Here is a 57,671-nt window from a genome sequence, read left to right on the forward strand (position 1 = left end):
TGAGAATTTGGTTGTCAAGAACATGGTCAAGAACCACCACCTGGCGAAAAGTATTTCCGATGCGGGTTGGGGCGAGTTCCTTGCCATGCTCTGCTGCAAAGCGGAAGAGGCTGGCAGCAGGGTTGTCAAGGTAAACCCTTCCGGTACTTCGCAGGAATGCAGCCAATGCGGGAAAACTGTATCTAAAGACTTATCTGTTAGGATGCACCGGTGCCCTCACTGCGGTCTGGTGCTTGACCGGGACGTAAATGCAGCCCGGAATATACTAAAAAGAGCTTTGGAAGCAGCATAATAGCTTCCCTACCGTGGGAACCACGGAACGTTATGCCTGTGGAGCTAACCCGTCAGGGTTACGATGAAGCAGGAAACCTACGAATTCGTTTCGTCCAGGAAGCCCCTTCCTGAGCGGAGCGAAGGGAGGGGTAGTTCACTACGCTGAGAAGGGGTAAATTAATGTTTCCGGTGAGTGCAAGTAAAAAAGTACAGCAGGCATGGAAGTTGGCTTTAGGTTTAATAGTGGGCGCGCTGTGCGGTTTGGCGGTGTACGGCTTTATATGGTTGTTGGATTTTTTCACCAGCGTGTTTTTTGATTACGGCAAAAACATTTTCGGTTTTACAGCCGATTATTATGTGGTGATACTGCCTGCCCTGGGTGGGTTAATAGTGGGCCCGCTGGTATACTTTCTGGCCAAGGAGGCCAGGGGGCACGGTGTACCGGAAGTAATGGAAGACGTGGCCTTAAACGGTGGTACTATCCCTGTCAGGGTGGTGGCGGTAAAATCCTTGGCGGCGGCGGTTTGTATTGGTTCCGGCGGTTCCGCCGGCCGGGTGGGACCGATAATTCATATCGGCTCCGGTATCGGCTCGGCAGTGGGACAGTTATTGAAAACATCCCCCCATGTAATGAGGGATTTGGTGGCCTGTGGTGCTGCCGGGGGGGTGGCGGCAACTTTTAACGCCCCCATCGGCGGGGTGATGTTTGCCCTGGAAGTAATACTGGGTGAGTTTGCGGCCACCCACCTGATGATGGTGATTATCTCCTCGGTGACCGCCTCGGTGGTCAGCAGGGCCCTGCTCGGTGATTCGCCCTTTATAACTATGCCCCAATTCACAATGCATACCCCGGTGGAACTGCTGCTGTACGGGTTTTTAGGTGTTGCCGCCGGTGTGTTTTCTTTCCTGTACATCAAAACCTTTTACCGCATAGAAGATCTCTTTAAATCCCTGGATAAAATTCCGGTATATTTTAAACCCGTGATAGGCGGACTGCTGGTGGGGAGCATTGGCCTGTTTTTCCCCCAGGTCTTTGGCGTTGGCTACAATCATATTGAGGATGCCCTGGCGGGGAATATGACGCTGGGTTTAATGGTTTCTTTACTGCTTTTAAAATTGTTGGCCACATCCATAACCCTGGGTTCCGGGGGGTCCGGCGGGGTATTCGCCCCCTCACTGTACCTGGGTGCCATGCTGGGCGGTATCTTTGGCATCATGTTCAACCACTTCTTTCCCAATGTGGCGGTATATCCCATGGCTTACGCGCTGGCGGGAATGGCCGGGGTGCTGGCGGGCAGTTCCTTTGCCCCCATTACCGGCATTATACTGCTGTTTGAGATGAGCAACGATTACCGGTTAATACTGCCTTTAATGATTACCTGTGTAATTAGTTATGTAATCAGCAATACCTTTTCCGGTTACAGCATATATACCACCAAACTGCTGCGCAAGGGCTTGGATTTGGAAGAACTGCGCCGGCCGGATGTATTAAAAGACGTGCTGGTATGTGATGTAATGAACACCAACCCGGAGTCTTTACTGGCCATACATACAGCCATGAGGGCTCTTAAAGAAGTCAATTACAGCCAGCACCAGGGTTTTCCGGTTTTGGATTTAGATGGTACCGTAATGGGTGTGATAACCAGGAAAGAATTGCGCTGGGCCGCACTGGAAGGCCAGGAAAAAACACCCATTCACCGGCTGTTGAAAAGGGAACTGGTTTGCGTGCGGGAGTGTGAACCGCTGAGCAGGGCTGTGTCGCTGATGAGCCGTCACGGGGTGGGAAGACTGCCGGTGGTGGATGAAAATAAACGTTTGCTGGGCATCATCAGCCGCAGCGATGTTATTAAAGCATACGGGAAAATGAACCGGCCGGAAACTTACGATGATGAACAGTTTAACAAATTAGATCAATTGGGTATGTAACCAGGGTTAAAACACCCTGGTTTTTTGCATTATAAGCATAAACCCGTTGAGGAGATGTTGTTAATGACCGGCGCAAAACTGCCTTTATTAAAACCGATGCTGGCCGTAACCGCCGCACCCTTTGATCATTGGGAATATATTTTTGAAATCAAATGGGACGGCTACCGGTGCCTGGCATACCTGGATGGCAATACCGAACTGCGCTCCCGCAATTTAATCAATTTGAGCCCCGGTTTTCCCGAACTGTTGAACCTGCACCGGCAGGCTGCTTCGCTACCTGCCGTATTGGACGGGGAAATAGTAATTTTAAACAACGGGCTGCCCTCCTTCAGTGCCCTGCAGGAAAGGGGAAGATTAGCAGACCCGGGCAGAATAAAACGGGCAGCGGCAAAAATGCCGGCGGTTTATGTGGTTTTTGATGTTTTATATGCCGGCGGAAAACCGGTGCTGAAGGAACCGCTGGCCCGGAGAAAAGAAATTTTATCCGCTGTAGTGCCCGGCGGAAAAAACATTATCATTTCCGACTACGTCAGGGAAGAAGGGCGAGCGTTTTTTCAAGCCTGTGCCGGGCGGGGGCTGGAAGGAGTGGTGGCCAAGCGATTGAACAGCCCCTATCTGCCGGGTAAACGCTCTGCCCACTGGAAAAAGATACGCCGCACCAGGTCGGCGGAACTGGTGATATGCGGCTATGAACCGGGCCGGGGCGGTGCATTGGGTTCGCTGATACTGGGGGGATACAAAGACGGGGAGCTGGTATACCAGGGGAAGGTGGGCACCGGCTTCACCCGGCGGGAACAGCAGGAATTAATAAGCATGTTAAACAAACTGGTGGTAAAAAAACCGCCTCTAAAGGTGCCTAAATCCGAGCAAAGGCATCCTGTATGGGTAAAGCCGCAGCTGGTATGTGAGGTGCATTATACCGAAATCACACCGGAGGGCCGCCTGCGTCACCCCAGTTACAAGGGGCTGCGCCGGGACAAAGAAGCTGCCCAATGCAGTGCCGCTGACGGGGGTGATTTTAATGCCCGCTAAAAGCAAAGAAATTATAGTTAATATTGAAGATAAAAAGCTAAAACTTACCAGCTTAGATAAAATCATGTTTCCAAATCACATCACCAAGGGGGAGGTAATTAAATATTACTACGATATGGCAGAGGTATTACTTCCCCATATCCGGCAGAGGCCGCTGGTGATGAAGCGTTACCCGGAGGGTATCTATGGGGATTACTTCTATCAAAAAGAATGCCCCGCGCATGCCCCGGAATGGGTGCGGACCTTTGCCATCTCCCACGGGGGTAAAAAGGTAAACTACGTTGTTTGCGACAACCTGCCCACATTAATTTGGCTGGTCAACCTGGGCTGCCTGGAAATACACGCCTGGACATCCCGGGTAAGCAGTATAGAATGTCCGGATACAGCGGTGATGGACCTGGACCCAGCCCCGGGAACCGAATTTGCCGATGTATTAAAAGCGGCCATTTTGGTAAAACAAGCCTTAAAAGAGTTCGGTTTAAAGAGCTATCCCAAAACCTCCGGTTCCCGGGGCATACATTTGTTTGTACCTATAGCACCTAAACATTCCTTTGCAGATGTTACCAAAGCTATGAAATATATAGCGGAAATTATAGAAAAAATTTACCCCGCTAAATGCACCACCGAAAGGGCGGTGGAAAAGCGGGGTTCCAAAATATACCTGGATTACCTGCAGAACGCCAGGGGCAGAACAATGGCCTGGCAGTACAGCTTGCGCCCCAAACCGGGTGCCCCGGTGTCTGCCCCGTTGATATGGGAAGAAGTTGAAAGGGGAAACATAGACCCGGGAAATTTTAATATCCGAACCATTTTCCAGCGGCTGCAGTTATATGGGGACCTGTATGCCCAAATATTCAATACCGGGCAAAATTTAGATAATATTTTAAAATTGGTATAGACAACCAAAGAATATAACATGTAGAATGAAGAATGCAAATGCTGCCGGGTTCAGCAGGATAACATTTTTCAGGATAGATGGACGACAAGTTTCGCTAAAAATAACTTTGGCTGCCGGCAGGAAAAACCTGTTGTTTCCAGAAATGCCTAATGCAATTGCCTTTTTTAGTTCTGTATCTGTGGGGTGATGGCTTTTGGACCGCAGGTTTTACTGGCTGGGATGGCAGCTGCTGCTGCCCGGTGTTGGTAAGCGGGTTTGGCAGATTATTAATTACTTTGGCGGCCCCCAAAATGCCTGGCAGGCCGGCGAGGCTGAACTGCTGGAAGTTCCCGGTATTACCCCGGTGATGGCCGGGGGCCTGGTGTGGAGACGTTCCAAAATAAACTTTGAACAAGAATTGGAACAGCTTCACAAACAGCGGATAAATTTTATAACCTATGAGGATGAGAATTACCCCCAGCTTTTAAAAGAAATTTTTGACCCGCCGCCGGTTTTATTTGTGCGGGGCAGCCTGGATAAATTAGATTATAGTGTGGCTTTGGTGGGTACCCGGAGGGCCACCGCCTATGGACGGACCGCGGCCCAGCGGTTGGCGGCGGAACTGGCGGAATACAATGTTGCCGTGGTCAGCGGCATGGCCAGGGGCATAGACAGTGCGGCCCACCGGGGCGCCCTAAGTGCCGGGGGGGTTACCGTGGCTGTTTTGGGATGCGGCCTGGATGTGGTGTACCCGCCGGAAAACGGCAGGCTGATGGATGAAATCATACAAAATGGTGCAGTGATTAGCGAATTTCCCCTGGGTTCTCCCCCGGAAGCATGGCATTTTCCATCCCGCAACCGGATTATCAGCGGCCTGTCAAAGGTGGTTGTGGTGGTAGAGGCAGCTGAAAAAAGCGGCGCGCTGATTACCGCAGACCTGGCACTGGAACAGGGGCGGGAGGTTATGGCGGTACCCGGCAGTATATACAGCAAAATGAGTAAAGGACCGCTGGGACTGTTAAAGCAGGGGGCGAGGCCGGTTACCGGGGCGGCGGACATTTTGAATGAACTGGGTTTAGAAGAGCTGTTTAACGATGTCCAAGACCGGGGCCGGCATAAATTTAAATTGAGCCCTGCGGAGCAAAAAGTGTATGAAATGTTAAGGGGAGACCCGCTGCATTTGGAAGAACTGATTCAAAGGTTGAACTTCCCTTCCCAGGAAATAATGGCCGCGTTGATGTTTTTGGAAGTAAAGGGCTTAATTAAAAAAATGCCCGGTAGAATGTATGCGGCGGTTGATTCCGGGCAACAGTTCTAAATATATAAACATTACGGTAGATTTAAAAATAAGATTTAAAATAACGGTGAGAGCCGACGGCTCTGGAATGCACCGAACTTGTCTTGTATAGGGGTGTATTATCAATTGGCAAAAACCATAGTTATCGTTGAATCTCCTGCTAAAGCTAAAAGTATTGGTAAATTTTTAGGCAGGAATTACAAGGTTAAGGCTTCAATGGGGCACGTGCGTGATTTGCCCAAAAGCCAGTTTGGCGTGGATGTGGAAAATAATTTTACTCCCAAATATATCACCATCCGCGGCAAAGGTGACGTGATTAAAGAATTAAAAGCGGCGGTTAAAAAAGCGGACCGTGTGCTGCTGGCTGCCGACCCCGACCGGGAGGGTGAGGCCATTGCCTGGCATCTGCAAAAGGTGCTGGGAATCAGCGAAGATATGCCCTGCCGGATTGAATTTAATGAGATTACCAAAAGCGCCATTCAAAATGCGGTAAAAAAGCCGCGAATCATTAATAAAAATTTAATCAACGCCCAGCAGGCCAGACGGATTTTAGACCGCCTGGTGGGTTACAACCTCAGTCCCCTGCTGTGGCGGAAGGTTAAAAAGGGTTTATCTGCCGGCAGAGTACAATCGGTGGCGGTGCGTATGATTGTAGACCGGGAAGAAGAAATAAATGCCTTTGTGCCGGAAGAGTACTGGTCGCTGACGGCGAAGTTCTCCAAACCGGGGCAGGGCAGTTTTGAAGCCAAATTAAACAAATATAAAAACCAAAAGATTGAAATTAAAAGCAGAGAACAAATGGAGCAGGTGCTGGAGGATTTAAAGGGCAAAGAACCGGTAGTGGAAAAGATTACCCGGAAGGAAAAACAGCGTCGACCCGCTCCGCCCTTTACCACCAGTTCACTGCAGCAGGAAGCGTACCGCAAGCTCAACTTTACCGCCCGCAAAACCATGGTGGTGGCCCAGCAGCTTTACGAGGGGCTGGAAATTGGTGAAGAAGGGCTTACCGGTCTGATAACTTATATTCGTACCGATTCCAAGCGGGTGTCTGAAACGGCCAAGGAAGATGCTAAACGGTTAATACTGGAGCGTTTTGGCCCCGCCTACGTTCCAAAGAAAGTAAAGCAGGTCAAAGAAAAAAAGGAAGGCAGGGTACAGGATGCTCACGAAGCTATCAGGCCTTCATATGTGCATTTAGATCCGCTGTCTATAAAAGAATATCTGACCAGAGATCAGTACAGGTTGTATAAACTGATTTGGTCCCGTTTTGTGGCCAGTCAAATGGCGCCGGCGGTAATGGATACCACCGCTTTGGATATTAAAGCCGGTGCGTACAGCTTCCGGGCCAGCGGCTCGGTGATTAAATTTCCCGGTTTTATGCAGGTATACACCGAAGATGGTGATGAAAAGAAGAATGAGGGGGAAGGCCTGCTGCCGGAATTAAGTGAAGGTGACAGGTTAGAGATCAAAAAGCTTGATCCTAAGCAGCACTTTACCCAGCCGCCGCCGCGCTATACTGATGCATCACTGGTTAAAGCGCTGGAAGAGCAGGGAATCGGCCGTCCCAGCACTTATGCTCCCATTGTGGAAACAATTCAAAAGCGCGGGTATGTGGTGCGTGAAAACAAACAATTTTATCCCACAGAATTAGGTACAATAGTGGTTGAATTGTTAAAGGAGTACTTTCCCGATATTATTAACGTGGAATTTACCGCTGAAATGGAAGAAAATCTGGATAAAATTGAAGAAGGAGATTTAGACTGGGTTAAAGTATTAAGGGAATTTTACAATCCTTTTGTCAAAACGCTGGAAAAGGCGGAAGCGGCCATAGGTAAGGTAGAAATAGAAGATGAAGTAACCAGCGAGGTTTGCGAGCAGTGCGGACGCAATATGGTTATAAAATTCGGCCGGTACGGGAAATTTTTAGCCTGTCCCGGTTTTCCGGAATGCCGTTTTACCAAGCCGCTGTTGGAACCCACCGGGGTAAAATGTCCCCGGTGTGATGGCGACATAGTGCTGCGCCGCAGTAAAAAGGGACGCAAGTTTTACGGGTGCAGCAACTATCCCCAGTGTGAGTTTATGAGCTGGGATCAACCGGTGAAAGAGAAATGCCCCCGGTGCGGGGGGCTGATGGTAAAAAAGAATACCCGGGGCAAAGAGCCTTACCTTAAATGTATTAATGACCAGTGTGCCTATAAAATTAAAGCCCGGGTGGAAGATGCCGGCACCGGTAACCGGCATGATAAATCAGAACTAAAACCGGCTGGGATAAATGCATCAACAGAATTTTCGGCACAGGAGTTGTAATAGCAGATGGAAAATAAACCAGTTACAGTTATAGGTGCCGGGCTGGCCGGGTCAGAGGCTGCATGGCAGCTGGCCCGGCGCGGCATTCCGGTGCGTTTGTATGAAATGCGCCCGGGAAAAAAATCCCCGGCCCATCATACTGCCAATTTTGCCGAACTGGTTTGCAGCAACTCGCTGCGGGCCAGTGCCTTAACCAATGCGGTGGGCTTGTTAAAAGAAGAAATGCGCCGCTTGGATTCATTAATAATGAGCAGTGCAGACAGCAGCCGGGTGCCGGCAGGCGGGGCGCTGGCGGTGGATAGAGAGGGCTTTTCCCGCCGTGTTACATCGGCTTTGGAAGAGCATCCCCTGGTGGAGGTGATTCGGCAGGAGGTATCACAGATACCCCGGGAAGGCATTACCATTATAGCCACAGGGCCGCTGACCTCTGACAGCCTGGCCGAAGATATCAAGGGCTTAACCGGCAGTGACTACCTGTATTTTTATGATGCAGCAGCTCCCATTGTAACGTTGGAATCATTAAATACCAGTGTGATTTTTCGCTCCTCACGGTACGGAAAGGGTGAAGCGGCATATTTAAACTGCCCCATGTCCGAAGAGGAGTATAACGTTTTTTATGAGGCTTTAATCAATGCCGAAAGAGCTCCGTTAAAGGAATTTGAAAAAGAAGTGCATTTTGAAGGCTGCATGCCGGTGGAAGCTCTGGCTGCCAGGGGTAGGGAAACCCTGCTCTACGGCCCGCTTAAGCCGGTGGGGTTGACTGACCCGCGCACCGGCAAACGTCCTTTTGCGGTGGTACAGCTGCGGCAGGACAATGCGGAGGGCACATTATATAATATGGTAGGATTCCAGACCAACCTTAAGTGGGGAGAGCAGAAAAGGGTATTCAGGTTGATACCGGGAATGGAAGAAGCAGAAATTGTACGTTACGGTGTAATGCATAGAAATACCTACATTAATTCTCCGGTACTGCTTAATCCCACCCTGCAGTTTAAGAAAAGGCCGCACCTGTTTTTTGCCGGTCAAATAACCGGGGTAGAGGGGTATGTGGAATCCGCTGCCGCCGGCCTGGTGGCAGGTATTAATGCCGCCCGGTTGGTGTTAAACAAACAGCTGCTGGTGTTTCCTAAAGATACCGCCCACGGCGCGCTGCTGCACTACATTACCACTGCTGACCCGAAAAAATTTCAACCGATGAACATTACCTTTGGATTGCTGCCGCCGCTGGAAAAGAAAATAAAAAATAAGAAACTGCGCAATGAAACCCTTGCCCGGCGGGCCTTGGACAGTTTATCCAATTATATTAAGGATGCTGAAGTGTAGTGTACCATTATATTGATGAATTTTTACTTTATTTAAAACTGGAAAAAAACTGCTCCCCCCGGACGCTGGAAGAATATCAAAAGGATATTTTTCAAGGGGTGGATTTTTTTGCTCAGCTGTTGGGTAAGAAAGACGCGGCGTTAAAACCATGGGATATCGATCACCGCGTGATGCGCAGTTACCTGGCTCATTTGCAGTCCGCCGGCATGGCGCGCACCAGTGTGGCCAGGAAACTGGCGGCCTGGCGTTCCTTTTATAATTTCTTAAGCCGGGAAGAGGTGATAACCCAAAACCCTCTAACCCGGGTGGCAACACCGAAGATGCAGAAAAAACTGCCGCGGTTTTTTTATCCCGAAGAAATAATAAAACTTTTAGAGGCGCCGGGGAATACGCCGCTGGGCCTGCGGGACAAAGCGATGTTGGAAACCATTTATGCCAGCGGTTTAAGGGTCAGTGAGTTAACGGCGTTAAATGTAAATGATGTTGATTTGTTTGGCGGGTACGTCAGAGTTTTAGGTAAAGGGTCGCGGGAGCGGGTGGTGCCGCTGGGATCATATGCCGTTGATGCCTTAAATAAATATATTAATACCGGCCGTTCCCGGCTGGCAAGTAGAAATAAGCTGACGGGCGATTTAAGCGGGGCATTGTTTTTAAATTACCGGGGTGAAAGGTTAAGTGCCCGGGGGGTACGAAAAATACTGGATAAATACCTGCGGCAGGTAAGTATAAAACGTGGTGCCAGTCCCCATACAATCAGGCATACCTTTGCCACCCACCTGCTGGAAAGGGGGGCGGATTTACGTACAGTGCAGGAACTGCTGGGGCACGTACGATTGGCCACCACCCAGATATATACCCATGTGACCAAAGAAAAAATTAAAGAGGTTTATAACAAAACCCATCCCAGATCATGAATTTTGTCGATAATTATTGTCAATAAGTGTTTAAAATAATATAATAAGTAATTGTTAAAAGAAAGGGAAGATAAACATGTTTCATGCTACTACAATTGTAGCGGTAAAAAGCGGTTCGAAAGTGGCCATAGCCGGGGATGGCCAGGTTACCTTCGGAGACCGGACTATTTTTAAACAAAAAGCCAAGAAGGTTCGCCGGTTATACAAGGGGAAGGTAGTGGCGGGTTTTGCCGGGTCGGTGGCTGATGCCTTCACGCTGTTTGAAAAATTTGAGGCTAAGTTGGAAGAATTTCACGGCAATATACTGCGGGCGGCGGTGGAACTGGCCAAGGAATGGCGTTTAGACCGTATGCTGCGCAGGTTGGAAGCACTGCTGATTGTGGCCAATGATGAACATCTGTTAATTATCTCCGGCAATGGAGAGGTAATAGAGCCGGACGACGGTGTTGCGGCCATTGGCAGCGGCGGCAGTTATGCGCTGGCTGCTGCCCGGGTACTGGTGAAGCACAGCGGGCTGAGTCCGAAGGAAGTTGTTGTGGAAGCTTTGAATACTGCTGCCGATATCTGTGTGTACACCAACCACAATATTGTGGTGGAAGAATTATAAGGGGGGCCGGTATATTGTGGAATCCTTAACACCGCGTCAAATAGTAGCTGAGCTGGATAAATATATTGTTGGCCAAACAGAAGCTAAAAAGGCAGTGGCCATAGCTCTGCGCAATCGCTATAGAAGAAGCAGGCTGCCGGAAGAAATGATGGATGAGGTTGTCCCAAAAAATATTTTAATGATTGGTCCCACCGGTGTGGGAAAGACAGAAATTGCCCGCCGGCTGGCAAGGTTGGTAAAAGCCCCGTTTGTAAAGGTGGAGGTAACCAAGTTTACTGAGGTTGGATACGTGGGACGGGATGTGGAATCCATCGTCAGGGATTTGGTGGAAACCAGCATCCGTATGGTGCGCCAGGAAAAAATGGCAGAAGTGGAAGACAAAGCCAAGAAAATGGCGGAAGAGCGCATTGTAGAACTGCTGGCACCAATGCCCCAGAAAAGCACCGCTGTTAAAAATCCTTTTGAAATGCTGTTTGGTGCAGCCAATCAAAATTCCAATCAAGAGAATGACCTGCATAAACAAATGGAGAGCAGGATAAAGTTTGAACGGGAAACGCTGCGGGAGAAGCTGCAGCGGGGGGAACTGGAAGACGAGTACCTGGAAATAGAGGTTGAAGAAAACAAGCCCCCCATGCTGGAGGTATTTACCGGATCCGGCACCGAAGAATTGGGAATAAATATAAAAGACATGTTTGATGGAATTCTTCCCACTAAAAAACGCAGGCGTAAGGTTACAGTAAAAGAGGCGCGTAAAATTTTAACCCAACAGGAAGCACAGAAACTTATTGACATGGATGAAGTGGCAGCCCAAGCTGTAAAACGGGCGGAGGAACAGGGCATTATATTTTTAGATGAGATTGATAAAATTGCCGTTAAGGAATACAGCCAGGGCCCTGATGTTTCCAGGGGCGGTGTGCAGAGGGATATTCTGCCCATTGTGGAAGGCTCAACTGTAATGACTAAATACGGCCCGGTAAAAACCGATCACGTGCTGTTTATAGCTGCCGGTGCATTTCACGTGGCTAAACCGTCAGATTTAATACCTGAGCTGCAGGGGCGTTTTCCCATCCGGGTTGAACTGCAAAGTTTGTCTAAAGAAAACTTTGTGCAGATTCTCACGGAACCTCAAAATGCCTTGATTAAACAGTACAAAGCACTATTGGCCACCGAAGGTATTAGTATTGAATTTTCAAAAAATTCTCTTGAAGAAATTGCTCAAATAGCGTATACTGTAAATGAGCAAACGGAGAACATAGGTGCCCGCAGATTGCAAACCATAATGGAAAAACTGCTGGAGGATATTTTATTTGAGGCACCTGAAATGGGTGAGAAAACCATAGCCATCGACCGGGATTACGTGCAAAGTAAGCTCGTCGAAGTGGTAGCAGATGAAGATTTAACGCGATACATTCTATAGCAAACAGGGAGGGTTATATTAGATGAAAAACCTGCTTGAAAGAACCCGGGCGATTAACAGCCTGTTACAAAAATCGGCCGGCTATCCGGTGGATTATACAGAAATAGCCACTGTTCTTTCGGAAAATATTGAGTCTAACGTTTATATTATTGACAGGCGCGGGCGGGCGCTGGGTTACTGCTTTATGGAGAAATTTGACTGCGATATTATGAAGGATATTGTTGAAGGCAGCAACCGGTTTCCCGAGGATTACAACAACCACCTGTTAAAAATTGATGAAACCCATGCTAATTTCTGCCAAAGGAATAACGCCTGCGTGTTTTTTGAAGATGAGAGCTGCCGTCACAGCAACAAGGTAACCACCGTTGTACCTATTTTGGGTGCCGGCTCACGCCTTGGCACGCTGGTTTTAGCCAAGTACAATGAAAGCTTTACCGATGAGGATCTTATTTTGGCGGAGTACGGTGCCACCGTTGTGGCCATGGAAATACTGCGGGCCCGTGCCGACCGTATGGAAGAAGAGGCCCGTAAGAAGGCCGCTGTGCAGATTGCCCTGGGCACCCTATCCTACAGTGAATTAGATGCGGTGCAGCACATCTTTAAACAGCTGGATGGCGATGAGGGTGTGCTGGTGGCCAGTAAGATTGCCGACCGGGTTGGCATCACCCGCTCGGTGATTGTGAATGCACTGCGCAAGTTTGAAAGTGCCGGGGTGATTGAATCCAAGTCCCTGGGGATGAAGGGTACTTACATTAGGGTTCTTAACGACCGGTTATTGGAAGAACTGGATAAAATGAAGTAAAACCACAGTTTACGTAAACTGTGGTTTTCTTTTCCAACCAGTAAAGAATTTTGCCCGGATTATTCGGCAGCACTTGCTTTAAATAACGTATTATGCTATTATTCTTCTTGGTGTTAAGTACACACGCTGCCGGATGTTTTGCAGGGGTGCCGCGGTGTAATGCTGCGGTCCTGCAAAAGGATGACGGCATCGGAGGTTTAAAACCAGCGGGAGAGGAGGTGTAGCAGCTGTGGCGGTAATTTCCATGAAGCAGTTGTTGGAAGCAGGTGTGCACTTTGGTCATCAGACCAGACGTTGGAACCCCAAGATGGCTCCGTATATTTTTACTGACCGCAATGGGATTTACATTATTGACCTGCAGAAAACTGTACAAAAAGTAGAAGAAGCATACAACTTTGTTAAAGATACAGTGGCCAACGGCGGAACAATTATGTTTGTTGGTACCAAAAAGCAGGCCCAGGAATCAATTCGCGAGGAAGCGGAGCGCTGCGATATGTTCTATGTTAACCAGCGTTGGTTGGGTGGTATGCTGACAAACTTCCAAACCATTCGCCGTCGTGTGGACAGGTTGCATGAATTAGAGCGGATGGAAGAAGAAGGTGTGCTGGAGCAGCTGCCCAAGAAGGAAGTGGCCGAGCTTTTACATGAAAAAGAGCGGTTGAACAAATTTTTGGGCGGTATTAAAAACATGAAGCGTCTTCCCGATGCTTTATTTGTGGTTGATCCGCGTAAAGAGCGTATTGCAGTGGCTGAGGCACGCAAACTGAATATTCCCATCGTTGCCATCGTAGATACCAACTGTGATCCAGACGAAATAGACTACGTGATACCCGGTAACGACGACGCTATTCGTGCAGTAAGATTGCTTTGCAGCAAAATGGCTGACGCCGTTTTAGAGGGTAAACAAGGCGAGCAGGTGAACGAATAGTAATACATTAAGGGTGGGGGGCGTCTGCTTACGGGTTCTCCCTACCCTTTTTGTATGTTTGCAGGCGGAATTTAATGGTTATAATGCAAAATAAAACAAAGTGGGGGGATTTTTATGGCCGACATTTCTGCAAAAATGGTAAAAGAACTGCGTGAGCGTACCGGAGCAGGTATGATGGACTGCAAAAAAGCCCTGCAGGAAACAAATGGGGATATGGATAAAGCGGTGGATTATCTGCGGGAAAAAGGGTTATCAAAGGCAGCTAAAAAAGCTGGCCGGGTAACTGCTGAAGGATTAGTTGAATCATACATACATGGTAACGGACGTATTGGAGTGCTGGTAGAGGTTAACTGTGAAACCGACTTTGTGGCCAAAAACGAAGAGTTTAAAGCGCTGGTGAAAGACATAGCAATGCAGATTGCTGCAGCCAAGCCGGAGTATGTAAGACGGGAAGAAGTACCGGAAGAAGTAGTTGCTAAAGAAAAAGAAGTTCTGAAGGCTCAGGCATTAAATGAAGGGAAGCCGGAGCATATTGTGGAAAAAATGGTACAGGGCAGGCTGGATAAATTCTTTAAAGAAATTTGCCTGTTAGAGCAGCCCTTTATTAAAGATCCCGATATCACCGTACAGCAGCTGGTTACCGAAAAAATTGCCAAAATCGGTGAAAACATTTCCATTCGCCGCTTTACCCGCTATGAGCTGGGTGAAGGGATAGAAAAGAAAAAGGAAAACTTTGCAGAAGAAGTAATGGCACAAATCAATAAGTAATATCTGTAAATTTAAAAAAGGACTTTGAAAATTTTTGTAGAATATACTGACTGGAGGTTACGCCGTCGCATGACTCCTAAATATAGGCGAGTGGTATTAAAACTTTCCGGCGAATCTTTGGCCGGGGACAAGGGTTATGGTATTGACCCGCAAGTGGCATACTCTATAGCAGAGCAGATTAAAGAAGTTATAGAGATGAGAGTGCAGTTGGCCATTGTGGTTGGGGGCGGCAATATCTGGCGTGGCGTGGCCGGAAGTGCCAAAGGTATGGACAGGGCTGCTGCCGACTATATGGGTATGCTGGCCACAGTTATTAATGCCCTGGCATTACAGGATGCTTTAGAAAAAATCGGGGTAGATACCAGGGTACAAACGGCAATTGAAATGAAAGCGGTGGCCGAGGCATACATTAGGCGTAGGGCTATGCGGCACCTGGAAAAGGGTCGGGTAGTTATATTTGGGGCAGGTACGGGTAACCCGTATTTCTCCACAGATACCACTGCCGCGTTAAGGGCAGCGGAAATTGAAGCGGAAGCCATATTGATGGCCAAGCGAGTGGATGGGGTTTATACCGATGACCCGCTGAAAAATGCCGATGCTAAAAAGTATGACCGCTTGACTTACATTGAAGTGCTGAATAAAGGGCTTCAGGTAATGGATGCAACGGCCACTTCTTTGTGTATGGACAACAACATTCCATTATATGTCTTCAACATAACTAGGAAGGGAAATATAAAAAGAGTCATACTGGGTGAAAAAATAGGTACTTATGTAGGGGGGGGAGCGAATGATTAACGATATCATGAAAGATGCCGAAGAGCGGATGAAAAAAAGTGTGGAAGTTACAAAGAGTGAATTTGCCAGTTTGAGGGCTGGCAGAGCCACCCCTGCTTTACTGGATAAGATCCAGGTGGATTACTATGGTACACCTACACCGATAAACCAGTTGGCGAATATTTCTGTACCGGAACCCCGGCTTTTGGTAATACAGCCTTGGGATAAATCGGTAATACCGGAAATTGAAAAAAGCATCCAAAAATCAGACTTGGGCATTAATCCTACCAACGATGGTACGGTGGTAAGGTTGACCGTTCCCCAGCTTACCGAAGAGCGCCGTGCCGAGCTGGTTAAAGTGGTTAAGAAAAAGGCTGAGGAAGGCCGGGTGGCTGTTCGTAACGTACGTCGGGAAGCTATTGATGAGTTGAAAACAGCACAAAAGGAAGGCCTGATTTCTGAAGATGAATTAAAACGCGGTCAGGATTCCGTACAAAAACTTACCGATAAATATGTAAAAGAGATTGATGAGCTGCTGGCCGCTAAAGAAAAGGATATCATGCAGGTATAAAGGCCATGGCATTACCGGATGTGCTGGGTATGGGTCTTGATGCGGCTGTGAAGCAGCTGCAGTCTGACGGATGGCGTGTGAATATAAAATATACTAACTCCCCATTTCCTGCTGTAAGAGGGGTAGCAAGGGTTGTACGATTGGACACGGTAAAAGACGACACCGTTTTTTTAACTGCAGTATATGAACTAGGCAGGGAAGGGGGTGTGGATGATAGCATACGTAATTACCGATGAATGTCTCGCCTGCGGAACATGTATGGAGTCCTGCCCCGTCAATGCAATAGTGGAAGGCAGTATATACAGCATTGACACCGAACGCTGTGAAAATTGCGGTACTTGCATTGACGCCTGCCCCATTGGAGCGATTATTGAAGAATAATGAAATACCCCCTCGTTTACGAGGGGGTTGTTTCTTAGCTAAGGCTCCCGCCGCGTCAGGACTTGGCGTGAGCCAAGTTTTCTAATGGGAGATGAGCATAGTGATTAAGAAACTGTTTAGTTTTTGGCAAAAAGAGGACGGAGTAAAAGATGCAGACCGTTTAATGCAGGCTATTGATAGGGAACGGCTGCCCAAACACATTGCCATTATTATGGACGGCAACGGTCGCTGGGCACAGAGACGGGGCATGCCCAGGCCGTACGGCCACAAAGCCGGTGTGGAGTCACTGCGTGACATTGTTAAAGTATGCAATCAGTTAAAAATACCTGTACTTACTGTTTATGCTTTTTCCACCGAAAACTGGAAGCGCCCCAGGGAAGAAGTGAATGCTTTAATGGACCTGCTGGTGCAGTATGTGTATCAGGAAATAGATGATTTAGATCAAAATAAAGTACAGGTCCGGGCCATCGGCAGAATACATAAATTACCTGAAAAATGCCGCCGGGCGGTGGCTTTTGCCCGGGAAAGAACTGCTGATAACGACGGCTTGATTTTTAACCTGGCCTTAAACTACGGGGGCCGCTCAGAACTGGTTGATGCCACCAGGGCCATTGCCAAAAAGGTACTGGCGCAGCAAATATCTGTAGAAAATATAGACGAGCAGTTAATTTCATCTCATCTTTATACTGCCGGTTTGCCCGATCCGGACCTTTTAATCAGGCCTTCAGGCGACTTTCGAATTTCTAATTTTTTAATCTGGCAGTTAGCTTACACGGAATTTTGGCTTACCGATGTTATGTGGCCGGATTTTCGCCGGGAAGATCTGCTGCGGGCCATATGCGATTATCAAAATCGCGAGCGAAGATTTGGCGGCCTAAAAAGGGGAAACAATAAACGATAAGAAGTTAAATTACGGGCTGGTGAAAAATTAGTGCTACATTTACGGGTTCTCAGTGCACTGGTAGGAATACCGGTGATTGTTTATGCGGCGTGGCATGGTGGTTTACTGCTGCTATCCGTGGTTGGTATCATTATGGTGCTGGGAGTAATGGAAATGCTGAACCTGTTACGGGGCTTAAATATACATCCCAGCAGAACACTGGCACTGTTTGGCGTGTTAATGCTGCTGGCAGTTGTCTACCTGCAGGATTGGCGGTATATAGGCATTGTTTTAACTATACTGACAGCACTGCACTTGATCCTGTTAGTAAGGGGGTTTCCGGAATATACACCCGCTGACGGTGCCGGCGGCCTCTTTACCACTTTGTACTTGAGTTTATTAATTTATATTTATCTCATCAGCACTCTGCCCCAGGGAAAACACTGGATTTTTATAATGCTGGTGGGAACTTGGGCCAGCGACACCTTTGCCTATTTTACGGGGCGTGCCTTTGGCAGGCATAAGCTTACTCCCAATCTAAGCCCCAAAAAAACCTGGGAGGGAGCCATCGGGGGTATTCTGGGCTCTATGGCGGCTGTATATATTTATAGTATATTGTTTAATCCTGCCCCTCCGGCGGTGCTGATACTGCTGGGGGCATTGATCAGTATTTCATCCCAGGTGGGGGATTTGGTTGAATCTGCTTTAAAGCGGCAGGCAAAAATCAAAGACTCCGGCACCATAATACCCGGGCATGGCGGTGTGTTAGACCGCTTTGACAGTATGCTGCTGTCTGCTCCCCTGGTATACTATTTTGTGTCGGTGTCTATAATTTAAATGAGGTGAATTAAGTGGTTCCCGGATGGTATCGGCCTGCGCTGAATACAATTGTACTAATCGGCGCCGGATTGTTAATACTGGTTGCCGCGGCTGCGGTAATATGGCTATCCGTGCGCATATTTCCGGCTGTGCTGCCTTTTATAATAGCAGTATTTATAAGTTTTATGATTGAACCGCTGGTTAATATACTGCAGCGCCGGTTTAAGTTAAGCCGGCCTTTGGCAACCGCTTTTTCAATGCTGGTTGTCTTTGGCGGTTTGGGTTCCCTTTTAATACTGCTGATTATTCAACTGGTGGCGGAGCTGATTTCATTATCCGCTTCTCTGCCGGAAATTACCCGGGAAGTTAGGCTGTATATTGAACAAATGCTTCCCATAGCCATCGGTTTTTACGGCGATCTGCCCCTGGATGTGGTGGCATATTTGCAGGATGCCGTGCGCGACCTGGGCAGAATGCTGCAGTCGGTGGTAGAAGTTGCCGTTACGTCGCTGCTGGCTTTTCTTTCCTTGGTTCCCGGCACGGTGGTGCTGGTGATGGTTACCCTTTTGGCCACTTACTTTATAACCAAAGATCGGTCTGCCATTGTGTCTTTTTGGAAGAAAATACTGCCTTCGCCCTACGGGGAAAAAAGTATTAATGTAATACAGGAAGTGCTGCAGGCCTTTTGGTCATACTTAAAGGCCCAAATTATTTTGGTCAGCATTACCATGGCCATAAGCATTATCGGCTTGTATATAGCCGGTGCGGAATATGCGCTGACTTTAGGTTTGATGGTGGGGCTGTTTGATGTAATTCCGGTGTTAGGGCCGGCCACCCTTTTCATTCCCCTGGTGGCATGGTTCTTTATTGCGGGAAATGTTGCCCTGGCCGTTAAATTAGCCTTTCTGTACCTGGTGATACTGGTGGTTCGCCAGCTGCTTGAAGCCAGGGTAGTGGCGGCCAACCTGGGCCTGCACCCTCTGGCCACTTTAATTGCCATGTACGTGGGCCTGAAGTTTTTAGGGGTTATAGGTTTGGTTTTAGGTCCCATTTTATTGATTGCCATTCAATCATCCTTTAAAGCAGGAAATATTCTACAAAGAGTGAAATAAATAGTCGGGGTGTTAGTGTGAAAAATGTATCCATTATAGGAAGTACCGGTTCTATCGGGCGGCAGGCCCTGGATGTGGCTGCCTGTAATACTGATAAAATTAATATTGTGGCCCTGGCTGCGGGCAGTAATATAGAGCTTTTGCTGGAGCAGATACATAAATTTAAACCGCGGTTGGTTTCTGTGGCCAGCCGGACCAACGCCGAAAAGTTAAAACAGCTGCTGGGGGATAATAAAGTACCGGAAATAATGTATGGCACTGAGGGCTTAATTGCGGTGGCGGCATATAGTGATGCGGACATTGTATTAACGGCCGTAACCGGTACGGTGGGACTGCTGCCCACGTTAAAGGCCATAGAGGCGGGGAAGGATATAGCGCTGGCAAACAAAGAAACGCTGGTTGCCGCCGGCAGGCTGGTAATGGAAAAGGCGGCGGCCAAGGGGGTCAATCTTTATCCCGTGGACAGCGAGCACTCGGCCATATGGCAGTGTTTAAACAGTGAGCCCCGCAGGTCCGTATCTAAATTAATTCTCACCGCTTCCGGCGGCCCTTTTAGGAATTTTCCCCGGGAAAAAATGCCTTTCATTACTCCTGAAATGGCTTTAAAACATCCCAACTGGGAAATGGGTCATAAAATTACCATCGATTCCGCCACGCTGATGAACAAGGGGCTGGAGGTCATCGAAGCCAAGTGGCTTTTTGGCGTTCGGTTTGAAGAAGTACAGGTGGTGGTACATGCCCAGAGCATCATCCATTCCATGGTGGAGTTTGTGGATGGGTCGGTTATTGCTCACCTGGGTATACCGGACATGCGTATACCAATACAGTATGCCTTATCTTACCCGCACCGGTGGCCCAACCACTTACCCAGGCTGGACCTGTTAAGCGTGCAGCAGCTGACCTTTGAACCACCGGATTTAGACAGGTTTCCCTGTTTAAAACTGGCTTATCAGGCCGGATCCACAGGAGGTACCATGCCTGCCGTTCTCAACGCTGCCAACGAAGTGGCGGTAACGAGGTTTTTAAAAGGCGAAATAGGCTTTATGGACATACCTGCTACAGTGCATAATGTAATGGAAAAACACCGGGTTATTTCTAACCCGGAACTGGATGATATTCTGGCGGCAGACCGCTGGGCCAGGGAAGAGGCCGGCAGATAAAAAAGCAGGAAGCCTTTTGTACCAGTGAGCCTTTACGGGTGAACGGAAAAATGTTGCTTATCAAGAACAAATTAATTTTTTGAGGTGGGGTAATGCAGACATTTATTGCTTCGGTATTTGTATTCGGCATATTAATATTCTTTCACGAGCTTGGTCACTTTATGGTGGCTAAAGCGGTGGGGATACACGTGCATGAATTCAGCATGGGGTTTGGTCCCAGGCTTTGGGGCTTTAAGCGCGGTGACACGGTGTATAACCTGAGAGCTTTTCCGCTGGGCGGCTTTGTACGTATGGCCGGTATGGATCCCAATGAAGACGAAGAAGAGCCGGATTACGATGAAGAGCGGGGATTTAACAGCAAAACGGTGGGCCAGCGGGCCGGTGTAATTGCAGCCGGTCCGATAATGAACTTTGTACTGGCAGCGGTGATACTGGCCCTGATCTTTATGACTCACGGCCTGCCGGTTCCCACAACCGATGTGGGAATGGTGCTTAAGGATTCTCCCGCCTATCACGCCGGTATAAAAGAAGGCGATCGTATTACTTCCATCAACGGGGTGCCGGTTGAAAAATGGACTGAATTAAACAAACTGGTAAACAGTAACGCCGGCAAACCGATACAGATTACCGTTGAACGCGGCGGCGTAGAGAAAAAAATAGAAGTAACGCCGCGGTTGAGTAAGGAAGGCCGGTATATAATCGGTATCCAAAATAATCCGGAAAAATATGTGATGGAAAAAATGAATCCGCTGACCGCCCTGTGGAAGGGGGCGGAAGCCACCGTACAGGTAACGGTGCTGATTATTACCTTTGTAGGGAAGATGATTGTTCAGCAGGCACCAATGGACATAGGCGGCCCGGTGCGGGTGGTGGCTGAAATTGGCCAGGCTGCCGAAAAGGGTGTTTACCAGGTGCTGCAGTTGGCCGCATTTTTGTCCATAAACCTGGGTTTATTTAATCTGTTTCCCATTCCTGCTTTAGACGGCAGCAGGCTGGTTTTTCTGGCCTGGGAAAAAATTGTCGGTAAACCTATTGACCCGGCTAAAGAAGGATTTATTCATATGATTGGTTTTGGCCTGTTATTGTTAATGATTGTTTTTATTACCTATAACGATATTATTAGTTTGATAGCCCCAGGTAAATAGGAGGCGGTAATGATTTTTAATAGGAGAAAAACCCGGTTGATTCATGTGGGCACTGTACCGGTGGGGGGAGATGCGCCGGTAGCGGTGCAGTCCATGACTAATACAGACACCAGAAATGTGACAGATACTGTGGAGCAAATAAATGAACTGGCTGCTGCCGGCTGTGAAATAGTGCGGGTGGCAGTACCGGATGAAACGGCAGCGGAAGCATTACCCAAAATTAAAGAACAAATATCAATTCCGTTGATAGCGGATATTCACTTCAGCCACCGGCTGGCACTGCGGGCGATAGCGGCGGGAGTGGATGGGCTGCGCATTAACCCCGGGAATATCGGGGGCAAAAGTAAAGTGCGGGAAGTTGTGGCCGCTGCCAAAGATAGCGGTATACCCATTCGCATAGGAGTTAATGCCGGTTCACTGGAACGGCAAATTTTAGAAAAATATGGCGGGGTTACCGCACCCGCCATGGTGGAAAGTGCGCTGAAACACATCAGCATTTTGGAAGAACTGGGCTTTTATGATATTAAAATATCTCTTAAGGCATCCGACATACCTTTAATGCTGCAGGCTTACCGGCAGCTGGCAGGAAAAGTGGATTATCCCTTTCATGTGGGAGTAACCGAGGCGGGAACGGTTAGTTCCGGTACCGTTAAATCCGCTGTGGGTATCGGAATACTTTTAGCTGAGGGGATCGGTGACACCATCAGGGTGTCGTTAACCGGTCACCCGCGGCATGAGGTGAAGGTTGCATATCAAATTTTGCAGGCCTTAAGCCTGCGTCAAAGGGGTGTGGAAATAATATCCTGCCCCACCTGCGGGCGCACGGAAATAGACCTTATAAGCCTGGCCCAACAGGTAGAAGACAAACTGCAGGGGTTAGACAAACCTATAAAAGTTGCCGTTATGGGCTGCGTGGTTAACGGTCCCGGTGAAGCCAGGGAAGCGGATGTGGGCATCGCCGGCGGCAGAGGGGTGGGCCTTATTTTCCGCAGGGGAGAAGTGGTGCGCAGGGTTCCGGAGCGTGAGCTTCTTAATGAGTTGATGAAGGAAATAGAAAAACTTTAAAGTAAGATAATATTTTTCAGGGTAGATAAACTGATAAATGGAGGCTAGTGTTATTATGCGTGTATCTGAACTGCTTATACCTACATTAAGAGAAACACCTGCCGAAGCAGAAATAGCCAGTCACAAGCTGCTTTTGCGAGCCGGGTTCATTCGGAAAACGGCGGCCGGCATTTATACATACCTGCCCCTTGGCATGAGAGTGCTGAGGAAGATTATGAATATCATCCGGGAAGAGATGGATCGCCAGGGCGGCCAGGAAATGTTAATGCCCGTTATGCAGCCTGCCGAATTGTGGCTGGAGTCCGGGCGCTGGCATGTATATGGGCCGGAATTAATGCGTTTTAAAGACCGGCACAACCGTGATTTCTGCCTTGGACCAACCCATGAAGAGGTTATTACTGCATTAATGCGCGGTGAAATAAAATCTTACAAGCAGCTGCCCCAGCTGTTATACCATATCGGCAATAAATATCGTGATGAACGGCGCCCCCGGTTCGGTTTAATGCGCGGTCGCGAGTTTATTATGAAGGACTTATATTCCTTTGACCGTGATGAGGAAGGTTTGGATAAAAGCTATCAAAAGATGTATGAAGCGTATACCAATGTTTTTAAACGCTGTGGTTTGACCTTCCGACCGGTGGAAGCTGATTCTGGAGCCATTGGCGGCAGCACTACCCACGAGTTTATGGTTTTAGCTGAATCCGGGGAAGCCACCATACTTTACTGTGATAGCTGTGACTATGCTGCCAATGTGGAAAAGGTATCGGTGCCGGCGGCGGGCGCGGATCCAAATGCTGAAAAGTTGGAAATCAAAGAAGTGTCCACCCCGGGGGCGCATACTGTAGAACAGGTGGCAGAATTTTTAGACGTAGAACCCCATCAAATTATAAAAACACTGATATACAAAACCGATCAAGAAACGGTGGCGGCACTGGTACGGGGCGACCGGGAGATAAACGAAGTTAAGCTGTATAATGCTTTAAACTGCCTCAGCCTGGAGCTGGCCGACGCCAAAACGGTGGAACAGGTTTCCGGTGCCCCGGTGGGTTATGCCGGCCCGGTTAATTTAAAGGGCATTCGCATTATTGCTGACCCTGAGGTGGCTCAAATGACTAATGCTGTAACCGGGGCCAATAAGGGTGACGCTCACTTTATTAATGTTAACCCCGGGCGGGATTTTAAAATTGATATGGTGGAAGATATTCGCCTGGTTGCAGCGGGTGAAAAATGCCCTAAATGTGACGGGCGTTTACTGGAAGCTAAAGGAATAGAGGTAGGCCAAATCTTTAAGTTGGGGGACAAGTACAGTAAAGTATTAAAAGCTCACTTTTTGGATGAAGACGGCAGGGAAAAGCCGATCATCATGGGGTGTTATGGTATTGGTGTTGGTCGTACCATGGCCGCTGCGGTGGAGCAGAACCATGATGAAAACGGAATTATTTGGCCGGTAAATATCGCTCCCTATCATGTGGTGGTTATACCTATTAATGTAAAGGATGAAGAGCAGTTCAAAGCGGCCGAGAATATCTACAATAAGATGGTAGAAAACGGAATAGAAGCGGTTATTGATGATCGCAAGGAACGTCCCGGTGTGAAGTTTAAGGATGCGGATTTAATTGGCTACCCGCTGCGGGTGGTTGTTGGAAAAAAGGCGACAGAAGAAAATGTGGTTGAAGTTTACAACCGCAGGACAGGAGAAACGGTAAATATCAATACAGAGGATGTTTTGAATACTGTGCAAAAATTATTGTTTGCCAGGGCATAAGTGGGTGATATTCAATGTCATCCGGCAATGCTTTGAAAAGTAACCCGGCTGTACACCGTGAGTTGAATAAGGTATTAATGCTCACGGTGTCAGCCGGAGACGGTCATACCAGGGCTGCCGAGGCTGTAAAAAAGCAGTTTTTAACGCTTTTTCCTGCTGCCCGTGTCAGCATAGTGGATACATTCCGTTACGCCAGTCCCCTGGTGGAAAAAATGGTGCTGGGGGCATACCTGGAAATAATTAAATTGTCCCCTATGGTTTACCGCTATCTTTATTACAAGGCGGAAAAAACTCAACCGTTATCCGGCTTTGCCAAAATGGAATTTAACCGCATTATTAACAAACTGGCAGCCCCTAAGCTGGTTTCGCTGATAAATTCTTTTCAACCGCAGGTGATATTGTGCACCCATCCCTTTCCCCTGGGTATAATTTCTTCTCTGAAGCTGGATGGGAAGCTCGATGTTCCTGTGCTGGCCACCATAACGGATTTTGCAGTACATCCCTTTTGGATTTATCCCGGCGTGGATTGTTATTGTGTGGCCTCGCAGGAATTAAAATTATCCTTTGCCCGTTACGGTGTGGATGACAGTAAGGTAGTGGTTACCGGCATTCCCATCGACCCGGTATTTAATAATGTTGAAAAAAAAGAGCTGCTGAAAAAACGTCTTCAATTATCCGCTGATTTGCCGGCCGTACTGGTGAGCGGCGGGGGACTGGGTATGGGACCGCTGGAGGAAGTGGTTAAAGCTCTGGGCAGCAGGCAGTGCCAGTTGCTGGTGGTGTGTGGGCGTAATGAATCCCTAAAGGGGAAAATAGAAAATTTGGCCGGGCGGTTAAAGGGACAAGTTCAGGTATACGGTTTTGTAGATAACATCCATGAATTAATGGGGGCAGCGGATTTAATGGTAAGCAAGGCCGGCGGGTTAACCTGTTCGGAAGCAATGGCCGTGGGGCTGCCCCTGTTTATTACTGCCCCCATACCGGGACAGGAGGAGCGCAATACTGAATATTTGGTGAAGCAGGGTGCTGCCATTGCCATTAAAGATTCTAGACATTTACTTGATGAATTTGACAGGTGTTTTACAGAGCCGCAGTTGATTGCCGGCATGGCCAGAAAGGCCAAAAAGATCGGTTGTCCTAACTCTTCTTACCAGGTGGTTAGTTTGATACAGCAGATTTATGAAAAGAAATATCCGGCAGCTGGGGGTGCTGTGGTTGAGTAAGGGATTGGAACGGCTGAGAGAACTGCTTCCGGAGACTACAGTTACAAAGGTACAGGTGGATACCAAGGCCAGCGGGTGGCAGATTTACCTGTACAGTGAAAACCCCTTGTCCAAAGAAATGCTGGCCCGGGCTGAAGAATATTTTTATAACGCTGTACCGGAACTAAAGAAAGTGGAATTAATACCGGTAAAAAAATTAACGGAAGAAGAAATGGTACAAAAATTACCTCAACTTTGGCCGCGCATAGTTGCGGACATCACAGCCCAGGTACCGGCGGTTAACGGCTGGTTAGAGAGTGCAGAGTACAAATATATGTCCGGTACCCTGACGGTAACCATAAAGAATAGTTTAGGTTTAAAGCTGCTGCAGGACCGCAGCTGCAGCCGGCTGTTAGCTGAAAAACTGTGTGCTTATACCGGCTGTCGACCTCAAATAGAACTGGAATGCGGTGGAAATGGGCGGGAAGTTTCGCCGCCGGTATGGCAGGCCGAAGCGGAGCAGCAGTTTATTAAAAAATTAAAAGAAAGCAGCTGCCAGAGGGGGAAAGTGAGTAAAGGCGATAACGAGGATAAATGGGCACCCGGTGATACGGGTGTTTTTATTGGGCGGAAAATTAACGATTCCCCGGTGCCGCTTAGTTCCCTACAGGATGAAGAAAAACAAGTGGTGGCCTGCGGCCGGGTATTTGGCAGCGAAATGAGAGAGCTGCGCAGCGGCAGGTATCTTTTAACCTTTAATATCACCGACAAATCTGATTCTATAGCGGTAAAAATTTTTTTGGAAAAAGAAAAAATAGAAGCTGTGTCCGGTATTAAAGACGGTTGTTGGGTTAAAGTACGGGGACCGGTACAGCATGACAAGTATTCACAGGAACTGACAATAATGGCTTACGATATAAACTCTGCGCCGGCTCCTGAACGCCGGGATAATGCCCGGGAGAAACGGGTGGAACTGCACCTGCACACACAAATGAGTGCCATGGATTCGGTGCTCAGCGTGTCCACCGCCATTAAACAGGCGGCAAAATGGGGACATCCTGCGGTGGCCATTACCGATCACGGTGTGGTGCAGGCCTATCCCGAGGCGTACAGCGCGGCGGAAAAAAATGGTATTAAAGTTATTTACGGTATGGAAGGGTATTTGATAGATGACGGGGTGCCGGTGGTGGAAAACCCCCCGGAAGTGGATATAACCGCTGCGGAGTTTGTGGTATTTGACTTGGAAACTACCGGTTTGCACCCCCGCACCGACGAGATAATTGAAATTGGTGCGGTGAAAATGCGGGGACTGGAAGTGGTGGATAATTTTTCCACCATGGTGCGGCCCAGTAAGCCTATCCCTTCGGAAATAATTAAACTTACCGGGATAACAGATGATATGGTGCGGGATGCCCCCGGGGCCAGGGAAGCACTGGCTGAGTTTAGAAAATTTATTGGCAAAGCGGTGCTGGTGGCGCACAATGCCTCCTTTGATGTGGGGTTCATTAGAATTCATTTAGCTAACCAACTAAATGTGGTGCTGGACAATCCTGTTCTGGACACCATGACACTGGCCCGCACCCTGCATCCCAAATTAAAAAATCACAAGCTGAATACCCTGTGTAAAGAGTTCAATGTCAGCTTGGAAAATCACCACCGGGCGGTGGATGATGCCGCTGCCACAGCAGCACTGCTGAATATATTTTTGCAGCAGTGCGCGGATCGCGGTATGAAAAAAGTTTCGGAACTAAATAATTTAACCGGCAGCGGGAATTTGGAAAAATTAAGATCCAATCACGTGACCATTTTGGCCCAAAACCAGGTAGGCTTAAAAAACTTGTATAAATTGATCACCTACTCCCACTTGAAATATTATTACCGGCATCCTAGAATACCCAAGAGCCTGCTGGTATCTTACCGGGAAGGGCTTTTGATTGGTTCGGCCTGTGAGGCGGGGGAACTGTTTCGAGCCATAATGTCCGGGGCGCCGGAAGAAAAGATTGAAAAGATAGCCTCTTTTTACGATTATTTAGAAATTCAGCCCCTGGGCAACAGCCGTTTTTTAGTGGACAGCGGGCAGCTGAAAGATATTGAGCAGTTAAAACAAATATATAAAAGCATCTACCGCCTGGGTAAAAAATTGGGCAAACCGGTGGTGGCTACCGGTGACGTGCATTTTTTAGATCCCGAGGATGAAGTTTACCGGCGCATCCTGATGGCGGGCAAAGGTTTTGAAGACGCGGACAATCAACCCCCGCTGTATTTTAAAACCACCGATGAAATGCTGTCTGATTTCTCTTACCTGGGGGAAGAAGCGGCCTACGAGGTTGTGGTTGCTAATACCCGCCGGATTGCTGACCAAATAGATAAATTACTGCCCATTCCAAAGGAAACCTATCCCCCGGAAATTGAAGGGGCAGAGCAGCAAATTACCGATATGTCTGAGGAAAGGGCAAAGGAACTGTACGGTGATCCCCTGCCTAAAGTGGTGAGAAAACGTTTGGATAAGGAATTAAAATCCATCATCGGCAATGGCTTTGCAGTGTTATATCTTATCGCCCATAAACTGGTGAAAAAGTCCAATGAAGACGGCTACCTGGTTGGCTCCAGGGGTTCGGTGGGTTCATCCCTGGTGGCCACCTTAACCGGGATTACAGAAGTAAACCCGCTGCCGGCCCATTACCGCTGTACCAAATGTAAATACAGTGAATTTATTGAAGATGGAAGTTACGCCTGCGGTGCTGACATGCCGGACAAGGATTGTCCCCGGTGCGGCAGCAAATTGGTAAAGGACGGCCAGGACATACCTTTTGAAGTATTTTTAGGTTTTGAAGGGGACAAGGTACCGGATATTGATTTGAACTTTTCCGGCGAATATCAATCCAGGGCCCAAAAATATACCGAGGTACTGTTTGGTAAGGACAATGTATTTAAGGCGGGAACAATCGGTACCATTGCTGAAAAAACCGCTTACGGGTTTGTAAAAAAATACTTGGATGAAAGAAACATTGTCAAACGAGAAGCGGAAATTAACCGCCTGGTGACCGGCTGTACCGGTGTGAAACGCACCACCGGCCAGCATCCCGGGGGAATTATGGTGGTGCCCAAAAACGTTGATGTGCATGATGTTACCCCGCTGCAGCACCCGGCCGACGATAAAAGCAGCGGCATCATTACCACCCACTTTGACTATCATGCCATTCACGATTGCCTGGTTAAACTGGATATTCTGGGCCACGATGATCCCACCGTCATTAAAATGCTGGAGGACCTTACCGGGGTGGATGCCAAAACAATCCCCCTGGATGACAAGGACACGTTGAGCTTATTCTCCGGTACGGAGGCGCTGGGGGTTACCCCGGAACAAATACGTTCCCCGGTGGCCACCTATGCCATTCCCGAATTCGGCACCAAGTTTGTGCGGCAGATGCTGGTGGATACCAAGCCCACCACATTTAGTGAACTGGTGCGCATATCCGGTTTTTCCCACGGTACCGATGTGTGGCTGAACAACGCCCAGGACTTGATTAAGTCCGGTACCTGCCAATTGTCTGAGGCCATATCAGCCCGGGACGACATCATGATTTATCTGATTCACAAAGGTTTGCCGCCCAAGAAAGCATTTAAAATTATGGAGAAAGTGCGTAAGGGTAAAGGGGTAACGGAGGAAGAAGCGGATTTAATGAGAGAGCATGATGTACCGGAATGGTATATCGAGTCATGTCGAAAAATCAAGTATATGTTTCCCAAGGCTCACGCGGTGGCCTATGTGATGATGGCCTTCCGTATTGCCTGGTTTAAAGTAAATTACCCAGAGGCCTTTTATGCCACCTACTTTACGGTGAGAGCCGATGACTTCGATGCCGATTTAATCGTCCGGGGACACCAGGCGGTTCTGCGGGCTATAGAAGAAATAGAAGAAAAGGGAGTGGCAGCATCCCCCAAAGAAAAGAACCTGCTCACCATCTTGGAAGTGGCACTGGAGATGTATGCCAGGGGATATAGTTTTAAAAAGGTGAGCTTAAGTGAATCTGATGCCACTAAGTTTTTAATTGTGGGCAAACAGCTGCTGCCTCCTTTGGGTTCGCTGCAGGGGGTGGGCGAATCCGCCGCCCGCAGTATTGTAAAGGCCCGGGAGGAAGCACCCTTTACCTCTATTGAAGATTTAAGGATTAGAGCTAAGGTGTCAAAAACGGTGATAGAAACACTGCAGCAGCACGGCTGCCTGGAAGGTATGGAGGAGACTAACCAGTTGAGTTTGTTTTAAGCCGGAGCCGGCAGACCAAGCGCCGAGTTTGGCCGGCGAAGGAATCTTAAGCGAACGTTACAAAAGCCACCGGCTTAGAACTGCAGCATTTTTCAGTACAGACCAAAGGATATTTCACACAGGTATAATGTGCATCAACTTGGTTATAATGGATAGTACAAGCTGTAAATACTTTTTTGCTTGTCAACAAATGGTTGGTTGTGATATACTAACTGTGGTTTTAGGGAATTTATGCTTGTTTTTCAAAGGAGTGGGTGGTGCCCACTCTTTGCTATTATTTTGAAATGTTTTTGAGGGAGGCCCCGTTCTAATGAGCAGATCAAAAATTGCCGTACAAGTTGAAGAATTTGCCACGCCCATAGTTGAGGCGATGGATATGGAACTGGTGGAAGTAGAATATGTAAAGGAAGGGGTACAGTGGTACCTGCGGGTTTACATTGATAAGCCTGGTGGGGTAGATTTAGACGACTGCCAGGCAGTTTCAGAAAAACTGGACAAAATTTTAGATGAAAAAGATCCCATACCCAACTCTTACATACTGGAAGTATCTTCACCAGGCATTGAGCGGCCGTTGAAAAAAGATGCGGATTTTGAACGGTTTAGCGGCAGACTTATCTCGGTGAATACTTACGCACCGGTAAACGGTAAGAAAAACTTTACCGGCAAACTGCTTGGGTTAAGCCAGTCTGGGGTTAAAGTGGAAGTTGACGGTGAACAAGTGGATATTCCCAAGGATAAAATTGCTTCAGCCAAACTGGCGGTAGAATTTTGAGTTGTTTTAGGAGGCTTAACAAATGAATACCGAGTTTTTAGAAGCATTATATGACCTGGAAAAAGAAAAGGGTATTTCCGTTGATGTACTGCTGGAAGCCATAGAGGCTGCGCTGCTGTCTGCTTATAAGCGCAACTTTGGTTCAGCACAGAATGCGAAAGTGGTTATTGACAGGGAAACGGGAGATTTTAAAGTGTTCTCCCGGAAAACGGTAACGGATGAAGTAACGGATGAAAGATTAGAAATTTCTCTTCAGGACGCCCAGGCCATTGATCCCAATTACAGCCTGGGCGATATTGTGGAAACAGAAGTAACGCCGAGAAATTTTGGCCGTATAGCGGCTCAAACCGCAAAGCAAGTGGTGGTACAGCGCATCAGGGAAGCGGAAAGAAATCTTATTTACGAAGATTACGTTAATCGAGAAGGAGATATTATAACCGGGGTTATTCAACGAATTGAACAGCGCACCGCTTATATTGAGTTAGGTAAAACCGAAGCAGTGCTGGCTCCCTCTGAACAAATGCCCGGGGAAGAGTTATATCCCGGCAAGAGAATTAAAACCTACATTGTAGAAGTGCGGAAAACCACCAAAGGACCGCAAATTTTGGTTTCCCGTACCCACCCCGGGCTGCTGAAGAGATTATTTGAGCTGGAAGTACCGGAATTACAGGAGGGGATTGTAGAGTTAAAGTCTGTGGCCAGGGAAGCGGGGACTCGCTCCAAAATAGCCGTTTATTCCAAAGACGAAAACGTTGACCCGGTGGGGGCCTGTGTAGGTCCTAAAGGCATGAGAGTACAAAATATTGTTAACGAACTCAATGGAGAGAAAATTGATATCGTAAAATATGACCCGGATTCATCTAAATTTGTGGCCAATTCACTTTCACCATCCAGTGTGGTGGCGGTGGAAGTTTGGGAAGACGAAAAAGTGGCCCGGGTTATCGTGCCGGACTATCAACTTTCACTGGCCATAGGTAAAGAAGGGCAAAATGCCAGGTTGGCAGCAAAATTAACCGGCTGGAAGATTGATATCAAGAGTGAATCACAAATGAAAGAACTCTATCCCGAGTATAATGAAGGGGACTATTACGACGATGATAATATTGAAGATTATATAGATGAATACATCGATGAAGGTAAACAGGATGCCGTGGAATATGAAGATGAAAACATGGATGAGGATATTCTTGTGGAACCGGAGGACGATATTCGAGAGTAAGGGGGGGAGTATGCTTGCCCAAGGGAAAGAAAAAACCAATGCGCATGTGTGTTGGATGCCAGGAAATGAAGTTAAAGAAAGATTTGATTCGTATAGTGCGCACCCCTGATGAAACTGTTGAAATTGATCATACCGGTAAAAAGTCCGGTCGTGGCGCTTACATTTGTCCTCAACAAGAGTGCCTGGAAAAAGCCATTAAAGGTAAGAGAGTGGAAAAAGCCCTGAAGCAAAGTATTAGCAGTGATGTTTATGAAAAATTAAAGCAGGAGTTGAATAGTGTTGAATAAACAAACTGCTAACTTGTTAGGGCTGTGTCAGCGGGCCGGGAAACTGCTGTCCGGCGATGCACAGGTTAAGAATTCCATTAAAGAAAGAAAGGCTGTTTTGGTGCTGCTGGCGGCAGATGCTTCAGAGCGGACAAAGAAAGAATATTACCATTTAGCAAAAGCCAACAGCATTCCCATAATTGAGACCGGTACTAAATTAGAGTTGGGATGGTCAGCGGGCAAATCACCCAGGGCGGCGCTGGCCGTCAGTGATGAAAATTTTGCCCGTGGGATTACAGAAATAATTGAAAGGGGAGAGGCGTAGGTTCTGCTGCGCCAATCTTACGGAGGTGGATATATGACCAAAAAGAGAGTGCATGAACTTGCCAAAGAGCTGAATATAGAGAGCAAAGAGGTAATTAAGGGGCTTAACGAACTGGGGATTAATGTTAAATCTGCCCTCAGTATGGTAGAAGACCAGGATGCTAAAAAACTGAAAAATCTTCTTTTAAAAGAAGACAGCGCAGCAAACAAAGCTAAAAAGAGTAGCGGTAAAGGTAAAAAAAGCTACGATAAAGGACCCGGTATAGTGGATAGGGTGCCTTCCCGCCCGCCGGATCGCCGGTATGACGAGCGAAGAACTAACAACAGTTCCCAGGGAAGGCCCCAGACAAAGAATGTGAGAAAGGGTTCCGGACGGCCGGAGGAGCCGGCGGCTAAAAATACAAAACAGTATGAACGCAAGCAGGGGGCTAAGGGACAAGGTAACCGTCCCCAGGGAAATAAACCCCACGGCAAGCCTCAAGGGAAACCCCAGGGCAGCAGGGTCCAGGGCAATAAAATACGGGGTAACAGGCCTAAAGGCGGCAGACCTCCGAAAGAAAGAAATATCTCCATACCCAAAATGGATCCGGTGGTTAGTGCCCAGGCCAAGGCTAAAGCCCAGGAAAGGCCAAGAAATGAACAGAGAATTAAAAGTGATAATTTTACCAGCAGGGATCGCTGGCTGGAAGAACAGGATAGGCGGGAAGATAATAAAAAACTCAAAAAACAGCGTCATAACAAGAAAAAACAGCAAAGTAAAACCAAAAACGAAAGACAGCTGCCCGGTCAACCGCTGGAGAAAAAGCCCATTACCATTGGCGAAAGTATTACCGTACAGGGACTGGCGGAAAAACTGCGCCTTACCGCTGCAGATGTAATTAAAACACTGATGGGATTGGGCGTAATGGCCACCATTAACCAGGAAATCGACAGCGATACCGCAACCCTGGTGGCTGCTGAATTTGGCTATGAAGTAAACGTTAAAATAGAAGAAGATATTGAAGAAATCATAATGGCTGAACCGGAAGATGATGAGGAAAGCCTGCAGCCGCGTCCTCCCGTGGTTACTGTGATGGGACACGTTGACCACGGTAAAACATCTCTGCTGGATGCCATTCGTGAAACAAAAGTAACTGCTTCGGAAGCCGGCGGTATTACCCAGCACATTGGAGCTTACCAGGTGGAAAAAGATGGCAAAAAAATTACCTTCCTGGACACACCGGGACATGCTGCTTTTACGGCCATGCGGGCCCGCGGGGCCAGGGTGACCGACATTGCCATTCTGGTGGTGGCGGCGGACGATGGCGTAATGCCGCAAACAGTGGAGGCTATTAACCATGCTAAAGCGGCAGGAGTACCTATAATTGTGGCTATTAATAAAATAGATAAACCGGAAGCCAATCCCGACCGGGTACGCCAGGAATTGGCCCAGCACGGGCTGGTGGTTGAGCAGTGGGGCGGCGACGTAATCAGTGTAGAAGTATCGGCAATTAAGCGTACCGGTTTGGACGAACTGCTGGAAATGATCCTGCTGGTGGCTGAAATATCGGAACTAAAAGCCAACCCGAATAGAAAAGCCCGGGGAACGGTGATAGAGGCCGAATTAGATAAAGGCCGCGGCCCGGTGGCCACTGTACTGGTACAGAGCGGAACACTAAAAGTTGGAGAACCCATAGTGGTGGGCACTGCCTACGGTCGTGTCCGGGCAATGATGGATTACATGGGCAGACGGGTGAAAAGTGCCGGGCCTTCTACTCCCGTAAAAGTGCTTGGATTAAACAGTGTGCCCGAAGCCGGGGACATATTTGTGGCCGTTGAAGAAGAAAAAATAGCCCGGACTGTGGCTGAGCAAAGAATTAACAAGAAAAAGGAAAAAGAACAAAAACAGGCGGCCAAATTATCATTGGATGACTTATTTAAGAATATTCAAGAGGGTACGGTTAAGGAACTGCCCATTATCATTAAAGCAGACGTGCAGGGTTCAGTGGAAGCATTAAAGCAGGCTATAAACAACCTATCCAATGATGAAGTAAAGGTCAGTGTGGTGCACGGTGGAGTGGGCGCCATCACAGAGACCGATATCATGCTGGCTTCAGCATCCAACGCCATTGTAATTGGTTTTAACGTCAGACCTGATGTCAACGCCCGTAAGGTGGCGGAAACTGAAAAAGTTGATATGCGCATGTACCGGGTAATATATGATGCCATTGAAGACATAAAAGCGGCCATGAGCGGCTTGTTAGAGCCGGAGTACCGGGAAGTGGTGCTGGGCAGGGCAGAAGTACGCAAGATATTTAAGGTTTCCAAAATTGGAACCATTGCCGGTTCTTATGTTACCGAAGGAAAAATCACCCGGGATGCAGGGGTTAGAATTATTAGAGACGGCATAGTGGTACATGAAGGCAAACTGGATACATTGAAACGTTTTAAAGATGACGTTAAAGAAGTTGTTCAAGGGTATGAATGCGGTATAACCATTGAAAAGTTCAATGATATTCAAGAGGGAGACATTATTGAGGCATTTACTGAAGAGGAAATTAAGCGAGAGTTAGAATAATAATAAATGTACCGGAGGTGTGTACGTTGTCACACCGTATAGGAAGATTGGCCGAAGAAATTAAAAGAGAAATTTCTTCCATCATTCGGCAGGAACTTAAAGACCCCCGGATTGGATTTGTCAGCATTACTGCCGTAGAGGTGTCCGGAGATTTACGCCATGCTAAAATATATGTCAGTGTTTTAGGGGACGAAAAACAAGCCCAGGATACGCTGGCAGTGCTTAAAAAGGCGCAGGGATTTGTTCGCACCATGCTGGGAAGAAAAATAAAACTGCGCTATACACCGGAGCTGCACTTTGAACTGGATAATTCCATCAGCCATGGCGTTAATATAATGAAAAAGTTAAAGGAAATACAAAGTGATGAAAAACCACCGACAGAATAATAATTTAGCTGGCGTGGCCGGCGTTTTAACCAGTGCCAACAGTGTTATCCTGTCCGGGCATGTAATGCCTGACGGAGACAGCATTGGTTCAACCATTGCTTTGGGCCTGGCGTTAGAAAAAATGGGCAAAAAAGTAACTTTATCCAGTCCCCATGCCGTGCCGGAAATGTACCGTTTTCTGCCCGGTGCCCATCGCGTGCACCAGGGGCTGCCGGAAGGGGAATACGATGTATTTGTAGTTCTTGATTGTTCAGTGCCGGACAGGTTGGGAGATCGGCTGCAGAAACTGCTGGATAAAGATATAACGGTGGTAAATATCGATCACCACCAAACTAAAGAAACCTTTGCCCACGTTAACTATATTGACCCTAAAGCTGCTGCCACCGGCGAAATTATTTACGATTTGCTGGTAGAAATGGGTGTGGATTTGGATTTGGACATTGCCACAAATCTGTATACAGCCATTGTTACAGACACCGGTGCATTTAAATACGAGGGAACCACAGCCAATACCCATCGTAAAGCAGCGGCTTTGTTAGAATGCGGTGTGCCGGGCTCACGCATCTGTAAACTGCTTTATGATGAAAAACCCATCGAAGTACTTAAAGTACTGCAGGCTGCACTGCCAACGCTGAGTATATCCCCGTGCGGTAAAGTGGCCTGGATATCCTTTGACTGGCAGAGCAGGCAGAGGGTAGGGGCCAGGGATGAGCATACAGATGAACTGGTGGATTACCCCCGCAAGATTAAAGGGGTAGAAGTGGCCATGCTTTTTAGAGAAATATCCCCGGGTTCTGTAAAGGTAAGTATGCGCTCCAACTATTACGTAGATGTTAATAAACTGGCCGCTCAATTTGACGGCGGTGGCCACAAGAGAGCAGCCGGGTGCCTTATTCAGGGCGAGTTTAATGCTGTTAAAGAACGGGTGATAGAAGCTGCAATCCAGGTGGTACAAAGGGGAACATAAAATGGTTCAAGGGGGAGTTTTAAACATTTTGAAACCGCCCGGTATGACTTCCCATGATGTGGTTAATTTTATACGAAAAATATTTAATACCAAAAAGGTTGGTCATACCGGCACCCTGGACCCCGCTGCTGCCGGGGTGCTGCCCGTCTGTGTGGGCAGGGCCACTAAAATTGCCCAGTATATTGCCGGTACTGACAAAACATACCGGGCAGAAATTACCCTGGGCATCACCACAGATACCCAGGATGCTGTAGGTAAAATATTACAAGTGACAGATGCCTCCGCCGTTAAGGAAGAGCAGTTCAGGCAGGTACTGGAAAGTTTCTGTGGACATATTGAACAAATACCGCCCATGGCTTCGGCGGTGAAGATAGGCGGCAAAAAACTGTATCAACTGCAGCGCCAGGGTAAGGAAGTGGAGCGTTCGCCGCGCCCTGTAACCATATATAATATAAAAACGGTATGGTCCACCGGTTGGGGAACCAAACACCCGCGGGTGCTGTTTGATGTTCATTGTTCCAAAGGCACCTATGTCCGTACCATTTGTAATGATATCGGAAATAAACTTTTAGTTGGTGCTCACATGAGCTTCTTACTGAGGATTTCGGTGGGTCAATTTAAGATAGATGACACCTATACCTTGGAAGAACTTCAGCAGATGTCAGATCCCGGTGAAGCACTGGTAGATATGGATACGGCTTTATCCCAATACCCGGAAGTGCTTGTGAAAACTAAAGCGGTGAAATCAATCACCTCCGGTGCCAAGCTGTATCCCCCCGGTGTATTACGGCAGCCGGATCAGCTGCCGCCGGGGCAGTTGGTGCGCTTAAAAGATGGAGATACGCTGCTGGCACTGGCGGTAACACAGTATGAACGGCAGCCTATGGAAAGAGTTGTTTTTAAGCCTGTGTGCCAGGTGAAAATTAATGGTTAACCAGGCAGCACCGGAGAATGAAAAAAGCCCCGGCAGCCTTTTGCAGTATCCAGTGAGCAGCTGCCGGACTCAGTAGATAGGGTAGTACATATAGACGTGAACCAAGGTCTGCTGCATTTTTAGGAGGAATAGCACAATGATAGTAAAAAATTCCTTCCAGGGATTAAAAAATAAATTTAGAAATATTGTAGTTGGGCTGGGAAATTTTGATGGGGTGCATATTGGGCATCAAAAACTTATCACCAAGGTGGTTGACACTGCCAGAAGCATTAATGGCACGGCTACAATTTTTACCTTTAATCCCCATCCCCTGGCAGTACTTGACCCCAAAAATGACCCGCCAAAACTGTTGTCGCAGCAGAACAAAGAAAAAATAATGGGTAAATTGGGAGTGGATGTAATACTTTCCATCCCCTTTAATTATCAATTTGCCAAAATAGAACCGGAGGACTTTATTAAAAAAGTTTTGCACCAGCAAATGGGCGTTTGTGATGTTGTGGTGGGGTATAACTTTTCCTTTGGGCGTAAAGGCAGGGGTACCGCTGATACATTGAGGCAGTATGCAGAAAAATACCGCTATACTTTACATGTAATCCCGCCGGTAACCATCGGTGAGCAGGTGGTTAGCAGCACAGTGATAAGAAAGATGCTGTTGGCAGGTGACGTGGAGACGGCCGCAAAATTACTTGGCTACCTGCCCTTTGTACAGGGTGTGGTGGTGACCGGTGACAGAAGGGGTAATGCCATTGGCTTTCCCACTGCCAATATAAATTTAAATTCTAAAACACTGGCCCCTGCCAACGGGGTTTACAGTGTTCATGTTGAGATTAACGGGGAGACATACTTGGGAGTGGCTAATATCGGTAGAAAGCCCACTTTTAACAAAACGGGAGGCACCCGTAACCTGGAAGTACACCTGCTGGATTTCAGCGGTAATATATATGGCCAATTAATTACCGTTAAATTTTTACGCCGGTTACGCAGTGAACAAAGATTTAATTCCGTCAATGAATTAATCTGTCAAATTGAGCAAGACATACAAATGGCATTATCCCACAGGCAGACCGGGGGTTGAAATACAGGAGAGCTTTTGGATTTTTCTGACGGGGAATAATTTAGGATTTCCACAAATATATATAAATATGGTTATTAGATTTACAATCGTGCCAGTCTATGCTACAATATATGCGGCAAACGTCCCGAAATTTTAGAAAGGAGACGTTGCCTGTGGGAGTACCTAAATTTGATTCTCCGGAAGAGGAGATTAGGCAGTGGCTTAATCACATTGCGTTAATCTGCTTATCCGAGGAATTTCAAAATTTAAAAAAAGAACTGGAAAGGCACTATGTAAAGTCCAATATGGATAATGTGCGCTTAACCGCCTTCCAGGATGCTTTATATGCATTTCTGGCCCAAAATGACGATGACCCGGGATACCATACTCGAGGTTGTTAAATTTGGTGGGTTTGGAATGCGGGTCATTATTACGGATCACGCGCGCAAAAGGTTGAGGGATATGCGTCAGGATAAAATAACAACTCACGATATCATTATGGCAGCAAAGGGAATACCGGGACGCATACCCACGGCAACCCGTTTCAGGGGGTTCTTCGCCAAGTCGGGACGTATGTTTGATATAGTGGCAAAGGATATCACAAACGGCCGGCTGGTGATTACCATAATTGGAAAGTAATTTTTGAACTGTCAGCTAGGGGATACGTTCCTCCGGCGGTTTCCTTGGCTGGCAGCGATTAATAATTAGAGGAGGTGAAACAGGTGGCTCTCAGTACAGAAGAAAAGCAAAACATTATTGAGAAATTTAAGACCCATGAAAATGATACAGGTTCACCGGAAGTTCAAATTGCTATTTTAACCCAGCGCATTGTTGAACTGACCGAGCACCTGAAAGTACACAAAAAAGATCATCACTCCCGTCGCGGTTTATTAAAAATGGTTGGTAAACGCAGAGCACTGCTCAACTATCTTCGCGACCGTGACTTTGAGCGGTATCGGGCAATTGTAGAAAAACTACCGTTACGCAAATAAGAAAAAGCGGGTTTTAATACCCGCTTTTTGCTATAACAGGCTGTTCATTGAAGTAAAGTATTTTATGTTCAGTAAGAAGGAAATACTAGTATATATGTAGAAACTTTCGCATTTGTAACCATCAATTGCTCCAGGCATACATTTTTAAGTATTTCTGCCGTTGTCGCAGTATTAATTACTTTAAACAATATCAGGAGGTATTTTAATGTCAGAACAAAATGTTTTAAGAAAGGAGATAAGTCTCGGCGGTCGTACTTTGACCTTGGAAACCGGGCGTGTTGCTAAGCAGGCCGGCGGTGCGGTTTTAGTAAGATACGGCGATACCGTTGTACTGGTGACCGCCACCATGTCTAAAAATCCCCGGGAGGGTATAGACTTTTTCCCGCTTACCGTTGACTATGAAGAACGGCATTATGCAGTGGGTAAAATTCCCGGTGGTTTTATCAAGCGCGAGGGACGTCCCAGTGAAAAAGCAACTCTATCTGCAAGACTGATTGACCGTCCCATAAGACCGTTATTTAATAAAAAGCTGCGTAATGAAGTACAGGTAATTGCTACCGTTTTATCGGTGGATCAAAGCTGCGCACCGGAAATAACGGCTATGATAGGTGCCTCTGCAGCCTTACATATCTCTAATATTCCTTTTCAGGGTCCCATTGGCGGTGTTATTGTAGGTAGGGTGGATGGTGAATTTGTAATTAATCCTACCATCGAGCAGCATGAAAAAAGCGAAATGCACCTGGTGGTGGCCGGTACCAAGGATGCCGTTATGATGGTAGAAGCGGGAGCAAATGAGGTTCCCGAAGATATTATGCTGGATGGTATTATGTTCGGCCATGAAGTGGCTAAAGAAATTGTGCAGTTTATAGAACAATTTAGAGCAGAAGCGCTGGCCATGGGGCTGGCTAAAGAAAAAATAGAAGTGGTAGAGCCGGAAATTGACCCGGCATTGGAGGAAAAGGTCAGTGAGTTGGCCGATGAGCGCTATACCGAGGCCATAAGAAGATGTGCCCGGGAAAGAATGCCTAAGAAAGAGCGTGAAGCCTTCCTGGAAGAGGTTGCCGAAGGCCTGGTGGCTGATTTAACCCAGGATTACAGCGAAGAAGAACTGGCAGAAAAATTGCCGGTGATTAAAGAATTAATTCATGCCCAGGAAAAGAAAGTGATGCGCCGCATGATTATCGAAGAAAAAGTGCGTATTGATGGACGAGCCATCAATGAAGTGCGGCCTATATCTGTGGAAGTAGGGATACTGCCCCGCACCCACGGAACCGGTCTGTTTACCCGCGGGCAGACCCAAATTCTGTCGGTGGCCACACTGGGGCGTATCAGTGAAGAACAAATTTTAGACGGCCTGGAAGCCGAAGATACTAAGCGCTACATGCATCACTACAACTTCCCGCCTTACAGCACCGGTGAAACAAAGATGATGCGTTCACCCGGGCGCAGGGAAATCGGTCATGGTGCGTTGGCAGAACGGGCTCTGGTGCCGGTTCTTCCGGCGGAGGAAGAATTCCCGTACACCATCCGGGTGGTGTCGGAAGCATTGGAATCTAACGGTTCCACCTCCATGGGCAGTGTTTGCGGCAGTACTCTGGCGTTGATGGATGCCGGAGTAAAAATAAAAGCCCCTGTTTCCGGTGTGGCCATGGGGCTGATAAAAGAAGATGACAATTTTATAGTGCTCACTGATATTCAGGGTATAGAAGATGCCTTGGGAGATATGGACTTTAAAGTGGCAGGTACCGCTAGGGGTGTTACCGCGCTGCAGATGGATATAAAGATTCCCGGTATTACAAAAGAAGTATTCAGGCAGGCGCTGGCCCAAGCCCATGAGGGACGAATGCACATCTTGAACAAGATGTTGGAAGTAATTTCTGAACCGCGGAAAGAAATATCCCCTTACGCACCGGCGATTATAAGCATGCAGATAGATCCGGACAAGATACGCGATGTTATCGGACCGGGCGGCAAAATAATCAAGCGTATTGTTGACGAAACAGGAGCGGATATAGACATTGAGGACGACGGTCGGATATTTATTTCTGCCGTTAACCGGGAAGCAGGTAAAAAGGCAATGGAATATATTGAAAAGCTGACCCGGGATGTGGAGCCAGGGGAAATACTGTCCGGCCGGGTGGTAAAAGTTACTGATTTTGGTGCCTTTGTAGAGGTTGTGCCCGGCATAATGGGTATGCAGGGCAAGGAAGGATTGGTACACATTTCACAACTTGCCTATAACCGGGTGGAAAAGGTGGAAGATGTGGTTAAAGAAGGAGATGTAATCACTGTTAAAGTTCTTGGATATGACGATATGGGACGGTTAAAACTATCCAAGAAAGATGCCATGGAACCACCTGAAGGATATGAGGAAGAAAAACGCAGGTTTAAAAAAGGTTCTCGTAAACCTAGAACCGGAGGTAGAAGATTTCAGTAAGATTCTATGGAAACGAGGAATAACAGCTTTACAGCAATCAACAAGCCCCAACCAATTACTGGTGGGGTTTTAACTTTTTTCCCTCCCCTCTGTATATTGGACTGGCATGCAAGCATAAATTTCCTTAACAGATGGGAGGGATATAAATTGAAGATAATTTTTATTAGACGGGGGCCCTTATTTAAACTGGCAGCATGGATAATACTGGCTGCCTTTCTTATTATCCTGGGTTATATGGCCCTGCAGGAAGATTATGAACCTACTTTGGCGCCAATTTACCAGGGAAATGAAGATAAAAAGGAAATCGCTTTAACGGTAAATGTATACTGGGGTGAAGAATATTTACCCCAAATGCTAAAAATCATGGAAGAAAATAATGTTAAAGCTACATTTTTTATCGGTGGCCAGTGGGCGGAAAAATTTCCCCGGTTGTTAAAGAAGATTTCAACTTCCGGTCACGAGATAGGCAGTCATGGATATTCTCACCCGCATCCCGATTACCTTTCTAAGTCCGGCAACATACGTGAAATTACCCGGTCGGAAAGAGTTATTAGTAAAATAACCGGTAAAAAACCAACGCTGTTTGCTCCACCTTATGGAGAAAGGGGTAAATCGGTTTTAGCTGCTGTAGAAGAACTGGGATACCAGTGTATTTTATGGAGTGTGGATACTATTGACTGGCAGCGGCCGGCACCGGAAACCATTGTTAACCGGGTAACCCAAAAGGCCCATAACGGTGCCATTGTGTTAATGCATCCCACCGCACCAACTGTTAGAGCTTTACCGGAAATTATAACTGCCCTTAAAAATGATGGTTATGAATTTGTGACGGTATCTGAATTAATTAAAAATATCGATCCCCGGCAGACCGAGCGCTAAGTTCGGCCGGCGAAGGAATTTTAGCGAACGCTGCAAGAGGCACCGGTTTTAGAACTGCAGTATTTTTCAAGGTAGGCTGGAATTAAGAAATAAAAAAACGGGAACCCTTTTAACCAGTCATAAAAAACGCAGCTGCATATGGAGTGAAATAATCATGAACAAAACAGGCAGTTTAGTTCCCGTAATCATTCTGGTCACAGGTTTATTTTTAAATGTTCATTTTGCCTGGGGGCAGGCGCCCGCCATAACGGCCCAAGCGGCCGTTTTAATGGATGCCGAAACCGGCCAGGTGCTGTATGATAAAAATATGCACCAGAGAAGACCCCAGGCCAGTACCACCAAAATCATGACCGCCATTTTGGCGCTGGAAAGCGGTAAATTAGATCAGGTGGTTGAGGTGACTCCTAAAGCTGCATCTGTAGGGGAGTCCAGCATTCACCTGCGGCCCCATGAAAAACTGACATTGGAAGAACTGCTTTACGGGGCCATGCTGCGTTCGGGTAACGATGCCTGCGTGGCCATAGCAGAGCATATAGCGGGAACCGAAGCTAATTTTGTTAACCTGATGAATTACCAGGCTAAACTGCTGGGGGGATACAATACAAATTTTTGCAATACCAATGGTTTACCCCATGACAATCATTACTCATCGGCTTATGACCTGGCTTTGTTTACCCGCTATGCCATGAAAAACCCAAAGTTCCGTGAAATTGTAAAAACCCGCTATAAGCAAATTGACGGCCCGGGAAACTCAAAAAGACACCTGCATAATACCAACAAGTTATTGTGGGGCTGTACTTGGGCAGACGGGGTAAAAACAGGTACAACCAATGCTGCCGGGTGTTGTCTTGTGGCCTCCGCCAGCATGAACGGCAGGCATTTAATAAGTGTTGTTTTGCACAGCGACGACCGGTATGGTGATACCAAAAAATTATTTGCATACGGATTTAACAGCTTCGAAGAAATTGTAATTACCAGTAAGGGTGAGTATTTTACCACCGTCAGTGTGGAAGAGGGATATGCCCGGTATGCCCCGGTGATAGCCGAGGATAATTTGTACGTGCTGGTACCGAAAAGAAAGAGGGGGGTATTTGAACAAAGGGTTATCCTGAAGAGGACGCTGACAGCACCGGTGCGGGCCCACAGTAAAGTGGGTAGAGTAACTGTATTAGTTAACAACCAGGAGGTGGGCAGTGTTAACTTAATAACCGGTTGTGCCGTTGACAGGCTGCCCCGGCATTTTCTTATCTACCGCAAGCTGCGTCAACATTTGTAGAAATGTTTTAAAACTTGCAGGTATTTATGATTTTTTGTATAACGTCTAATAATACACTTTAATTTAACTGTACAGACGCGTATTTTTCAACGGTATGGAGGAGGTTACCAGATGTACCAAAAGACGACATTGGATAACGGTGTGCGCATTTTAACTGAAGAAATCCCGCATGTTCGGTCGGTTTCCATGGGTATTTGGGTTAACGTTGGTTCCCGGGATGAAACTGATGAAAACAGCGGTATATCACATTTTATTGAGCACATGATGTTCAAGGGAACTAAAAAGCGCACACCAAAGAATATAGCCGAAGAATTAGATGCGGTAGGTGGACAATTAAATGCCTTCACTACCAAAGAATATACCTGTTATCATGCTAAAGTGCTGGATGAACATTTTCCTTTAGCGGTGGACATATTGTCGGACATGTTATTTAACTCTAATTTTTCCCAGAATGACATGGAGCGGGAAAGAAACGTTATCCTGGAAGAAATAAAAATGTACGAGGATACTCCGGATGAATTGGTTCACGATCTGTTTGCCGAAACAATATGGCACGGGCACCCGTTGGGGCGTCCTATTATCGGTACCGATGAAACTGTGAACGCCTTAACCAGGGAAGATTTGCTTAGTTTTTATCGCCAGCAGTATACACCCAGTAAAATTATCGTTTCACTGGCCGGTAACATAAAGCATGAACAGGCGGTCAAAACATTAACCCCGGTTTTTGGTGCCCTTAAAGCAGAAGAGAAAAGCAGGCAGGGCACTTCGCCGGTGGGGGTAAGTGATTTGACCTGTTACAATAAAGATACCGAGCAGGTGCATATGGTAATTGGTGCTCCCGGTTATCCAATGGGGCATGATGACATTTATACCGCTCAAATAATTAATACTGTTTTAGGAGGCGGTTTATCATCCCGTTTATTTCAAGAAATCCGTGAAAAGCGTGGTTTGGTGTATTCGGTTTATTCATACCACAGTTCATACAATGATGCCGGTATCTTCGCCATTTACGCCGGTTTATCCAAGCAAAATGTCAAACAGGCTATGGAGTTAATTTTTAAGGAAATCAAGGATATAGAAGAAAAGGGGATCACGGAAAGTGAACTGCAGCGCTCCAAAGACCAGTTAAAGGGAAACCTGCTGCTCTCTTTGGAGAATGTCAACAGCAGAATGAGCCGCCTGGGAAAATCAGAAATGTACCTGGGCAAGGTATTAAAACCAGAGGAAATTGTGGAAAAAGTATATAAAGTCAGCAATGAAGACATTCAACGGGTGGCCAAAAGCATGTTCAAACCGCAAAAATTCTCTATGGCCACCATCGGTCCCTGGCAGGACAGCAGTGAAATAGAAACTGCTTTTAACAATTTTAAGCACTTATAAAGGATGTTCGAAAAGTCCGCGCGAGATCCGCTTCGAATTTCTGCGTTGGCTCGGCTTTTGCGGTGCTCACGTGTTGTATATATACGCTCCGCTCCTCAAAGCTTTCGCCGCCCTGAACTTCTCGTGTCTCTTGCGCTTCTTTTCGAACACTCACTTATAGTTTTACCGCGCTGCGGGCTAATCCTCCCTTAACATGGGAGGATTTTGTCATTTATAGAAAGTGATGATAATAACTATATAATAATGTATTCAATATATGGCAAAGAAGGGTTATGAGAATAATGGGTTGGTACAGGTACGGGTATAGAACATTTAAGTTATATATTATTCTGGCGGTGATAATTTTTCTTGTATTATCTATACCTGCCTACATCTTTTCTACCAGCAGTCTGCCGGATCTATATTTACCCCCAGGCAGTGATATGCCTGACGGCATTCATTTGGCTGTGGAAATTGATTCTCTCAACCTGCCCAAAGAAATGATGGTTTACAAATTTCTACAAGCTCCTATGTCCAAAGGGGATGTGGAAAAACTGGCTGAAAAATTAAATATAAATAACAGCGTTATTTATGATAAAAAACATCAAGAATGGTTGGTTTGCGCCGGTGGGAAAATGCTGCTGGTGGAACGGAATAGCGGTATTTGGACATTTCAAGACACAACGGCCCATTATAACAGCTTCTTTGTTAATTCATTTCCCATTTCTGATAACGACGTTATACAGCTGGCCAGGGATTACCTGAACGGCATCGGTATAGATACCGGTCAATTTTCTTCTGCTGCAGTGGGTACCACCACCGAAAATGGCCGTGTGATACAAAAAAGTGTTTATTTCTACCAGCAGCTGGACGGTTTTGAAGTGTTGGGAGCATCCCGGCTGGTGGTGGATATCGGGTCCCAGCGGCAGATTAAAGGTATAATTAAACACTGTCAGAAATTTGAAACCTATAAAACCTGTAAGCTTAAAAGCCTGCAGCAGGCAGTGGCCGAGATAAACAGGGGTCAAGCACAATTTCATATACCGGAATTGCCGGCCGGGGAAGCTGCCGTTACTGAAATTCGTCTTGCTTATTACGGTGAAGCGCAGCATGCCTATTTGCAGCCTGTATATGTATTCAGCGGGGAAGTGGAAACCCGGGAAGGTCCCCAACCCTTTAGTGCAATTTTACCGGCGGTACGGGGGGTAAATATAAAATGGGAATGACGGCTTGTTTAAAAGGTGGAATATATGAGTTTCTGCTGCCATATTATTTATTGAGGTGGGACAAAGATGAGTACACTTGTTTTAACGGTGGTGATAATAACCCTTATTTTTTTATCGCTGCGGGAACGGGTAGACAGAAAAAGGATGTCTAAGGACTGGGAAACAATAGGTGCAAGTAAATCATCACCCTTTTCGTCAGCCCTGGCCGGTCTTGTGGGCACCGCCGGGGGGATTTATCTTTCTTTGGTTATGCTGTTTGCATTTTTGGAAATGGACATTCCGGCCAGGGTTCAAATAATGAACGTAGAGTTAGAGCCGGTGGCAGCGGCATCACTTCTATTGGCCATTATTCAGCCCTTTTTTATGCGTATTATCGGGCGATAAATTAATAAGAGGGGGTATGGCACCGTGAGATTGAGTGAATTGGTGGGAAAAGAAATAATAAATATTGTTAACGGTGCCCGGTTAGGGGTTATCGGGGAGTCGGACTTATCCGTTGATATTGATACCGGTCAAATACGGTACATTATTTTACCGAGGCGCACCAATTTGCTCAACTTTTGGGTTGACAGACAGCAGATGCAGATACCTTGGGATTTGGTGCGCAAAGTGGGGGATGAAGTGGTGATAGTGGAAATTGATCAAGGTAATTTAAATTTTCAAAGATATTCAGTTTAATGAATAACTCCCGGTGGGAGTTTTTTTATTCTGGCTATACTAATTCTATGGACAAGGTTGACAAGTAGTGATGGTTTATAGAATAATTATGCACAAACTGTAAGGTAAAATCTAAGCTGATATTGAATAGGGTTGGAGGTATAATGATGATTAAAGTGTTAATTTCAGGAGCGGCCGGGCGCATGGGACAGGAATCCTGTCGTGCCGTTTGGCGTGCCCAGGATATGATTTTGGCCGGTGCTGTGGATACTGCACGGGCCGGGGAAAATTTAGGTAAAGTTATTGCGGTTGAGGATGTGGATTTAACGGTACAAAATAATTTAGAAACAGCGTTAAAAGAAATAAAACCGGATGTTATGGTTGACTTTACCAATCCGGAAGCGGTATTTAACAATGTGAAAATTGCACTGCAGAACAATGTGCGCCCGGTGGTAGGTACCACCGGTATGAATACAGAAGAAATTGCTTATTTAAAAGAATTGGCCCGGAAACAGGGGCTGGGCGGCTTAATTGCCCCTAATTTTGCTATCGGGGCTTTGTTAATGATTAAATTTGCCTCTATGGCAGTGAAGTATTTTCCCCATGTGGAAATTATTGAACTGCATCACGATCAAAAGATGGATGCTCCCTCCGGGACAGCTTTAAAAACCGCTGAAGCAATGGCGGCGGTAAGGGGAAGCCTGCGTCAAGGCCTGCCCACGGAGTATGAAAAAATTGACGGGGTGCGGGGCGGTGATTTTGAAGGTATGCGTATACACAGCGTTCGCTTACCCGGTCATGTGGCACACCAGGAAGTGATATTTGGCGGTACAGGCCAAACGCTGACCATCCGTCATGACTCAATATCCCGTGAATCCTTTATGCCGGGTTTGTTAATGGGCATTAGAAAAGTTATGGATATTGACGAACTGGTGTATGGCTTGGAAAATTTAATTTTTGAATGATAATGTTAAAATAAATAAAACAATTGCATATACAAGCACCTCCCCTAACGACAAAACATATAGTGAACCATATCAAGTTATTGTCGAAAGGGGGTCTTCCAGGCATGCATCCTGACCTGCAGGGAATTAAAGTGGCCGTATTGGGTGGGGATGCCCGGGAGATTATTTTGGTGTCAGAACTGTCTCGTTTGGGGATTAAGCTGCAGGTGGTTGGGCTGCCGGTACAAAATACACCTAATGTGACCACATGCTGCAATATTGCCGATGCATTAAGGGGCGTTCAGGCGGTGATACTTCCGGTTCCCGGCATTAATAAAGACGGTACCGTTTACTCCATTTTCAATGATCAACCGCTGGAGTTAAATGAGAAACTGTTGGTTTCACTGCCTGCGGATACACCGGTGTTTGCGGGATTTGCCCGGGAGCTTTTGGTAAAAATGGTCAAACGCTGCAACCTGCGCCTGATAGAAGTGCTTAAGCAGGACCATGTGGCCATACTCAACTCCATTCCCTCGGCAGAGGGGGCGGTGCAGATGGCCATGGAAGCTACACCAATTACTATCCACGGCAGCAATTCATTTGTACTGGGATATGGCAGGACCGGCGCCACTTTAGCCCGGTTGCTCCAAGGCATGGGAGCTAAGGTAACTGTGGTAGCCCGTAAAGAAGCGCACCTGGCCAGGGTTTATGAAATAGGGATGCGACCGCTAACATATGATGACCTGTTAAAACATGTTAGTGAGGCAGACATTATTTTCAATACTGTGCCGGCACTGGTGCTGACCAGCGGTGTATTGAGCAGAGCATCCAGTGAAGTGGTAATTATTGATTTGGCTTCCCCCCCAGGCGGTACTGATTTTGATGCTGCTGAAAGACTGGGTATTAAAGCCCTGCTGGCACCTGGTTTGCCTGGTAAAGTGGCTCCTAAGACAGCGGGCCAGATACTGGCGCAGGTAATACCTCGCCTGCTGGCTGAAGAATTAGGTCTGTAGGATTTTGGGCAGCCACGGAGGTGTTTGGTATGCGACTTAAAGGCGTAAGTGTGGGATTCGCATTAACCGGTTCCCACTGTACCATTAAAGAAACACTGCCCCAGGTTAAATTACTGGTTAAAGAGGGGGCGGATGTAATTCCAATTGTCAGTAATGCCCTTGAAAGTACCGATACCAGATTCGGGCGGGCAGAGAATTGGATAAAAGAATTAAAAGCAGTAACGGGGAGAGAGCCCATTAATACCATTACCGGTGCCGAACCGGTGGGGCCGAAAAAGTTGGTAGATGTAATGGTAATAGCCCCTTGTACCGGCAATACTTTAGCAAAGTTGGCTGCGGGTATTACCGACGGGCCGGTTTTAATGGCCACCAAGGCTCATTTGAGAAATTTGCGCCCCGTTGTCATTGCCATATCAACCAATGACGGCTTGGGGTTAAATGCTAAAAATTTGGGCCTGCTTTTAAATGCCAAAAATATTTATATGGTTCCCTTCGGCCAGGATAGTCCAGCGGGTAAACCGAACTCTTTAAAGGCAAACATGAATTTAATATTAGATACTATCGAGGCGGCTTTACAGGGAAGACAAATTCAACCGGTGATAATTTCTTTTTCCACTTAAAAAATTAAAATCCCACCGCCCAATTATTGGTCGAAGGTGATAAAATAAAGATATATTTTTTGGAGGGATTTGGGCGTTGAAAAAATATAATGTTGTAGTAGTTGGTGCCACAGGAGCGGTGGGTCAGGAAATACTGACCATTTTGAAAGAACGGGATTTTCCGGTGGGTGAACTGCGCTTGTGCGCAACGGCAAGATCGGCGGGAAAGAAAGTTGTTTTTAAAGAACAAAATTATACCGTGCAGGAAACAACGGCGGATTCTTTTGATGGCATGGACATTGCTTTATTTGCCGGCGGAAAGGCCAGTTTGGAGTTTGCTTCTGCCGCGGTGGAACGGGGTTGTGTGGTAATTGACAACAGCAGCAACTACCGCATGGATCCGGAGGTACCGCTGGTTGTTCCAGAAGTAAACCCCGATGATGTTAAGAAGCATAAAGGCATTATTGCCAATCCTAACTGCTCAACTATTATTATGACGGTTCCTTTAAAACCTATTTACGATGCAGTGGGCATAAAGCGGGTTGTCGTGTCCACTTATCAGGCTGTGTCCGGTGCCGGTAAAGAGGGAATTGAAGATTTAACTAAACAAACAAAAGCTGTTCTTAACGGTGAGGAGTATACCGCCAAAAAATTTATGCATCAAATTGCGTTTAACCTTATTCCCCATATCGATGTGTGGCAGGATATGGATTATACCAAGGAAGAAATGAAAATGGTTAAAGAAACCCAAAAGATTTTCCATGCCCCGGATATGAAAATTACTGCCACCACGGTGCGGGTACCTGTATACCGCAGCCACTCCGAGAGTATTAATATAGAAACGGAGAAAAAAATAACGGCTCCGGAGGTTAAAGAATTGCTGGCCAATGCACCGGGTATTGTGGTGCAGGATGACCCGGCCAACAATATTTATCCCATGCCGGTGCACACAGCACATAAAGATGAAGTTTTTGTCGGGCGTATCCGGGAGGATAATTCTCATCCCAGAGCTGTCAATTTATGGGTTGTTGGCGATCAGCTTAGAAAGGGAGCGGCAACCAATGCGGTGCAAATTGCTGAATTAGTTGTTAAAAACGGCTGCCTGCTGGAGAAGAGGTAACATGCGATTTTTAATTCAAAAGTTTGGTGGAACATCATTAACCACCCCGGAGTTCAGAAAAGAAGTGGCGGCTAAAGTGGTGGCGGCCCAAAAACAGGGGTTCAGCCCGGTGGTTGTTGTGTCGGCCATTGGCAGGTATGGAGCGCCATATGCCACGGACACATTAATTTCTGTTGCCAAACAGGTAAATCGTGATGTCCCCCCCCGGGAGCTTGACCTTCTAATGTCATGCGGGGAAGTGATCTCCGGAGTGGTGATGGTTAACACCCTTTTAGATATGGGGTGTCAGGCCGTTTTTTTAACCGGGGCTCAGGCGGGGATTATAACGGATGCAAACTTTAATGATGCCAGAATACTGAGGGTTGAGCCGCAAAAAATAATCGAGCAGGCTGAACAGGGTAAAGTGGTTGTGGTGGCCGGCTTTCAGGGCGTTACAGAAGAAGGTGAAATTACCACCCTGGGTAGAGGGGGAAGTGACACCACCGCCGCCGCCCTGGGGGTTGCTTTGGATGCGGAATGTATCGATATTTACACAGATGTGGATGGAGTGATGACGGCAGACCCGCGGATAGTGGATGAGGCCCAGATACTGGATAAAGTTACATACAATGAAATATGCCAGCTGGCCCATGAAGGGGCCAAGGTAATTCATCCCCGGGCTGTGGAAATAGCGATGCAGAAAAACATTCCCATGCGGGTTAAAAGTACATTTAGCAATGCTCCCGGCACCCTGGTGACCAACCATGGTGAAGTATACGGGGGAACCATTGACATTATAATGGACCGTATCATTACAGGGATAACACATGTGACAAATATTACCCAAATAATTATTCCCTTAGAAAACGTGGATATTGCCAATCCCCATTTAAAGGTGTTCAAAGGAATGGCGCTGGCCGGAATCAGTGTTGATTTTTGGAATGTCAACCTGCAGTATATATCTTTCACGGTGAAGGATAACGTGGCAGATAAAGCGAAACAGGTATTAGAAAATATGGGGATTACCCCGCTGCTGCGTTCCGGCTGTGCCAAGGTAGCTGCTGTGGGGGCAGGTATGACCGGTGTTCCCGGTGTTATGGCCAGCGTTGTAGAGGCATTAACCCGTGAAAATGTGGAGATTTTGCAGTCTTCCGATTCCCACACCACCATTTGGGTGCTGGTAAAGGAAGAAGATATTCAAAAGGCCGTTGTTACTCTGCACAGACAGTTTATGTTGGGAAATAATCGAGATAGATAAAACAGTTATATATAAATTAAGAAAATATAGATATGATTTTTAATTGCACGGTACGGCTGCTGCAGGAAAGGAATAATTAAGGGAAGGTGAAAGCCGTGACTGTTGATTTTGGGCGTGTATTAACCGCCATGGTGACCCCTTTTGACAGTAATTTACAAGTGGATATTGAACAGGCCAAAAAGCTGGCCCGCTACCTGGTTAAAAATGGTTCCGATGGTTTAGTTGTATGCGGAACCACCGGGGAATCTCCCACTCTTAGTAAAGATGAGAAGATAGCACTTTTTAAAGCCGTTGTGGAAGAAGTTGGCGGTGAAGCGGTGGTAATAGCCGGTACCGGCAGCTATAACACCGCTGAAAGTATTGCCCTGACCCAGGCGGCGGAAAAAACCGGTATTGACGGGGTAATGCTGGTGGCTCCCTATTATAACAAGCCCTCTCAAGAGGGATTGTACCAGCATTTTAAAGCCATTGCTGACAGTACTAAATTACCTGTAATGCTGTATAACGTTCCCGGGCGTACCAGTGTCAACATTCTACCGGTCACTGTGGCCCAGTTGGCTCGGGATACCGATAATATTGTGGCTGTCAAAGAAGCGGCGGGCATAATGGATCAAGTTAGTGAACTGCGCTCCCTGCTGCCTGACAGCTTTGCCATCTACAGCGGGGATGATTCATTGACATTACCCATTTTGGCCCTGGGAGGCAGGGGAATTGTAAGTGTTGCCTCCCACATTATCGGTGACCGTATTCAAGAAATGGTACAGGCTTACATTAAGGGTAACGTTTCAGCGGCCAGCCGGCTGCACATAGAGTTATTCCCCATATTCAAGGGAATGTTTATTACCACTAACCCGGTGGCAGTAAAAGCAGCTTTAAATTTAAAAGGGATAAAAGTTGGTGGAGTGAGGCTGCCGCTGCACAGTATTAGTGATGCCGACAGAGAAAAGCTGCGCAAACTGCTTTCGGACAATAATTTGTTGTAAAATAACTATAGTTAATATTATTAAACTATCTTTATTTAAGGACGCGATTTTAGTCGTGTCCTTAGTTTTTTTAAAAAATATGAGTTTGGTTAATTTGTCTGGGTAATATATAATACGTAAAAAGCAAATAAATGATAAAGGATGGCGGCTGGATGACAGGTAGTGCGGATTGTGCTTGTTTACCATACTCAATTTGAGTATAATATATCAGGCAGGAATTCAATAATTTGTTAACTTGGCTATTCTACCCAACGGCTGGTCTATTGGCAAATAATCCCCGTATTCTCCTGGTAGTACCGAACTGGAATTATAAGGGCAAAGGTTTGTACTACAGGATAATTAAAAGTCTAGGGGGGGTAAGTTTGGCCAGAGAATCTAAAGTATCTATCATCCCCTTGGGGGGACTTGGTGAGATCGGTAAAAACATGATGGTAATAAAGTACGGGGAAAATATTTTGCTGATAGACAGCGGTTTATCATTTCCAGAAGAGGAAATGTTGGGTATTGATATAGTAATCCCGGATATTACCTACTTATTGGAAAATAGAAATATTTTACGTGGTATTGTACTGACCCATGGTCACGAGGATCATATTGGTGCTTTACCTTACGTTTTAAGGCAGATTAATGCCCCGGTGTACGGAACAAAATTGACTTTAGGGCTGTTGGAGAATAAATTAAAAGAACACAATCTTATGGATCGTGTAAAGCTCAATATTGTAAAACCTCGTGATGCAATCCAGGTTGGACCGTTTAAGGTTGAGTTTATTAAGGTATCGCACAGCATACCTGATGCTGTGGGATTAGCCGTTCACACACCTGTGGGAACCATTGTGCACACCGGTGATTTTAAAATTGACCAAACTCCCGTTGATGGTGAAGTTACGGACTTTTATAAACTGGCACAGCTGGGTGAAAAAGGCGTGCTGGTACTGATGTCAGACAGCACCAACGTAGAAAGAACAGGTTTTACACTGTCGGAAAAAGCGGTGGGGCAGACCTTTGAAGAAACTTTCGGGGCGGCCAAAGAAAGAATTATTGTGGCTACCTTTGCTTCAAATGTGCACAGGCTGCAGCAGGCTATTTTGGCGGCGCACAAGTATAATCGCAAGGTGGCAATAATCGGCCGCAGTATGCTCAATGTGGTAAATATTGCCTATGAACTGGGATACTTGCAAATACCGGATGGTACGCTGATAGATTTGGATGAGGCCAACCGGCTGCCCAAGCATAGGGTGGTGCTGTTGTGTACCGGCAGTCAGGGTGAACCAATGTCTGCGCTGACGCGCATCTCCATGTCGGATCACAAACAGGTGGAGATACAGCCCGGGGATACCGTAATTATTTCTGCCACCCCCATTCCCGGCAATGAAAAACTGGTGGCTCGGATAGTGGATCTGCTCTTTAAAAGGGGTGCCAAAGTTATTTATGAATCAGTATCCGGAATCCATGTATCCGGTCACCCCAGTCAGGAAGAATTAAAATTAATGCTCAATTTGATAAAGCCGAAGTTTTTTATACCGGTGCACGGGGAACATCGTATGCTGGTTAAGCATGCTGAATTGGCCCAGGAAATGGGTATTCCGGCTCAAAACACCTTTGTGGCAGAAAACGGTATGGTGCTGGAATTTACTAAACGATACGGGCGGGTGGCAGGCAGGGTTCCCGCCGGCCGTGTGCTGGTGGACGGTTTAGGTGTTGGTGATGTGGGAAATATTGTGCTGCGTGACCGCAAACAGCTGTCTCAAGACGGTATATTAATTGTAGTGGTAACCATCAACCGGGAAAGCGGCGTGGTGGCTGCCGGCCCTGATATAGTATCACGCGGCTTTGTCTATGTCCGGGAATCTGAGGAACTGCTTGAAGAGGCAAAGGGAAAAGTAAAAAATGCACTGGAAAAGTGCATTGAAAGAAATATAACAGAATGGTCAACCATTAAATCTCAAGTAAGGGATGCTTTGGGAAAGTTTTTGTACGAAAAAACCAGGAGAAGACCAATGATATTGCCAATCATTATGGAAGTTTAAATATTTACCGATTTCACAAACCGGAAAGCCTGGCTGTGTCAAGGCTTTCCGGTTTTTAATATTTAAATAAAGTAGTTTGTGTATTTTTTTGGTTCTTGTGCCATACTATAGACGATATTTTCAGCCTAAGGAGTGGATTAATATATGTATGACAGTAATCAGCAAAACCCCCAGAGAAGGCCGCCCAATTACACCCCCACCGTTGGCCCGATGCCCGCGCCAAACCCCAACACCCCGCCGCAGCCGGGTGTAATTCCGGGACAGATGCCCAATCCCATTCCGCCAACACCCGGGGCTGACCCCAGCAAAACCAGGCGGGTTACCGGCAAACCCAAGGGTACGCTGGAAGCCATTAGAGAATTGGGAACAACAGAACTGCCGGAGCCCAAAAGCAACATTCATTGTGTAACCATAGTTGGGCAGGTGGAAGGACATTTAAGCCTGCCGCCGCAAAATAAAACAACAAAATATGAACATATTATTCCTCAGCTTGTGGGGTTAGAGCAGAGTCAAGAGGTGGAAGGGATATTACTTATCCTCAACACGGTGGGTGGCGACGTGGAAGCGGGACTGGCCATTGCGGAAATGGTGGCCAGTATGAGTAAACCAACTGTGAGCATAGTACTGGGTGGAGGCCATTCCATCGGCGGCCCGATAGCTGTGTCCACAGACTATTCATTTATTGCGGAAACAGCCAGCATGACCATCCATCCCATAAGATTGAACGGTCTTGTGGTGGGTGTGCCTCAAACCTATGAGTACCTGGATAAAATGCAGGACCGGGTGATACATTTTGTAACCCAGCATTCAAACATTTCGGAAGAAAAATTTAGAGAACTAATGTTTAGAACGGGAGAACTGGCCAGGGACATAGGTACGGTATTGATCGGCAGGGATGCAGTGGAAGTTGGACTGATCGATGAAGTTGGTGGGTTGGGACAAGCGGTTAACAAGTTAAAGCAATTAATAGAAGAGAATAAAAATAGAAGCGGGGTGCCGCTGCAGTGATTTTATACACCCCGATGCAATTGGAGTTGGTATTAGAGGGACTGGAAGAGCAGAGTAATGCAAACCAGCGAGAGATAAATGTGGGGAATGCCACGCTGGTGGTGGAGGACAAAGGGTTTGGCAGGGCCCAAGTGGTGAGGCTGATTTCCACCGACCCGCAGGATTATCTAAACCCGGACTTTGCACCGGGGACAGAGGTACAGTTGTAAGCGGCGATATGCGCCGCTTTTTAAATGTCGATACCTGTATAACCTGGGGGAGGCTCACTGAGATAACATTTTTTAGGGTACTGAATAAACTCCACCAGGAGATTTTTTCTTTGTAAATGCTGGTAATTATGTTATAATACCCTTGTTTGGTATGTATAAAACACATGAGGTGATGTACTGTTGACGGATTTTCAAGCATTTATTCTGGGTGTTGTCCAGGGCTTGGGCGAGTTTCTGCCTATATCCAGTTCGGCCCACCTGGTGCTTGTTCCGTGGCTTTTTGGCTGGCCCTATGCCGGGTTAACCTTTGACGTTGCCCTGCATATGGGCACTTTGGTGGCAGTAATAGCTTTTTTCTGGAGAGATTGGATAGTTCTGGCCAGCGACGGGCTGCGCTTGAAAGGTACCCGGGAAGGAAAATTATTTTGGTATCTGGTAGCGGCCACCATTCCCGGGGCAGCCTTTGGGTATGCTGTGGAAGACTACGCGGAAACAATTTTCCGCACCCCCATATTAATAGGCATTATGCTGATAGTTATGGGGGCCATCCTTTACGTGGTGGACCGGAGAGCGCCTAAAATAAAAGATATGAATAAAATTGGTTTAAAAGAAAGTTTATTTGTGGGAGTACTGCAATCATTGGCGATCATTCCCGGTGTTTCCCGGGCCGGGATAACCATGACTGCCGGCCGGGCTGCGGGTATGACCAGGGAAACGGCGGCCAGGTTTTCATTTTTATTATCCACGCCGATTATTTTCGGTGCCGGTGTGATGCAGTTAAAGGATATTGATGTATCAGACTTGGACCGGGCATTTTTCACAGGTATCATTACATCAGCCATTGTAGGCTTTTTATCTATCAAGTTCTTACTTAAATATTTAACTGAAAAAAGTTTTAACGTTTTTGTTTGGTATCGTTTTGCTGCCGGAGCGTTGGTGATTGCCGTTGAATTATTGAGACGCTAGTTTCAAACAACCGGGTAAGGCAATTAAAAAATTCACTGCGATAAAGTTAAAACCACCGGATTTATTCCGGTGGTTGTACTTCTTTTAATATGGCTGGTGCCCCTGCATACCGCCTTGATAATATCCCGGTTGATAATTATACTGGGTGCCGCCGTAGTGCTGCTGCTGGTAATTAACGGCATTAATAGTTTGATTAATTTCGTTCTGCATGCTCATTATATGGCTGGAAATTTGATTTATTTCATCGGGCTTGGCCATCATCGGTTTGTACCATCCCCGCTGGGACATCATATTATATAATTGCTTGTGCTCGTTAAAAGTTTCATGCAGTACATTTAAATAACTTTGACGCAGCTGCTCATTGGATGTCTCCAGTATTTTTTGGGTTATACATTCACAGGTTGATTTTAAATCATTTAACATGGCAAAGGCCAAATCTTTATCACGAATTTGATCCATTAATTGAACCATTATAATCCCCCTTTACTGATAGCTGTTCCTGGCAATATGATTTGCCAGTAATTGGAATGCGTGCATGCGCCGGCGGGTCATTTCGGTGCAGAAGGATTTTAACTGCTGGTCTCGGCACTCCCGGGCATAATGGTTAAAGTTGACTATATTGTTGCCTTCCAAATGCAAGTGTTCTTC

Annotated in this window: 57 protein-coding genes (1 of these 57 running past the window's edge); 55 read left to right on the forward strand and 2 right to left on the reverse strand. The window is 46.9% G+C overall.

The window, feature by feature from the left end:
• The 55 genes from JOC37_RS03835 to JOC37_RS04105 all read left to right on the forward strand — a co-directional run.
• On the forward strand, window positions 1-292 hold a 292-nt coding region (locus tag JOC37_RS03835), incomplete at its 5' end, for an RNA-guided endonuclease InsQ/TnpB family protein (RefSeq protein ID WP_204616261.1).
• 161 nt (window positions 293-453) lie between these two features.
• Window positions 454-2,199, forward strand: a complete 1,746-nt coding sequence (locus tag JOC37_RS03840) for a chloride channel protein (protein ID WP_204616263.1) — start codon at window positions 454-456, stop codon at window positions 2,197-2,199.
• 63 nt (window positions 2,200-2,262) lie between these two features.
• Window positions 2,263-3,231, forward strand: a complete 969-nt coding sequence (ligD, locus tag JOC37_RS03845) for a non-homologous end-joining DNA ligase (RefSeq protein ID WP_204616264.1) — start codon at window positions 2,263-2,265, stop codon at window positions 3,229-3,231.
• Window positions 3,221-4,129 carry a non-homologous end-joining DNA ligase gene (gene ligD, locus JOC37_RS03850; protein WP_204616266.1) on the forward strand — a complete coding sequence of 303 codons (909 nt, stop codon included), beginning with the start codon at window positions 3,221-3,223 and terminating at the stop codon, window positions 4,127-4,129. Before ligD (JOC37_RS03845) ends, ligD (JOC37_RS03850) begins: the two co-directional genes overlap by 11 nt.
• Before the next feature lie 193 nt (window positions 4,130-4,322).
• Window positions 4,323-5,426, forward strand: a complete 1,104-nt coding sequence (dprA, locus tag JOC37_RS03855) for a DNA-processing protein DprA (protein WP_204616274.1) — start codon at window positions 4,323-4,325, stop codon at window positions 5,424-5,426.
• A gap of 105 nt (window positions 5,427-5,531) precedes the next feature.
• The gene (topA, locus tag JOC37_RS03860) at window positions 5,532-7,712 is read left to right on the forward strand and encodes a type I DNA topoisomerase (protein ID WP_204616276.1); all 2,181 of its coding nucleotides are present in this window, start codon (window positions 5,532-5,534) and stop codon (window positions 7,710-7,712) included.
• Window positions 7,713-7,718: 6 nt separating this feature from the next.
• A complete protein-coding gene (gene trmFO, locus JOC37_RS03865; RefSeq protein WP_204616278.1) occupies window positions 7,719-9,035 on the forward strand; it encodes an FADH(2)-oxidizing methylenetetrahydrofolate--tRNA-(uracil(54)-C(5))-methyltransferase TrmFO in 1,317 nt (438 codons plus the stop codon).
• Complete coding sequence (gene xerC, locus JOC37_RS03870) at window positions 9,035-9,949, forward strand: tyrosine recombinase XerC (RefSeq protein WP_204616280.1); 915 nt, start codon at window positions 9,035-9,037, stop codon at window positions 9,947-9,949. The genes trmFO and xerC overlap by 1 nt, the downstream gene beginning before the upstream one ends.
• A gap of 76 nt (window positions 9,950-10,025) precedes the next feature.
• Window positions 10,026-10,556 (forward strand): ATP-dependent protease subunit HslV, encoded by a 531-nt coding sequence (gene hslV / locus JOC37_RS03875; protein ID WP_207754890.1) that lies wholly within the window; start codon window positions 10,026-10,028, stop codon window positions 10,554-10,556.
• A 16-nt stretch (window positions 10,557-10,572) separates the two neighbouring features.
• On the forward strand, window positions 10,573-11,973 hold the full coding sequence (hslU, locus tag JOC37_RS03880; RefSeq protein ID WP_204616282.1) for an ATP-dependent protease ATPase subunit HslU: 1,401 nt from the start codon (window positions 10,573-10,575) through the stop codon (window positions 11,971-11,973).
• Between the two features lie 22 nt (window positions 11,974-11,995).
• On the forward strand, window positions 11,996-12,775 hold the full coding sequence (gene codY / locus JOC37_RS03885) for a GTP-sensing pleiotropic transcriptional regulator CodY (protein WP_204616289.1): 780 nt from the start codon (window positions 11,996-11,998) through the stop codon (window positions 12,773-12,775).
• A gap of 229 nt (window positions 12,776-13,004) precedes the next feature.
• Window positions 13,005-13,703: a 30S ribosomal protein S2 gene (gene rpsB / locus JOC37_RS03890; protein WP_204616291.1), complete on the forward strand. Its 699-nt coding sequence runs from the start codon at window positions 13,005-13,007 to the stop codon at window positions 13,701-13,703.
• Window positions 13,704-13,817: 114 nt separating this feature from the next.
• Window positions 13,818-14,471 (forward strand): translation elongation factor Ts, encoded by a 654-nt coding sequence (tsf, locus tag JOC37_RS03895; protein ID WP_204616293.1) that lies wholly within the window; start codon window positions 13,818-13,820, stop codon window positions 14,469-14,471.
• A 69-nt stretch (window positions 14,472-14,540) separates the two neighbouring features.
• Window positions 14,541-15,266 carry a UMP kinase gene (gene pyrH, locus JOC37_RS03900; RefSeq protein ID WP_204616295.1) on the forward strand — a complete coding sequence of 242 codons (726 nt, stop codon included), beginning with the start codon at window positions 14,541-14,543 and terminating at the stop codon, window positions 15,264-15,266.
• The gene (frr, locus tag JOC37_RS03905) at window positions 15,259-15,816 is read left to right on the forward strand and encodes a ribosome recycling factor (protein WP_204616296.1); all 558 of its coding nucleotides are present in this window, start codon (window positions 15,259-15,261) and stop codon (window positions 15,814-15,816) included. Before pyrH ends, frr begins: the two co-directional genes overlap by 8 nt.
• Before the next feature lie 5 nt (window positions 15,817-15,821).
• Complete coding sequence (locus JOC37_RS03910; RefSeq protein WP_204616298.1) at window positions 15,822-16,052, forward strand: PASTA domain-containing protein; 231 nt, start codon at window positions 15,822-15,824, stop codon at window positions 16,050-16,052.
• Window positions 16,030-16,197 (forward strand): 4Fe-4S binding protein, encoded by a 168-nt coding sequence (locus JOC37_RS03915; protein ID WP_204616496.1) that lies wholly within the window; start codon window positions 16,030-16,032, stop codon window positions 16,195-16,197. Before JOC37_RS03910 ends, JOC37_RS03915 begins: the two co-directional genes overlap by 23 nt.
• Before the next feature lie 100 nt (window positions 16,198-16,297).
• Window positions 16,298-17,098 (forward strand): isoprenyl transferase, encoded by an 801-nt coding sequence (locus JOC37_RS03920; RefSeq protein ID WP_204616300.1) that lies wholly within the window; start codon window positions 16,298-16,300, stop codon window positions 17,096-17,098.
• A gap of 30 nt (window positions 17,099-17,128) precedes the next feature.
• Window positions 17,129-17,914 carry a phosphatidate cytidylyltransferase gene (locus JOC37_RS03925; RefSeq protein WP_204616302.1) on the forward strand — a complete coding sequence of 262 codons (786 nt, stop codon included), beginning with the start codon at window positions 17,129-17,131 and terminating at the stop codon, window positions 17,912-17,914.
• Window positions 17,915-17,928: 14 nt separating this feature from the next.
• On the forward strand, window positions 17,929-19,008 hold the full coding sequence (ytvI, locus tag JOC37_RS03930) for a sporulation integral membrane protein YtvI (RefSeq protein ID WP_204616303.1): 1,080 nt from the start codon (window positions 17,929-17,931) through the stop codon (window positions 19,006-19,008).
• A 17-nt stretch (window positions 19,009-19,025) separates the two neighbouring features.
• Window positions 19,026-20,168 carry a 1-deoxy-D-xylulose-5-phosphate reductoisomerase gene (locus JOC37_RS03935; protein WP_204616305.1) on the forward strand — a complete coding sequence of 381 codons (1,143 nt, stop codon included), beginning with the start codon at window positions 19,026-19,028 and terminating at the stop codon, window positions 20,166-20,168.
• A 92-nt stretch (window positions 20,169-20,260) separates the two neighbouring features.
• Window positions 20,261-21,313, forward strand: coding sequence for an RIP metalloprotease RseP (gene rseP / locus JOC37_RS03940; RefSeq protein ID WP_204616307.1), 1,053 nt, complete (start codon window positions 20,261-20,263; stop codon window positions 21,311-21,313).
• Between the two features lie 9 nt (window positions 21,314-21,322).
• Window positions 21,323-22,378, forward strand: a complete 1,056-nt coding sequence (ispG, locus tag JOC37_RS03945; protein WP_207754894.1) for a flavodoxin-dependent (E)-4-hydroxy-3-methylbut-2-enyl-diphosphate synthase — start codon at window positions 21,323-21,325, stop codon at window positions 22,376-22,378.
• 55 nt (window positions 22,379-22,433) lie between these two features.
• Window positions 22,434-24,143: a proline--tRNA ligase gene (locus tag JOC37_RS03950; RefSeq protein ID WP_204616309.1), complete on the forward strand. Its 1,710-nt coding sequence runs from the start codon at window positions 22,434-22,436 to the stop codon at window positions 24,141-24,143.
• 14 nt (window positions 24,144-24,157) lie between these two features.
• On the forward strand, window positions 24,158-25,366 hold the full coding sequence (locus tag JOC37_RS03955) for an MGDG synthase family glycosyltransferase (protein ID WP_204616311.1): 1,209 nt from the start codon (window positions 24,158-24,160) through the stop codon (window positions 25,364-25,366).
• Window positions 25,359-29,612, forward strand: coding sequence for a PolC-type DNA polymerase III (locus tag JOC37_RS03960; protein ID WP_238480740.1), 4,254 nt, complete (start codon window positions 25,359-25,361; stop codon window positions 29,610-29,612). Before JOC37_RS03955 ends, JOC37_RS03960 begins: the two co-directional genes overlap by 8 nt.
• A gap of 310 nt (window positions 29,613-29,922) precedes the next feature.
• A complete protein-coding gene (gene rimP, locus JOC37_RS03965) occupies window positions 29,923-30,384 on the forward strand; it encodes a ribosome maturation factor RimP (protein ID WP_204616314.1) in 462 nt (153 codons plus the stop codon).
• A 22-nt stretch (window positions 30,385-30,406) separates the two neighbouring features.
• Window positions 30,407-31,603 carry a transcription termination factor NusA gene (gene nusA, locus JOC37_RS03970; protein ID WP_204616316.1) on the forward strand — a complete coding sequence of 399 codons (1,197 nt, stop codon included), beginning with the start codon at window positions 30,407-30,409 and terminating at the stop codon, window positions 31,601-31,603.
• 14 nt (window positions 31,604-31,617) lie between these two features.
• Window positions 31,618-31,890 carry an RNase P modulator RnpM gene (gene rnpM / locus JOC37_RS03975; protein WP_204616318.1) on the forward strand — a complete coding sequence of 91 codons (273 nt, stop codon included), beginning with the start codon at window positions 31,618-31,620 and terminating at the stop codon, window positions 31,888-31,890.
• Entirely contained in the window at window positions 31,880-32,194 is a 315-nt protein-coding gene (locus JOC37_RS03980; RefSeq protein ID WP_420797271.1) for a L7Ae/L30e/S12e/Gadd45 family ribosomal protein, read from the forward strand. Before rnpM ends, JOC37_RS03980 begins: the two co-directional genes overlap by 11 nt.
• A gap of 33 nt (window positions 32,195-32,227) precedes the next feature.
• Window positions 32,228-34,750 carry a translation initiation factor IF-2 gene (gene infB, locus JOC37_RS03985; RefSeq protein ID WP_204616321.1) on the forward strand — a complete coding sequence of 841 codons (2,523 nt, stop codon included), beginning with the start codon at window positions 32,228-32,230 and terminating at the stop codon, window positions 34,748-34,750.
• A gap of 26 nt (window positions 34,751-34,776) precedes the next feature.
• On the forward strand, window positions 34,777-35,136 hold the full coding sequence (rbfA, locus tag JOC37_RS03990) for a 30S ribosome-binding factor RbfA (RefSeq protein WP_204616323.1): 360 nt from the start codon (window positions 34,777-34,779) through the stop codon (window positions 35,134-35,136).
• Entirely contained in the window at window positions 35,114-36,103 is a 990-nt protein-coding gene (locus tag JOC37_RS03995; protein ID WP_204616325.1) for a DHH family phosphoesterase, read from the forward strand. The genes rbfA and JOC37_RS03995 overlap by 23 nt, the downstream gene beginning before the upstream one ends.
• Window position 36,104: 1 nt before the next feature.
• A complete protein-coding gene (truB, locus tag JOC37_RS04000) occupies window positions 36,105-37,037 on the forward strand; it encodes a tRNA pseudouridine(55) synthase TruB (RefSeq protein ID WP_204616331.1) in 933 nt (310 codons plus the stop codon).
• A gap of 136 nt (window positions 37,038-37,173) precedes the next feature.
• The gene (locus JOC37_RS04005) at window positions 37,174-38,112 is read left to right on the forward strand and encodes a bifunctional riboflavin kinase/FAD synthetase (protein ID WP_204616332.1); all 939 of its coding nucleotides are present in this window, start codon (window positions 37,174-37,176) and stop codon (window positions 38,110-38,112) included.
• Window positions 38,113-38,264: 152 nt separating this feature from the next.
• On the forward strand, window positions 38,265-38,492 hold the full coding sequence (locus JOC37_RS04010) for a hypothetical protein (RefSeq protein WP_204616334.1): 228 nt from the start codon (window positions 38,265-38,267) through the stop codon (window positions 38,490-38,492).
• Window positions 38,493-38,508: 16 nt separating this feature from the next.
• Window positions 38,509-38,730 carry a hypothetical protein gene (locus JOC37_RS04015; protein WP_204616336.1) on the forward strand — a complete coding sequence of 74 codons (222 nt, stop codon included), beginning with the start codon at window positions 38,509-38,511 and terminating at the stop codon, window positions 38,728-38,730.
• Between the two features lie 83 nt (window positions 38,731-38,813).
• Window positions 38,814-39,083, forward strand: coding sequence for a 30S ribosomal protein S15 (rpsO, locus tag JOC37_RS04020; protein WP_204616342.1), 270 nt, complete (start codon window positions 38,814-38,816; stop codon window positions 39,081-39,083).
• A gap of 205 nt (window positions 39,084-39,288) precedes the next feature.
• On the forward strand, window positions 39,289-41,520 hold the full coding sequence (locus JOC37_RS04025; RefSeq protein ID WP_204616343.1) for a polyribonucleotide nucleotidyltransferase: 2,232 nt from the start codon (window positions 39,289-39,291) through the stop codon (window positions 41,518-41,520).
• A 147-nt stretch (window positions 41,521-41,667) separates the two neighbouring features.
• Window positions 41,668-42,399 carry a polysaccharide deacetylase family protein gene (locus JOC37_RS04030; RefSeq protein ID WP_204616345.1) on the forward strand — a complete coding sequence of 244 codons (732 nt, stop codon included), beginning with the start codon at window positions 41,668-41,670 and terminating at the stop codon, window positions 42,397-42,399.
• 154 nt (window positions 42,400-42,553) lie between these two features.
• Window positions 42,554-43,675, forward strand: coding sequence for a D-alanyl-D-alanine carboxypeptidase family protein (locus JOC37_RS04035; protein ID WP_204616347.1), 1,122 nt, complete (start codon window positions 42,554-42,556; stop codon window positions 43,673-43,675).
• 111 nt (window positions 43,676-43,786) lie between these two features.
• Window positions 43,787-45,055 carry a M16 family metallopeptidase gene (locus JOC37_RS04040; protein WP_204616349.1) on the forward strand — a complete coding sequence of 423 codons (1,269 nt, stop codon included), beginning with the start codon at window positions 43,787-43,789 and terminating at the stop codon, window positions 45,053-45,055.
• 281 nt (window positions 45,056-45,336) lie between these two features.
• A complete protein-coding gene (locus tag JOC37_RS04045) occupies window positions 45,337-46,260 on the forward strand; it encodes a hypothetical protein (protein ID WP_204616350.1) in 924 nt (307 codons plus the stop codon).
• A 66-nt stretch (window positions 46,261-46,326) separates the two neighbouring features.
• Window positions 46,327-46,644: a hypothetical protein gene (locus JOC37_RS04050; RefSeq protein WP_204616351.1), complete on the forward strand. Its 318-nt coding sequence runs from the start codon at window positions 46,327-46,329 to the stop codon at window positions 46,642-46,644.
• A gap of 24 nt (window positions 46,645-46,668) precedes the next feature.
• Window positions 46,669-46,938: a YlmC/YmxH family sporulation protein gene (locus JOC37_RS04055; RefSeq protein ID WP_204616352.1), complete on the forward strand. Its 270-nt coding sequence runs from the start codon at window positions 46,669-46,671 to the stop codon at window positions 46,936-46,938.
• Window positions 46,939-47,084: 146 nt separating this feature from the next.
• Window positions 47,085-47,882 (forward strand): 4-hydroxy-tetrahydrodipicolinate reductase, encoded by a 798-nt coding sequence (dapB, locus tag JOC37_RS04060; protein WP_207754896.1) that lies wholly within the window; start codon window positions 47,085-47,087, stop codon window positions 47,880-47,882.
• Between the two features lie 104 nt (window positions 47,883-47,986).
• On the forward strand, window positions 47,987-48,874 hold the full coding sequence (gene dpsA, locus JOC37_RS04065) for a dipicolinate synthase subunit DpsA (RefSeq protein WP_204616353.1): 888 nt from the start codon (window positions 47,987-47,989) through the stop codon (window positions 48,872-48,874).
• A gap of 29 nt (window positions 48,875-48,903) precedes the next feature.
• Window positions 48,904-49,494, forward strand: coding sequence for a dipicolinate synthase subunit B (locus JOC37_RS04070; protein WP_204616354.1), 591 nt, complete (start codon window positions 48,904-48,906; stop codon window positions 49,492-49,494).
• A 76-nt stretch (window positions 49,495-49,570) separates the two neighbouring features.
• The gene (locus JOC37_RS04075) at window positions 49,571-50,593 is read left to right on the forward strand and encodes an aspartate-semialdehyde dehydrogenase (protein ID WP_204616363.1); all 1,023 of its coding nucleotides are present in this window, start codon (window positions 49,571-49,573) and stop codon (window positions 50,591-50,593) included.
• Between the two features lies 1 nt (window position 50,594).
• On the forward strand, window positions 50,595-51,830 hold the full coding sequence (gene dapG / locus JOC37_RS04080; protein ID WP_204616365.1) for an aspartate kinase: 1,236 nt from the start codon (window positions 50,595-50,597) through the stop codon (window positions 51,828-51,830).
• A 95-nt stretch (window positions 51,831-51,925) separates the two neighbouring features.
• The gene (gene dapA / locus JOC37_RS04085) at window positions 51,926-52,813 is read left to right on the forward strand and encodes a 4-hydroxy-tetrahydrodipicolinate synthase (RefSeq protein ID WP_204616367.1); all 888 of its coding nucleotides are present in this window, start codon (window positions 51,926-51,928) and stop codon (window positions 52,811-52,813) included.
• A 362-nt stretch (window positions 52,814-53,175) separates the two neighbouring features.
• A complete protein-coding gene (locus JOC37_RS04090; protein ID WP_204616369.1) occupies window positions 53,176-54,840 on the forward strand; it encodes a ribonuclease J in 1,665 nt (554 codons plus the stop codon).
• 144 nt (window positions 54,841-54,984) lie between these two features.
• Entirely contained in the window at window positions 54,985-55,848 is an 864-nt protein-coding gene (locus tag JOC37_RS04095; RefSeq protein WP_420797272.1) for a ClpP family protease, read from the forward strand.
• On the forward strand, window positions 55,845-56,057 hold the full coding sequence (locus JOC37_RS04100) for a YlzJ-like family protein (protein ID WP_204616371.1): 213 nt from the start codon (window positions 55,845-55,847) through the stop codon (window positions 56,055-56,057). The genes JOC37_RS04095 and JOC37_RS04100 overlap by 4 nt, the downstream gene beginning before the upstream one ends.
• A gap of 180 nt (window positions 56,058-56,237) precedes the next feature.
• A complete protein-coding gene (locus tag JOC37_RS04105) occupies window positions 56,238-57,023 on the forward strand; it encodes an undecaprenyl-diphosphate phosphatase (protein WP_204616373.1) in 786 nt (261 codons plus the stop codon).
• Between the two features lie 84 nt (window positions 57,024-57,107).
• Here the strand turns inward: JOC37_RS04105 and JOC37_RS04110 are convergent, their stop codons facing one another.
• Both JOC37_RS04110 and JOC37_RS04115 read right to left on the reverse strand, forming a co-directional pair.
• The gene (locus JOC37_RS04110) at window positions 57,108-57,494 is read right to left on the reverse strand and encodes a spore coat protein (RefSeq protein ID WP_204616375.1); all 387 of its coding nucleotides are present in this window, start codon (window positions 57,492-57,494) and stop codon (window positions 57,108-57,110) included.
• A 12-nt stretch (window positions 57,495-57,506) separates the two neighbouring features.
• A protein-coding gene (locus tag JOC37_RS04115; RefSeq protein ID WP_204616377.1) for a hypothetical protein crosses the window boundary here: on the reverse strand, window positions 57,507-57,671 show its 3' portion. 33 nt of this gene lie beyond the right edge of the window; the window shows 165 of its 198 coding nt (coding positions 34-198); the start codon falls outside the window, past its right edge; the stop codon is at window positions 57,507-57,509.

The sequence above is a fragment of the Desulforadius tongensis genome (assembly GCF_016907915.1).
GTDB classification, from domain to species: domain Bacteria; phylum Bacillota; class Desulfotomaculia; order Desulfotomaculales; family Desulfohalotomaculaceae; genus Desulforadius; species Desulforadius tongensis.

Coding starts and splice junctions, on each gene's coding strand:
- rseP (WP_204616307.1), top strand. CDS start 20,261: ATGCAGACATTTATTGCTTCGGTATTTGTATTCGGCATATTAATATTC.
- ispG (WP_207754894.1), top strand. CDS start 21,323: ATGATTTTTAATAGGAGAAAAACCCGGTTGATTCATGTGGGCACTGTA.
- trmFO (WP_204616278.1), top strand. CDS start 7,719: ATGGAAAATAAACCAGTTACAGTTATAGGTGCCGGGCTGGCCGGGTCA.
- JOC37_RS03950 (WP_204616309.1), top strand. CDS start 22,434: ATGCGTGTATCTGAACTGCTTATACCTACATTAAGAGAAACACCTGCC.
- JOC37_RS03840 (WP_204616263.1), top strand. CDS start 454: ATGTTTCCGGTGAGTGCAAGTAAAAAAGTACAGCAGGCATGGAAGTTG.
- infB (WP_204616321.1), top strand. CDS start 32,228: ATGACCAAAAAGAGAGTGCATGAACTTGCCAAAGAGCTGAATATAGAG.
- dapB (WP_207754896.1), top strand. CDS start 47,085: ATGATTAAAGTGTTAATTTCAGGAGCGGCCGGGCGCATGGGACAGGAA.
- JOC37_RS04025 (WP_204616343.1), top strand. CDS start 39,289: ATGTCAGAACAAAATGTTTTAAGAAAGGAGATAAGTCTCGGCGGTCGT.
- truB (WP_204616331.1), top strand. CDS start 36,105: ATGGTTCAAGGGGGAGTTTTAAACATTTTGAAACCGCCCGGTATGACT.
- nusA (WP_204616316.1), top strand. CDS start 30,407: ATGAATACCGAGTTTTTAGAAGCATTATATGACCTGGAAAAAGAAAAG.
- ligD (WP_204616266.1), top strand. CDS start 3,221: ATGCCCGCTAAAAGCAAAGAAATTATAGTTAATATTGAAGATAAAAAG.
- frr (WP_204616296.1), top strand. CDS start 15,259: ATGATTAACGATATCATGAAAGATGCCGAAGAGCGGATGAAAAAAAGT.
- hslV (WP_207754890.1), top strand. CDS start 10,026: ATGTTTCATGCTACTACAATTGTAGCGGTAAAAAGCGGTTCGAAAGTG.
- JOC37_RS04095 (WP_420797272.1), top strand. CDS start 54,985: ATGTATGACAGTAATCAGCAAAACCCCCAGAGAAGGCCGCCCAATTAC.
- dpsA (WP_204616353.1), top strand. CDS start 47,987: ATGCATCCTGACCTGCAGGGAATTAAAGTGGCCGTATTGGGTGGGGAT.
- dapG (WP_204616365.1), top strand. CDS start 50,595: ATGCGATTTTTAATTCAAAAGTTTGGTGGAACATCATTAACCACCCCG.
- JOC37_RS03995 (WP_204616325.1), top strand. CDS start 35,114: ATGAAAAACCACCGACAGAATAATAATTTAGCTGGCGTGGCCGGCGTT.
- ligD (WP_204616264.1), top strand. CDS start 2,263: ATGACCGGCGCAAAACTGCCTTTATTAAAACCGATGCTGGCCGTAACC.
- JOC37_RS04070 (WP_204616354.1), top strand. CDS start 48,904: ATGCGACTTAAAGGCGTAAGTGTGGGATTCGCATTAACCGGTTCCCAC.
- JOC37_RS04015 (WP_204616336.1), top strand. CDS start 38,509: ATGCGGGTCATTATTACGGATCACGCGCGCAAAAGGTTGAGGGATATG.
- JOC37_RS04035 (WP_204616347.1), top strand. CDS start 42,554: ATGAACAAAACAGGCAGTTTAGTTCCCGTAATCATTCTGGTCACAGGT.
- codY (WP_204616289.1), top strand. CDS start 11,996: ATGAAAAACCTGCTTGAAAGAACCCGGGCGATTAACAGCCTGTTACAA.
- JOC37_RS03955 (WP_204616311.1), top strand. CDS start 24,158: ATGTCATCCGGCAATGCTTTGAAAAGTAACCCGGCTGTACACCGTGAG.
- rimP (WP_204616314.1), top strand. CDS start 29,923: ATGAGCAGATCAAAAATTGCCGTACAAGTTGAAGAATTTGCCACGCCC.
- JOC37_RS04040 (WP_204616349.1), top strand. CDS start 43,787: ATGTACCAAAAGACGACATTGGATAACGGTGTGCGCATTTTAACTGAA.
- JOC37_RS04050 (WP_204616351.1), top strand. CDS start 46,327: ATGAGTACACTTGTTTTAACGGTGGTGATAATAACCCTTATTTTTTTA.
- tsf (WP_204616293.1), top strand. CDS start 13,818: ATGGCCGACATTTCTGCAAAAATGGTAAAAGAACTGCGTGAGCGTACC.
- pyrH (WP_204616295.1), top strand. CDS start 14,541: ATGACTCCTAAATATAGGCGAGTGGTATTAAAACTTTCCGGCGAATCT.
- JOC37_RS03910 (WP_204616298.1), top strand. CDS start 15,822: ATGGCATTACCGGATGTGCTGGGTATGGGTCTTGATGCGGCTGTGAAG.
- JOC37_RS04045 (WP_204616350.1), top strand. CDS start 45,337: ATGGGTTGGTACAGGTACGGGTATAGAACATTTAAGTTATATATTATT.
- JOC37_RS04110 (WP_204616375.1), bottom strand. CDS start 57,494: ATGGTTCAATTAATGGATCAAATTCGTGATAAAGATTTGGCCTTTGCC.
- JOC37_RS04005 (WP_204616332.1), top strand. CDS start 37,174: ATGATAGTAAAAAATTCCTTCCAGGGATTAAAAAATAAATTTAGAAAT.